The sequence below is a fragment of the Pseudomonas sp. K2I15 genome, assembly GCF_002204795.1.
In the GTDB taxonomy this organism is placed as follows: domain Bacteria; phylum Pseudomonadota; class Gammaproteobacteria; order Pseudomonadales; family Pseudomonadaceae; genus Aquipseudomonas.
Map to the genome: position 1 here is coordinate 1 of NZ_NIXO01000051.1, position 46822 is coordinate 46822.

The window sequence follows — 46822 nt, forward strand, 5'->3', positions numbered from 1 at the left end:
GGCGATGTTGTGAGTCAGTTCCAGTGCCCGAGCGAGACGCATAAAAAAATCCGATGCCAATACAGGCATCGGATTTTGATTTCTTGCGGCCAAAGGTCAAGCAAGAGGGCTTAACTGATCGGCATTAGCCCCCAGGGCCCCTTTTTTTCATCTGCAAAAAGCTGATTTCATGACACTTTTGTTTCAATCCCGACTTTAGCTATGCGATGCTGGCGCTCAGCCTATTCGCCAACTACAGCTTAAGTACAAGACGTAGAAAGGCACGCGGCACTATCCACTTGCTCCGGTTGGAGCACGACTCAACACAGGGGGCCCAGCATGCTGACCCTGCTCAATCTGCTTTCCGCGGTAACCCTGCTGATCTGGGGCACGCACATCGTCCGTACCGGTATCCTGCGGGTCTACGGTTCCAACTTGCGCCAAGTCATCGGGCAGAACATGTCCAAGCGCTGGCTGGCATTTATCGCCGGCATCCTGGTGACAGCCATGGTGCAAAGCAGCAACGCCACGGCGATGCTGGTGACCTCATTTGTCGGCCAGGGCCTGATGGGCCTGATGCCCGCCCTGGCGACCATGCTCGGCGCCGACGTCGGTACCGCGCTGATGGCCCGGGTGCTGACCTTTGACCTTTCCTGGCTGTCGCCGCTGTTGATTTTCCTCGGGGTGATTTTCTTCCTGTCGCGCAAACAGACGCGTGCCGGGCAGATGGGCCGGGTAGGGATCGGCCTCGGGCTGATCATTCTTGCGCTGCAGTTGATCGTCGAGGCCGCGGGGCCAATTACCCACGCCCAAGGCGTCAAGGTCCTGTTCGCTTCGCTGACTGGCGATGTCCTGCTCGATGCCTTGGTCGGCGCACTGTTCGCGATGATTTCCTACTCCAGCCTGGCCGCCGTCCTGCTGACCGCAACCCTGGCCGGTGCCGGCGTGATTGGCCTGCACGTGGCCATCGGCCTGGTGATCGGCGCGAACATCGGCAGCGGCGTGCTGGCCTTCCTCAGCACCAGCATGCAGAACGCCGCGGGTCGCCAGGTAGCCTTGGGCAGCCTGCTGTACAAGCTGATCGGTTTACTGCTGATCATCCCGGTACTCGACCCCCTGGTAGGGTGGATGGACACGCTGGACTACAGCGCCCAGGGCATGGTGATCACTTTTCACCTGCTCTATAACGTCACCCGCTGCCTGATTCTACTGCCCACCATCGGCCCGATGTCCCGCTTGTGCGCCTGGCTGCTGCCGGAGCGCGAAGAGGTGAACGGCCTGGCTAAACCTCGCCACCTGGACCTGACAGCACTCGCCACGCCCAGCCTGGCACTGGCCAACGCTGCCCGCGAAACACTGCGCCTGGGCGACCTGATCGACAACATGCTGACCTCGATGCTGGAAGTGCTGCGGGGCAAGCAGACCGCCATCACCCAGGAAATGCGCAGCCTGAGCGACGACGTCGAGGCGCTCTACAGCGCGATCAAACTCTACCTCGCGCAAATGCCCCGCGAAGACCTCAGCGAACAAGACAGTCGGCGCTGGGCCGAGATTATCGAACTGTCGATCAACCTGAAGCTGGCCGGCGACCTGATCGAACGCATGCTGCGCAAGGTGCAGCAGCAAAAAACCTCCCAGCGCCGCTCGTTCTCCGAAGTTGGCCTGGAAGAGCTGGCCGGCCTGCAAACCCAGTTGATCGCCAACCTGCGCCTGGGCCTGTCGGTGTTCCTCAGCGCCGACCCGGAAAGCGCCCGGCAACTGCTGCGGGAGAAACGTCGCTTTCGGGCCCAGGAGCGTCGCCTGGCCCACGCCCACGTCAGCCGCTTGCAACGTAAAATCGTACAGAGCCTGGAGACCAGTTCCCTGCATCTTGAGCTGATTGCCGACATGAAGCGCCTCAACTCGCTGTTCTGCAGCAGCGCTTATGTGGTGCTGGAAACCACCGACACCGGCGCCCTCTCGGCGGACGATATTGCCGACATCACCCATTCGCCCTGAACGTACGCGTTCCTCGGTAGTCAGTTAAAAACGGACCAGTAAATGGGAAACCCGCCTTGCCAATGTGTGTGCGGGCTTGCTCGCGAATGCGGTGGATCAGTCACCCAATGTATTGACTGACAGAACGCCTTCGCGAGCAAGCCCGCTCCCACCCTTGCTCGCCAGGAAGCTTGTTATGCGTCGCCTGTTATTCGCTTGCCTGCTCATGGGCTCGGCACACACCTTTGCCTTTGACCGCCTGCAAGTCGAGGGCTACACACTGCCCAACGGCCTGCAATTGCTGCTCAAGCCGGGCACCGAACGCGGCCACGTGGCCATCCGCCTGGTGGTGGGTGTGGGCCTCGATGACTTCAGCTGCGAAGACAAAGAACTGCCGCATCTGCTGGAACACCTGTTGTTCAGTGGCATCGACGGCGGTGGCGAAGGCGAGCTGGAAGAGCGCATGCAAGCCCTCGGCGGTGACTGGAACGCCTACACCAGCAACGCCGACACCACCTTCGTCATCGAGGCCCCGGCGCAAAACCAGCGCAAGGTGCTCGACCTGCTGCTGGCCATTGTCACCCGCACCCAACTGACCGACGCCAACATCAATGCCGCCAAACACGTGGTAGAGCGCGAAGACGGCGGCCATTACTCACACCTGCAACGCCTGCTGGATCGCCAGGACCTCGGCCACAAAGCAAGCAGCCAGCTTGCCGTGGAGCTGGGCCTGAAATGCGCCGAACGGGCCGACGTGGATCACCTGACCCGCGACCAACTGGAAAAGCTGCGCAAGGCCTGGTACGCCCCCAACAACATGACCCTGATCATCGTCGGCGACCTCGACAAACTGTTGCCGGCCTACCTCGAACGCACCTACGGCGGGCTCGACCCGGTCGACCCCAGCGAACATCGCCCCCTGCCGGAAATTCAACACGCCGCCGCCACTCGCCGCGACCTGATCCACGGCTGGGTCGGTGACAACGCCAAGCTGCACTGGCTATTCCCCGAACCGGTGCTGGACGACCAGTACGATGAAACCTTCGACCTGCTCAAGGACTACCTGGACTGGGCGCTGTATCGCCAACTGCGGCTGCAGCACGGTTTGTCCTACGGCCCGTGGAGCGAACGAGAAGTGCTGGGCGGCGTCGGCTTCATGAGCCTCAACGCCGACCTTGAGCGCGACAACCTGCCCGAAGCCGAGCAAGTACTGCAAACCCTGAAGGCGCAACTGCTCCAGGACGGCCTTGACCCCGCTACCTTCGCCCGCCTGCAACAAGCCGCCATCGCCCGCCAGGCCTGGGCCGTTCAAGGTAACAGCGCGTTGGCCGACTATTACTGGAGTGCCTCGGGCGACTACGCCAAAGGGCGTTTCAGCGACCCGGCCAAGCGCATCAAGGCTGTCACCCTGGAGCAAACCAACCAGGCCATGCGCGAACTGTTCAAGCAGAACGGCTACTGGCGCATCGAGAAACCGTTGTTCAGCTACGACACCCTCAGCTGGATCGCCGCCGGAGCGCTGGGGCTGATTGCGATTGTGTTGCTCGGTGTGTGGCGTTATCGCAAAGGGATTGCGTAATGAGGCCACGAGAAAACGGCTAAACCGTTATTCTGTGTGGGATTTTTCCTACCAAAACTGTGAACTGCCGAATGCCTATCCTGACCCACACCATCCAGCGCATCCTCGAACTGATGAAGCGCTACCCAGGGGTGATTGCACTCGGCGGTTTCATCTCGGGTGTGTGCAGCTTCATCCTGGTGGACCGTCAGCAAGGCATGGCCAGCTGGATCGCGGTCATCATGCTGGTGAGCTGGTTATGGCTGATGCTCGAAAACAGCTTCACCCAGCTGTTCAGCAAAGTCTTCAAACGGGAAATCCCCGAACCGCTGCTGCGCTACGCCACGCAGATGATCCACCAGGAAAGCCTGTTTTTTGTCCTGCCGTTCTTTTTTGTCACCACCACCTGGAACAGCGGCCAGTCGATTTTTACCGGCCTGCTGGGCGCAGCCGCTCTCGTTTCGATCACCGACCCGCTGTACTACAAGTGGCTGGCGCCCAAGCGCTCGCTGTTTCTGGCGCTGCACACCCTGACCCTGTTCGCGGCCCTGCTGACCGCGTTGCCGATCATCCTGCACCTGACCACCGCCGAGAGTTACAAACTGGCCCTCGGCGTGGCCATGCTGCTGTCGATCCCGAGCCTGGCCGTGAGCCTGCCGCTGCGCAGCATCAAAGGTTGGGCGATGTTGCTGGGGGTTACTGCGGCGATTGGTTGCGCCGGCTGGTTCCTGCGCAGTTGGGTGCCGCCCGCCACACTGTGGATGACCGAGGTGGCCATCAGCACCCAGTTGCAGGACCGCACCCCCGGCGATGACCTGAAAGAAGTCAGCGCCGCCCAACTGCGCAACAGCGGTTTGTATGCCTACACCGCGATCAACGCGCCGCGCGGGCTGGATGAGCGGATCTACCATGTGTGGAAATTCAACGGCAAGGAAGTCGACCGCATCGCCCTGGACATACATGGCGGGCGCAAGGAAGGTTATCGGGCCTGGACCCACAAGCAGAACTTCCCTGCCGACTCGGTGGGACGTTGGCAGGTGCGGGTGCTGACCGAGGATGGCCAAGTGATCGGCGTGTTGCGCTTCAAGGTGACTGATCCCGGTCAGGACGCCACAACGCCGGACGCGCCAAAGTAGTCAGGATCGTGCTATTACGTAGGAATTCTGGAATAGCCAAACAAGCTCGGAGCTTATGACCAGTAGCACAACGGCCGGTGCAGCCCATCTGGACACGTCCACCCAGCCTCCACTGCTGAGGATTACCGGGGATTGGACGCTTGCCCACTATGCAAACCTGAAGAAGCTGTCGGAAAAGCTCGACGGCCAGTACGACGCTGGCGCACGCATCGACCTTAACGGCCTGGGCGCCCTGGACACGGCCGGCGCCTCGCTGCTGGTGGAATTGCTCGGCCCCGAGCGTATCGAACAATCCGCCGAACAAACCGACTGCAGCCTCTCGACCGCCGACCGCGCATTGCTCAAAACCGTCTACCGCTCCTTGAACGACTTCTGTGTGCCGGAAAAAGAGCCGGAAGAGGCCGCTGGCATTATGTTGCTGGCGCGCATCGGCAGCGCGGTCTACACCGTCTGGCAAGACGGCATGAAGTTACTCGGTTTTATCGGCCTGATCCTCGAAACCTTCGCCCGTGGCGTGTTCCGGCCCAAGCGCTGGCGCGTGACACCGATGGTCGCGCATATCGAACAGACCGGCCTCGATGCCGCGCCCATCGTTGCCTTGCTGACCTTTCTGGTGGGCGCGGTGGTCGCGTTTCTCGGCGCCACCGTGCTGGCCAATTTTGGCGCGAGCATCTTCACCGTGGACCTGGTGGCGTTCTCCTTCCTGCGGGAATTTGGCGTATTGCTCACCGCGATCCTGATGGCGGGCCGTACCGCGAGTGCCTTCACCGCACAAATCGGCTCGATGAAGGCCAACGAAGAAATCGACGCGATCCGCACCCTGGGTCTCGACCCGATGGAGTTGCTGGTGCTGCCCCGGGTGCTGGCGTTGCTGGTGGCGCTGCCGATGCTGACATTCCTGGCGATGATCTCGGGGATTATCGGCGGTGGCGTGGTGTGCGCCGTGGCTCTGGATATTTCGCCGGCGATGTTCCTGTCGCTGCTGCACTCGGACATCGGTGTGCAGCACTTTATCGTGGGCATGATCAAGGCGCCGATCTTCGCATTCCTGATCGCTGCAATTGGTTGCCTGGAAGGCTTCAAGGTCAGCGGCAGTGCCGAGTCGGTCGGCGCCCACACCACCTCCAGCGTGGTGCAATCAATTTTCGTGGTGATCGTGCTGGATGCGGTCGCCGCCTTGTTCTTCATGGAGATGGGCTGGTGAGCCGCTTAAGACGCGCGCCCGCCGAGGCGGTGATCGAAGTCCGTGGCCTGTGCAACCGCTTTGGCCCGCAAAGCGTGCACGAGAACCTCGACCTGGATTTGTACAAGGGTGAGATTCTCGCGGTGGTCGGTGGCTCCGGCAGCGGCAAGTCGGTGTTGCTGCGCAGCATCATTGGCCTGCGCCAACCCAGCGAAGGGCAGGTGCGGGTGTTCGGGCAAAACTTGCCGAGCCTCTCGGAGCACGAGCGTTCGCTGGTAGAACGACGCTTCGGCGTGCTGTTCCAGAAGGGCGCGCTATTTTCCTCGCTGACGGTCACCGAAAACGTCGCCTTGCCGCTGATCGAACACGCCGGCCTCAGCCGTCCCGATGCCGAACACCTGGCGGCGGTGAAGCTGGCGTTGGCCGGCCTACCGCTGTCGGCTGCTGACAAATACCCCTCGTCACTCTCCGGCGGCATGATCAAGCGCGCAGCCCTGGCCCGTGCCCTGGCGCTGGACCCGGACATTCTGTTTCTCGACGAACCCACCGCCGGCCTCGACCCGATCGGCGCTGCCGCCTTCGATCAACTGATCCTGACCCTGCGCGATGCGCTGGGCCTGAGCGTATTCCTGGTCACCCACGACCTCGATACGCTGTACACCATCACCGACCGCGTGGCGGTGCTGGCGCAGAAAAAGGTACTGGTGGCGGATGCCATCGATGTCGTCTCGGAAACCGACGACGCCTGGATTCACGAATACTTCCATGGCCCACGGGGCCGCGCGGCATTGGATGCCGCTCAACTGCTCAACGAGGTATGACATGGAAACCCGAGCCCATCATGTGATGATCGGTCTGTTCAGCGTGATCGTCGTGGTCGGCGCCATGCTGTTTGGCCTGTGGCTGGCCAAATCCAGCGTCGACAGCGCGTTTCAGGATTACGAAGTGATCTTCAACGAGGCCGTCAGTGGCCTGTCCCAGGGCAGCGCGGTGCAGTACAGCGGGATCAAGGTCGGCGATGTCACCAGCCTGCGCCTCGACCCCAAAGACCCGCGCCGGGTGCTGGCGCGTATCCGCCTGGCAGGGCAAACGCCGATCAAGGAAGACACCCAGGCCAAGCTGGCCCTGACCGGCATCACCGGTACCTCGATCATCCAGCTCAGCGGCGGCACGCCGCAAAGCCCTGAACTCACCGGCAAGGACGGCGAACTGCCGCAAATCATCGCCTCGCCGTCGCCTATCGCTCGCCTGCTGAACAACAGCAATGACCTGATGACCAGCATCAACCTGCTGCTGCACAACGCCAACCACATGTTCTCCCGGGAGAACGTCGACCGCCTCAGCGCCACCCTGGATAATCTGCAACAGACCACCGGCGCGATTGCCGATCAGCGCGGTGATATCAAAGTAGTGATGCAGCAATTGATGCAGGTGAGCAAGCAGGCCAGCGCCACCCTGGAGCAAACCACCGCGTTGATGCGTAACGCCAACGGCCTGCTAAACGACCAGGGCAAGCAGGTGTTCGGCAGCGCTGAAAAGGCCATGCAGTCCCTTCAACAAAGCACGGCCACGATCGACACCTTGCTGACCAATAACAAGGATTCCCTGAACAGCGGCATGCAGGGGCTCAACGAACTGGCGCCAGCGGTGCGCGAGCTGCGGGAAACCCTGGGTTCGCTACGCGCCATTTCCCGCCGCCTGGAAGCCAACCCCAGCGGTTACCTGCTGGGCAGCGACAAGAACAAGGAGTTCACGCCATGAAGCGTGCTTACCAAGTGATCGCCCCCGTTGCCCTGGCATTGGTCAGTGCGTGCTCGATATTGCCCAAGGCAGACCCTTCGGACGTGTACCGGTTGCCATCGGCGCAGGTCACCACACAGGCCAGCCCTGTGGCCTGGTCGCTGCGGGTGGCCAAGCCGCAGACCAGCGAATTCCTCGACAGCCCGCGTATTGCAGTGGTGCCTAACGGTGACCTGATCAGCAGCTATGCGAATTCACGCTGGAGCGATCCGGCGCCGGTGCTGTTGCGCAACCGGTTGCTGGATGGGTTCCAGCGGGATGGGCGGGTGACGTTGCTCAGTACTGATGAGACCAATCTGCAGGCGGACTTTGAGCTGGGCGGGCAGTTGCAGGCGTTTCAGAGTGAGTATCACGGCAGCGCGGTTGAGGTGGTGATACGGCTGGATGCGCGGCTGGTGCGCGGCAGTGATCAGCGGATTATTGCCAGCAGGCGGTTTGAGGTGAGGCAGCCGGTGGGGGATACCAAGGTGCCGGCTGTAGTGGCCGGGTTTGGCCAGGCTGGGGATGCATTGAATAAACAGGTGGTGGATTGGGCGGTGGGTCTGGGAAGCCGCGCTTTTGTGGCGAGGGAGCTTGCTCCCGTTGGGTTGCTTAGCAGCCCAAAAACCAGCCAATGAGCTGTGACTGACACACTGCGAAACCTTGCTGGGGCCGCTTCGCGGCCCAACGGGAGCAAGCTCCCTCGCCACAGTTGACCTAGGTCTTAACCGAAGAACCAGTAGCAGACGGCAATCGCCGCCACTACACCAGCAAATTCCGCCAACAACGCACACCCCACCGCATGCCGCGCCCGCTGGATGCCCACCGAGCCAAAGTACACCGCCAACACATAGAACGTGGTCTCGGTACTGCCCTGAATCGTCGCCGCCACCAGCGCCGGGAAGCTGTCCACGCCCTGGGTCTGCATCGTCTCAATCAGCATCGCCCGCGCCGCACTGCCGGAGAACGGCTTGACCATCGCCGTCGGCAACGCATCGACAAAACGCGTGTCCATGCCGGTCCAGGCAACCACGTGACGAATGCCTTCGAGGCCAAATTCCAGCGCGCCAGAGGCCCGCAAAACGCCCACCGCACACAGCATCGCCACCAAATACGGCAGCAGGTTCTTGGCCACGTCGAAGCCTTCTTTGGCGCCTTCGACAAACGCCTCGTAGACCTTGACCTTGCGCAGCGCGCCAATCACCAGGAACAGCATGATCAACCCGAACAGCGTCAGGTTGCCGAGGATCGACGACAGCCCCGCCAACGCCGTGGCTGAGAGCGTCGCCAGCAAGGCCATGAAGCCACCCAGTACCAGCGCACCCGGAATCAGATACGCCAGCACCACCGGGTCCCACAGCCGCAGGCGTTGCATCACCGCCACCGACAGCAGGCCCACCAGGGTCGAGGCGCTGGTGGCCAGCAGGATCGGCAGGAACACCAGCGTCGGGTCCGCCGCGCCTTGCTGGGCGCGGTACATGAAGATGGTCACCGGCAGCAGGGTCAGGGAAGACGCGTTAAGTACCAGGAACAGGATTTGCGCGTTGCTGGCGGTGTTGGGGATGGGGTTGAGCTCTTGCAGCGCCTTCATGGCTTTGAGCCCGATGGGCGTGGCGGCGTTGTCGAGGCCCAGGCCGTTGGCGGCGAAGTTGAGGGTGATCAAGCCGATGGCCGGGTGGCCGGCGGGCACTTCCGGCATCAGGCGTCGGAACAGTGGCCCAAGCGCTTTGGCCAGCCAGTCGACAATCCCGGCTTTCTCGGCGATGCGCAGGAAGCCCAGCCACAACGTCAGCGTGCCGAACAGCAGCACCATCACCTCGACCGACAACTTGGCCATGGCGAAAATGCTTTCCACCATCGCCGCAAAGATGCCGGCGTTGCCGCCGATCAGCCATTGCGCCAGTGCGGACACCATCGCCACGATAAAAAAGCCAAGCCACAGGCCATTGAGCATCAGTTGAATCCCCCGAAAGATGGGGCGAATGATAGCGGGGCTGGCAGAAACGACAAACCCCGGATTTTCCGGGGTTTGTGTAGGAGGCAGTCCTGGCGATCAGCCGCGAGTAGTCTCGCCGGCCGGCAGCGCTTCCTTGGTGCGCCAGTGCGGCAGGGAGTTCCAGTAGCGCTCGCCCTTGGCGTCGTCGTACATGCCTTCCCAACGGGAGATGACCAGTACGGCCAAGGCGTTGCCGATCACGTTCAGGGCGGTACGGGCCATGTCCATGATGCGGTCGACACCGGCGATGAACGCCAGGCCTTCCAGCGGAATGCCCACGCTGCCCAGCGTCGCCAGCAGCACCACGAAGGACACACCCGGCACGCCGGCGATGCCTTTGGAGGTAACCATCAGGGTCAGTACCAGCATCAGTTGCTGGCCAATCGACAGGTCGATGCCATACAGCTGGGCGATAAAGATCGCCGCGATGCTCTGGTACAGGGTCGAACCGTCGAGGTTGAACGAGTAGCCGGTGGGTACCACGAAGCTGCAGATCGCCTTCGGCGCGCCGTAGGCTTCCATCTTCTCGATCACACGCGGCAGCACGGTTTCGGAGCTGGCAGTGGAGTAGGCCAGCACCAGCTCATCCTTGAAGATGCGCATCAGCTTGATCACCGAGAAGCCGAACAGGCGGGCGATCAGGCCAAGCACCACAAAGGCGAAGAACAAGATGGCGACGTAAACCAGGATCACCAGCTTGGCCAGCGGCAGCAGCGAGGCGAAGCCGAAGTTGGCGACCGTCACTGCGATCAGGGCAAATACGCCGATCGGGGCGTACTTCATGATCATGTGGGTGACTTTGAACATGCTCTCGGACACGCCCTGGAACATGGTCACCAAGGGCTCGCGCAGTTCAGGCTTGAGGCTCGACAAGCCGAGGCCGAACAACACCGAGAAGAAGATGATCGGCAGCATGTCGCCACGGGCCACGGCGGCAAAGATGTTCGACGGAATCAGGTTGAGGATCGTCTCGATGAACGCATGCTCGTGCTGAACTTCAGCAGCGGTGGCCGTGTATTTGGAAATGTCGACGGTACCCAAGGTACTCATATCGATGCCGGTACCCGGATGGAACAGGTTGGCCAGCAGCAGCCCGACCACAATGGCGATGGTGGTGACCACTTCGAAGTAAAGGATGGTTTTCACGCCGATCCGACCGAGCTTTTTCGCGTCCCCAACACCGGCGATTCCGACAATCAGCGACGAAATCACGATCGGGATGACGATCATCTTGATCAGGCGAATAAAGATATCGCCAGCAGGCTGCAACACGTTGCTGATCCACCAGGCCTTTTCGGCACTGAAATGGTTAAGCACTGCACCGATTGCAATCCCCAGCACCAGACCGATGAGGATCTGCCAGGCGAGGCTTAGCTTTGCCTTCTTCATGTCATTACCCTTACTTCAAGTGGACTCAGGCACATGCGCCAGCAGCTGGAACGCTCGAAAGCGAAAAAGTGTGTGCATCTGCCCCCGTAGAAGGTCGCCGCAAATTGGCCGATATGGCTCACTGGCAGGCGAAAAAAGGCGCAACTATTCCGATGCAAGGAGGCGGCGTCTAATGCCGTAAACGCCTACCCTATGCCGAATCGGCATGAGTTTTTTTGAGTTTTTCTGTCTGATCGGTCAGTTCGAATATGACATTTCAGCAGGCATAAATGCCGTGAACCGGCCATTTCAGGCTCGCGCAGGGTTTTTTGAATTTCTACGGCGGCGGTTGAAAACCCCTGAAAATTCCTACGCATACCATCGAAAAACTCGTCTGGCAGGAGACAAACTTTCTCGATAGATGGTCACGCGGAAACACCAAGAAATGGTTGGGCTGACGCAAAAAAGGAAATTGCCGCTACGGGCGGTATGACAGAAGCGGGCATAAGAGCCATAAGACCGTCGCAAGTTCCACAAGCCATAAGCTTGCGAACTGTGGGAGCCGTCGAGCTTTAGCGAGGCCGCGATAGCATCGCCGCAATACACCTGAAAGTGCGCGGTGCCTGCATCGCAGCCTCGCTAAAGCTCGACAGCTCCCACAAACGGAAAGGGTTTAACCTAGTACCAATTCGGATCTTTCTTAAGCTGTTCCATCAACAGCTTCTGCATGCCTTCGTCTGGCTTGCCAAGAAAACGGTAGTCGGCATGCCTTGTTGGCGACTTGTCCGACGGCAGGCCGGCCGGAACTTCCACCAACATGGCGTAGGCATCTTCCTTGTCGAAGCTGAAGGCGACGATCAGGCGCTTGTTCAGGCACGTGTCTGCGGTTTCGCAGAGCGGCCCTACCAAGTACTTGTCGCCATCCTCTTCAACGGCATTCATTTGTTCAGCGCTGCCCGACAGGTTCATCACCCATTCCGGCAGGCGCTCTTCCTTCTTGACCACGCTCTGCCAGGTCTCGCGGTACTGCGGGTCCGCACTCAGCAGCTCGTTGGCCCGGGACTGGCCGTCATTGGCAGCCAGCGCCAAGCCGCTGCCGCCCAACAACAGGGCGGCAGCCAGGGCTTTAAGGGACGAATTGAACATGCTTAGCCTCGGCCACGACGGCCAAAGAAGAAGGAAGCGATGAACATCACCAGGAAGACCACAAACAGAATTTTTGCGATACCCGTGGCGGTGCCCGCGATACCACCGAAGCCCAGGACTGCAGCCACAATGGCGATGATCAGAAATGTGATTGCCCAACTCAACATGGTGATTCTCCTTACGCTTCTTTTAGGGGTAACAGCGGTAGTGCCTGCGGTCGCTCGATTGAAGGACCGTGTATTGCCTAGAACACCCAGCGTTCCTGATACGGCAGGTCGCCGAGGGTGGAACCTTGTTCAACCGCAGCCAGCTGCGGGGTTGTCACGTCGGCACCGGTAACACCGACGGAACGGAAATGTGTCTGGGTCATCATCGGGCGTTCAAAATGCGCGGCTTGCTGCTGACTCTGCTGCCAATGCGCCAATTGCTGACCGCCAATCAAAGTCACCATAAGGGCCAGGCTGGCAAACAGCCCCTGTTGCACACGCAGTGGGGATACACGCAGTTGGGTGAGGCTTTGGCGAGTCATGCTGTATCTCTCCCGCATTTTGATTATTCGTTGATGACGCTCGTATGGGGTGTATTGCAGCCTGCGTGCCAGTTTTTTAACAAAATAAAAATCAATAAAATCAATAACTTAAAAACAAAAGCGCTTTGACACCACGAGCATCCTGCACGATGCCCCTATCCATACCGTGCGAAATGCACGATGGTCAGTGGTCGGATCAAGGGATAGGAACGCGACGGCCAGTTGCCGAATCGGGAAGAGAGGGAGCAAAACGCCTTGAATTGGCGTCTTTGTAGGAGGAAGCGCAGATAGCTGCGCGATGACGGCTTTAATCAATCAGAATAAACCATGCAACTTGCCCGATTATTCCGGGACTAAACAACATCATTCATTCTTAAGGGAGCGCGGGACAGATGGAATCAGCCAAGGAACTTCAAGGCCGCATTCTTTTAGTGGATGACGAATCCGCGATCCTTCGCACCTTCCGTTACTGCCTGGAAGATGAAGGCTACACCGTAGCCACCGCCAACAGCGCCGCCCAAGCCGATGCCTTGCTGCAACGCCAGGTGTTTGACCTGTGCTTCCTGGACCTGCGCCTGGGCGAAGACAATGGCCTGGACGTACTGGCGCAAATGCGCGTCCAGGCGCCGTGGATGCGCGTGGTGATCGTCACCGCCCATTCGGCCGTCGACACTGCCGTGGATGCGATCCAGGCCGGCGCCGCCGACTACCTGGTCAAACCTTGCAGCCCCGACCAATTGCGCCTGGCCACGGCCAAACAGCTTGAAGTACGCCAACTGTCGGCGCGCCTGGAAGCCCTGGAAGGCGAAGTGCGCCAGCCCAAGGACGGCCTCGACTCCCACAGCCCGGCGATGATGGTGGTGCTGGAAACCGCACGCCAGGTGGCGGGGACTGATGCCAACATCCTGATTCTCGGCGAGTCCGGTACCGGTAAGGGTGAGCTCGCCCGGGCCATTCACGGCTGGAGCAAGCGGGCGAAGAAATCCTGCGTCACCATCAACTGCCCGTCGCTGACGGCGGAGCTGATGGAGAGCGAGCTGTTCGGTCACAGCCGCGGTGCGTTTACCGGCGCCAGCGAAAGCACCCTTGGCCGCGTCAACCAGGCGGATGGCGGCACGCTGTTTCTCGATGAGATCGGCGATTTCCCCCTTACCTTGCAACCCAAGTTGCTGCGTTTTATCCAGGACAAGGAATACGAACGCGTCGGCGACCCGGTGACTCGCCGTGCCGACGTGCGAATCCTCGCCGCCACCAACCTGAACCTGGAAGACATGGTCCGCGAAGGTCGTTTCCGCGAAGACCTGCTGTACCGCCTGAATGTCATCACCCTGCACCTGCCGCCCCTGCGCGAACGCAGCGAAGACATCCTGACCCTGGCCGACCGCTTTCTTGCACGCTTCGTGAAGGAATATGCGCGACCGGCTCGCGGGTTCAGCGATGAAGCCCGTGAGGCGCTGCTCAACTACCGCTGGCCGGGGAACATTCGCGAGCTGCGCAACGTGGTGGAACGCGCCAGCATCATTTGCCCACAGGAAAAGGTTGAGATCAGCCACCTCGGCATGGCCGAACAGCCAACCAACAACGCCCCGCGTATCGGCGCAGCGTTGAGCCTGGATGAACTGGAAAAGGCGCATATCGGCGCCGTGCTGGCCACCAGTGACACCCTGGACCAGGCGGCCCGAACCCTTGGCATTGATGCGTCGACGCTGTACCGCAAACGCAAACAATACAACCTGTGAGCTGTAGCCTATGAAGCTTGCGATGAAGCTGCGCACTCGGCTGTTCCTGAGTATTTCCGCGCTGATCACCGTTGCCCTGCTGGGGTTGTTGCTGGGCCTGGTGAGTGTCATGCAAATGGCCAAGACCCAGGAATCGTTGATTCGCAGCAACTTCATCACCCTGGACCTGGGGCTCAAGCTTCGGCAGACCCTCGGCGACCAGTTGATGATCATGCTCAACGAGCAGCCCAATCGTGCCGCCCTCGAGGACTCCAAGCAGCGCTATTTCTCCCTGCTGCAACAAGGCATCGATCACGAACAAAAGGATGCGGTAACCAGCGGTTTTACCCAAGCCAAAACCAACTACCTGAGCTTTCTGGAGGCATTCGATAAAAATGAAAATGCCCCGCCAAAACTGCGCAACAACAACGAGCTGACCCAGCGCTTCAACATCTTGCGCAACGGCCTGATCGCCGAGCACAAGAAAGCGTTGGACAACATCAACGACACCGAACACAAGTCCCGTGAGCGCGCGCTGTTGATTGCCGGCCTGCTGGGGCTGGTCGGGCTGGCAGTGCTGATCATCGGCTTCGTCACCGCACACGGTATCGCCCGGCGCTTTGGCGGGCCGATCGAGGCACTGGCCAAGGCTGCCGACAAGATCGGCCAAGGCAACTTCGAAGTCACGCTGCCTATTTCCTCGGCGGCCGAGATGAACCTGCTGACCCGACGCTTCGGCATCATGGCCGAGGCGTTGCGCCAGCATCAGGCAACCAACGTCGATGAGCTGCTCGCCGGGCAGCAACGCCTGCAGGCGGTGCTCGACAGCATCGACGACGGCCTGCTGATGATCGACCGCCAGGGCCGCCTGGAGCACCTTAACCCGGTGGCGCAGCGCCAACTGGGCTGGGACGAGAATAGGCTGGGCCAAGGCCTTGGCGAAGCACTGGGTCGCCCTGAACTGGATGAACAACTGCATCTGGTGTTGCGCGGCGGCAACCTGGAGCGCGCACCTGAAGACCTGGAAGTGGAAGTCGAGGGTGAGCTGCGCCTGCTGACTTACAGCCTGACGCCGGTCAGCCATACCCAGGGGCACATTCTGGGCGCGGTGATGGTGCTGCATGACGTTACCGAACAACGTGCCTTTGAACGGGTGCGCAGTGAGTTTGTGTTGCGTGCGTCCCATGAATTGCGCACGCCGGTGACAGGCATGCACATGGCATTCGGCTTGTTCCGGGAACGGGCGAAGTTTCCTGCGGAGTCTCGCGAAGCGGACCTGCTGGATACGGTCAACGAGGAAATGCAGCGCCTGATGCAGTTGATCAACGACTTGCTCAACTTTTCACGCTATCAGAATGGCTTGCAGAAACTCACGCTGGGGCCGTGTGACATCAGCGACCTGCTCGAACATGCCCGAGCCCGCTTCGCGGAGCAGGCGAATGCGCAGAACATCGAATTGCTGGTTGAGGAGCAATCCCCGCTGCCGAGGTTGCATGCCGATCAAGCGCAGTTGGAGCGGGTGCTCGATAATTTGCTGGGCAATGCCCTGCGGCACACTGCCGAAGGTGGGCAGATTCGCCTGCAGGCGCGTCGCCATGGTGAACGGGTGATTGTCAGCGTCGAGGACAACGGCGAAGGCATTGCCTACGGCCAGCAGGGACGGATTTTCGAACCGTTTGTGCAGGTAGGGCGCAAGAAAGGCGGCGCCGGGCTGGGCCTGGCGCTGTGCAAGGAGATCGTGCAATTGCACGGTGGCCGCATGGGGGTTTATTCACGGCCGGGGCAGGGGACACAGTTCTATATGGCGCTGCCCCTGTAAGAGCACGCGCCTGCCGTTATTGGTGATTCAACGCCCGCAGGATAGCGGCACTTTCAGCATCCGGCGTCCCGTCATACAACGACGCCCGGAAATGCATCTGGAACGCGGCAACCACATGCCGCGTCGCCACATCCAGCTCGCCCGTCTGCGGCGTCGGATAGCCCAACTTCGCCAACTCTTCCTGGAACCAGGTAATGCTCGGCAAATCGCTGGCGTACTGCACCTGGTAACGGGCAACGGCCTTGGCATCCGGCCACATGCCCAGCCCTTCATCCGCCAGACGCTTCCAGGGGAACAACGGCCCAGGGTCCAGCTTGCGCAGGGGGGCAATGTCGCTATGGCCGATGATGTTTCGCGGGTCGATGCCGTTACGTTTGCTGATGTCCTTGAGCAGCACCACCAGCGACTGTACCTGTGCTTCGGAATACGGGTACCAGACGCGGCCCGTCGGCAAATCGCGATACCCAGGGTTCACGATCTCGATGCCGATGGAGCTGGAATTGAGCCAGGTGCGGCCCATCCATTCACTTTCCCCGGCGTGCCAGGCGCGCTGGCTTTCGTCCACCAGCTTATAGATGGTGGCTGAGGCATCGTCGCCGATCAGGTAATGACTGCTGACCTGGCCGTGGGTCAACAGCGCCAGGGAGCGCTCAAGGGATGCCGAGGTGTAGTGCACGATGACAAATTGCACACGGTTGTCGTGATTCACCGACGGGTGGCTGGTGTCCAGGCGAGGGCCGCTCGCGCAACCGGCGAGCAGAAGTAGCAGAAAGGCAGAACACAGAAATTTCATGGCAGCAGACAATACGCTTAAGACAGTAATGCAACAGTGTAACGTACCGTTTGCTGCCGGGCGGCCAAATACGGCTTTTTAAACAAAATGGAACATTTTCAGGCCGCCTGCACCTGATTGCGCCCCGCAGCCTTGGCGCGATACAACGCCTCGTCGGCGCGCTTGAGGGCCAGGTCACTGCGCTCTCCCGGCTGGAACTGCGCCGTGCCCATGGACACCGTAATCGTTACCGGCTCACCCTTGAAGTGAAACGGGCAGGCTTCAATGGCTGCGCGCAGGGTTTCACCCACGGCCAAGGCATCGGACAGCGACGAATTGGGCATCAGAAGCACAAACTCTTCACCGCCAAAGCGCGCGATGAAGTCGTTGGGCCGCAGGCGTTTTCTCAATACGGTGGCGATGATCTTCAGCACCTTGTCGCCGGCCAGATGACCATAACCGTCGTTGATGCGCTTGAAGTGATCGAGGTCCAGCATCGCCAGCGACAGGTTATTACCGCGCTGGTGCCAGGCGTTGACCTCTTGCTCCAGGCGCTCGCTCCAGGCGGCGCGGTTGGGCAAGCCGGTGAGCGGGTCGATCAAGGCTTTCTGGCGCTGAACCTCAAGGTGCTCACGATAGCCCTGAGCCTCTTGCTCCATATTGGCGACCCGTTCGGCCAGGCCTTTGAGGCGGGCGGCTACTTCCTGCTCACGCTGGTCACGCTGGTGCTGGTGTTCGTCCATGGTGCCCAGCAGCCCTTCAAGATGGCTCTCCAGCACGTGCTTGAGGCTGTCCAGGTCCGCCGCGTCCTGCACACTGGTTTGCAAACCATCCACCTGTTCGCGGATCTGGGTGTCCAGCTCTCTGGCGGCCGAGCGACTGTCGGCGTGGCCGTCACTGGCGACCTGCAGATGCCCCTGGAACGCTTCGAGGCGCTCGTTGAGCTGCTTGAGGTAGGCTTCAAACTCGTGCTGGCCGCTGTCAGTGACCGCCAGCATCAACACCGCAAGGTCATCGAGGATCGGCAGCAGTTCGTACCAGTTCAAACCATGGGTCAGGCGTTCACGCATGGCTTCGGCCTGGGGCCGATGACGCTCTGGCAGCGACAGGTCTTCCAGCAAACCGAGCAGGGTGTCTTCAATGTGTTTGGCCACCGAACTGTAAGACGGCTCGGGAGTGTCGGGCAGCGCGTAGGTCTGATCCGTTTGAAGCTCGTCGGGGTTCAGCTCTGCGGGCTCGGGCGACTCTTGCAGCTCCTCGGCCATGACCGGTGGCAGCGATAGACTGCCGATCTCCGTCTGCTCTGGCTCAAGTGCCTGCACCTCTGGAGCCTCGACCATCGCGGCGAGGGCGCTCTCGACGGCTGGCTCAACCTCCGTTTCGAGCGGAGGTTCGGGCTCCAGCGGCTCGATAATTTCAGCGGGCGCCTTGATGACAGGCGCTGGGGCCACGACGGCAGGGACAGCTGGCGCCGCTTCGCTGACAACGTCAGCAGGCTTTACTTGCGGTGGACGCTCAGGCGGCGGCTCAACGGTGGCCGGGGCTTTCGGCAGCGGCGCAAAAGCTCGCAGCGCTTGAGCCAGCTCAGCCGATTGCGTCGACGCTTCAGGCTCATCCACAGGCTTCGGCCCAGCCGGCGCCTGAGCCGCCGGGCGCGGTAGCGCGGGCAGCTCAGCCTCCGGGGTTTCGGCCGCTGCGTCCCTGGCACCAAACAGCCGCTGCAACAGCCCCGGGCTTGAACGGCTGGTTTCGCCCTCAGGCTCCAGGTTGCTCAACGCCTGCCCTTGAAGGCCGCTCAACTCACTCAGCAACAGCGGGATCTCCCGCGCCTGGCCGACCCGGCCGTCCAGCTGTTTGGCGAACGCCTTCAGCGGGCGACTCACCTCACGCGGCAGCGGCAGTTTCTGCAACTGGGTGACCAAGGCCGTCAACGCCGTGCCGATCTGGTCGACCCGGGTTTCGCGGCGCTGCTCGGAATCCAGTACGGCCTTTTCCAGGCGCGGCAACAACGCGGCGAGGGCGGCGTCCATGTCGTCGGTGCGCACAACATCGCGCATTTCCTTCATGCAGAGGTCAACTGCGCGGTCGGTCCCTTCAGCCGCGAGGGTGCTGCGTACCAGCCCGCGCCGCAGCAAATCGAGGCGGGCGGCCCAGCGGCGTTCGAGCTTTTCTTGTTGCTCGATGCTTAACAGGTATTTTTCTTTCCAGCGCTGGGCGTCGTCGCTCATGCAAGGGGTCCGCGAGGGCCGGGGCTCAACGCGGGCAATGCATCAGCCGTGAGCGAACCCGGCAGACGAATCTCTACCGCGACGGGCAGGTGATCGGAGATGGGCTGCGCCAGAACCTGCACACTTTCGAGAGTCAGGGTCGGGCTGAGCAAAATGTGATCAAGACAACGTTGCGGACGCCAGCTGGGAAAGGTGGCTTCGACTTGCGGCGCCAGCAACCCAAGGTCTCGCAATGGGGAATTCTGTAGCAGGTCTGTGGCATGGGTATTCATGTCACCCATCAGCACCTGGTGTTTGTAGTTGCCAATCAACTCACGGATGTAGGCCAACTGCAGGGTGCGTGTTCGAGCCCCCAACGCGAGGTGCATCATCACCACCACCAACGCTTCCGGGCCTTCGCCGAAACGCACCAGAATCGCCCCGCGGCCTTTTGGGCCGGGTAACGGGTGATCCTCGATCGCCCACGGTTTCAGGCGGCTGAGCACACCATTGCTGTGCTGGCCGAGTTTGCCGAGGTTGCGATTGAGTTGTTGATACCAGTAGGGAAAGGCACCGAGCTGGGCCAGATGCTCGACCTGGTTGATGTAGCCGGAACGCAGGCTGCCACCGTCGGCTTCCTGCAGGGCTACCAGGTCGAAGTCGCCCAGCAGGTCGCCGATCTTTTGCAGATTGCCGGCACGCCCGTTGTGGGGCAGCAGGTGCTGCCAGCCACGGGTCAGGTAATGCCGGTATTTCTCGGTACTGATGCCCACCTGGATATTGAAACTGAGCAGGCGCAGCCGGCTGTCTGCCGGCAGGCCTGTGGACTCCAGATGGTGTTCGTTGACCTTCGGGTCGTGCAGGCCAACGACACGTTCAGTACCCCAGCGACGCATGACAGGCCCCTTACTTGGCTGCGCGCTCTTTGGCGATCAACTGGTCGGCCACGTTCAGCGCTTGCTCTTCGCCACCGGCACTGCCGATGTCAAAACGGTATTTACCGTTGACGATCAGGGTCGGTACGCCTTGCACGCCGTATTTCTGGGCCAGTTCTTTGTATTGGGCCATCTTGCCCTTCACAGCGAACGAGTTGAACGTCTCAAGGAACTTGGTTTTGTCGACGCCTTGAGTGGCAACGAAATCGGCCATGTCGTCAGGCTTGAGCAGGCGCTTGCCTTCTTTCTGGATGGCATTGAACACGGCGGCGTGAACCTTGTGCTCTACGCCCATGGTGTCCAGGGTAATGAACAGCTGGCCATGGGCATCCCATGGGCCGCCGAACAGGGCAGGAATACGCTTGAAGTTCACGTCCTTGGGCAGCTTCTCGACCCACGGGTTGATCACCGGCTCAAAGGCGTAGCAATGCGGGCAGCCATACCAGAACAGCTCCACCACTTCGATCTTGCCCGGCACGGAAACTGGCACCGGGTTAGCCAGTTCAACGTAGGTTTTACCGGCTTCAAGCGGCACATTATCGGCAGCTTGTGCGGTCATGCCGAAAAGGCTGGCAGTGACGAGAGCGGCGCTGAGGATCAGATTACGCATGCTTTACTCCTGGACAAATAAAGTCGCCTCACGCGACCTTTGTTGTGACAGGTCTACGCGGGCATGAGTTCGTTAGTGTAACGGCACCGGCCACAAAAAAGGGCAGCCTAAGCCACCCTTTTTATGCTTGCATCGACGGATTAATCGAGCGTTAACGTAGCCGGGGCACTTAGTGCAGGCCCTGAATGTATTGGGACACGGCTTCGATGTCCTTGTTGCTGAGTTTCCCGGCGATGCTCTGCATGATTTTGGTATCGCCGTCGTTGGTGCGATTACCTTCGCGGAAGTCGGTCAGCTGTTTGCCGATGTACTGGGCATGCTGGCCGCTCAAGTGCGGGAAGCCAGCAGCAGCGAGGCCTGCACCGTTAGGCGAGTGGCAACCGATGCACGAAGGCATGCCTTTTTCCAGGTTGCCGCCACGGAACAGTTCTTCACCGTGGGCCACCAATTTTGGATCAGCAGCTCCCACGCTGCCTTTCTGGCTGGCAAAATACGCCGCGATGTCCGCCAGGTCCTGATCGCTGAGGTTGGTCAGCAAGCCGGTCATTTCCAGGACCGTACGCTTGCCGTCCTTGATGTCGTGCATCTGCTTGGTCAGGTAACGCTCACCCTGGCCGGCCAGTTTTGGAAAGTTTGGCGCCGGGCTATTACCGTCCGGTCCATGGCAAGCACCACATACGGCGGCTTTCGCCTGGCCGGCAGTGGCGTCGCCTGCGGCATGGGCAACACCGGTGATGCCCAAGGTCAACAGCAGACTCACGATCAGTTTGTTCATCAGCTAATCCAACTACGGCTAAGGGTTAAAGAGTTATGGACCGGGTTTACTCACCATCAACTGAATGACGGCATGGTAATCCTCGGTACTGCAGTCCATGCACAAACCACGCGGCGGCATCGCCTTGAAACCCTGGGTCACGTGTTGCACCAGCGTGTCCATACCTTGAGCCAGTCTTGGCTTCCAGGCTGCCTGGTCACCCCGTTTCGGGGCGTTGGGCAACTGTCCGGCATGGCAGGCCACGCAAACGCGGTTGTACACAGCCTCCGGATCCTGTGTAGCCTGCGCACTGTAAAGTGGCATCAAGACACCGACGGCCAGCATCCACTTGGTCATACATCGACCTTTTCAGGGTTTGAGAGCGTTTTGCGTTCTAATGCGCAATAAAGGTCTATCGCTCCCGTGAACTTCATCCTTCGCTGGGACAAAGCACACACAAAATCTGCGGCATTATATACTGGCGCTACTGAAACGGAAACGACACCGCTTGCCGCACCCATTCCCGGCACCGCCCACATCGGAAAACTCATGCAACTCAAGAATCCCATCCTCGGCCTGTGCCAACAGTCCACCTTCATGCTCAGCGCCGCCAAAGTCGACCAATGCCCCGATGACGCAGGCTTCGAAGTCGCATTCGCCGGCCGTTCCAACGCCGGTAAATCCAGCGCGCTGAACACCCTGACCCACGCCAGCCTGGCCCGCACCTCGAAAACCCCGGGGCGCACACAGCTCCTCAACTTCTTCAAGCTAGACGATGATCGGCGTCTGGTCGACCTTCCGGGCTACGGTTATGCAAAAGTACCTATCCCGTTGAAGCTGCACTGGCAGCGTCACCTGGAAGCCTATCTGGGTGGCCGGGAGAGTTTGAAGGGTTTGATTCTGATGATGGACATCCGTCATCCAATGACCGACTTCGACCTGTTGATGCTCGATTGGGCCGTCGCCAGCGGCATGCCGATGCATATCCTGCTGACCAAGGCCGACAAGCTGACCTACGGCGCAGCGAAAAACACCCTGCTCAAAGTGCAGGCCGACATTCGTAAAGGTTGGGGTGATGCGGTGACCATCCAGCTGTTCTCGGCGCCAAAACGCCTGGGCCTGGAAGACGCCTACACTGTGCTGGCAGGCTGGATGGAACTGGCTGACAAGGGTTCGGAAGTCGCCGAGTAAAAACTCCAGGCAAAAAAAACCCCGGACTTCGTATGGGGAGGGGAAGTTCGGGGTCCAAGTTCCGGACCGCTAGGGCGGGGTCCAGATATCTGCCAACACTTAACACAACATAGGAGCATTGAAGGGCTTCACCACCCATTCAGTAACTCTGAGTCACATTTCATGGGTTAAGTTCCGGCACGTTCAAAAAACTATTGGAAATAACCCACCGCGTTTTCCGATCTAAAGCACTGCCGCGGCATGATGCCGCGGCCCAAGCCCCCAGGCTTAGTGCGCCTCGTCCCAGTTGTCGCCCACGCCGACGTCCACCACCAGCGGCACATCCAGCTTCGCCGCATCGCTCATGTGCTCACGAATCTTCGCGCTGACTTCAGCCACCAGGTCCTCACGCACCTCCAGCACCAATTCATCGTGCACCTGAAGGATGACCTTGGCGTCGAGACCCGAGGCCGTCAGCCAGTTATCGACCTTCACCATGGCCTTCTTGATGATATCGGCCGCGGTACCCTGCATCGGCGCGTTGATCGCCGTACGCTCGGCGCCAGCACGCTCCTGAGGCTTGTTGGAGTTGATCTCCGGCAGGTACAGGCGGCGCCCGAACAGGGTTTCCACATAGCCCTGGTCAGCCGCCTGGGCACGGGTGCGCTCCATGTACTCGCGAACGCCTGGGTAGCGGGCGAAGTACACATCGATGTAGGCCTTGGCGGTCTTGGTGTCGACGCCGATGTCCTTGCCGAGCTTCTGGGCGCCCATGCCGTAGATCAGGCCAAAGTTGATCGCCTTGGCGCTGCGACGCTGATTGGACGTGACCTCCGCCAGTTCAACCTTGAACACTTCGGCCGCCGTGGCGGTGTGCACGTCCAGGTCGTCGCGGAACGCATTCAGCAACCCTTCGTCCTTGGACAAATGCGCCATGATGCGCAGCTCGATCTGCGAATAGTCCGCCGCCAGCAGCTTGTAGCCCTTGGGCGCGACAAATGCCTGGCGGATGCGCCGGCCTTCGGCGGTACGCACCGGAATGTTCTGCAGGTTTGGATCGCTGGAGGACAAACGCCCGGTAGCCGCTACGGCCTGGTGATAGGACGTGTGAACGCGCCCAGTGCGCGGGTTGATCTGCTCCGGCAGGCGGTCGGTGTACGTGCTTTTCAGCTTGCTCATGCTGCGGTACTGCATCAGCACTTTCGGCAGCGGATAGTCGTCTTCAGCCAGCTTGGCCAACACTTCCTCGGCCGTCGAAGCCTGGCCCTTGCCAGTCTTCTTCAGCACCGGCAGCCCGAGCTTCTCGTAGAGAATCGCCCCCAGCTGCTTAGGCGAACCGAGGTTGAATTCCTCGCCTGCGATCTCGTAGGCCTGGCGTTCCAGGTCCACCATCTTGTTGCCCAGCTCGATGCTCTGGATACCCAGCAAGGCGGCATCCACCAGGGCGCCCTGGCGCTCAATGCGCGCCAGCACCGGCACCAGCGGCATCTCGATGTCGGACACTACGCTGGCCAAGGTAGGAATAGCCGAGAGCTGCTTATGCAATTCCTGGTGCAAGCGCAGGGTCACGTCTGCGTCTTCCGCCGCGTAAGGGCCGGCCTGCTCAAGGGCAATCTGGTCAAAGGTCAGTTGCTTGGCGCCTTTGCCGGCGATGTCCTGGAAGCTGACAGTGTCGTAGTCCAGGTACTTCTTCGCCAGGCTGTCCATGTCGTGGCGAGTCGCGACGGAATTCAACACGTAGGACTCAAGCATGGTATCGAAGGCGACGCCGCGCACGGTGATGCCGTGTGCCGGGTCGCCACCGATGGCGCAGTTGGCCAGGATATTCATGTCGAACTTGGCATGCTGGCCGACCTTGAGTTTTTCCGGGTCTTCGAGCAACGGCTTCAGGGCCAGCAGTACGGTGTCCCGGTCCAGCTGTTCCGGCACGCCGATGTAGGCGTGGGTCAGCGGAATGTAGGCCGCTTCAAAGGCCTGCACCGCAAACGACACACCCACCAATTGCGCTTTCTGCGCATCGATCCCGGTGGTTTCGGTATCGAAGGCGAACAGCTTGGCGTCGTTGAGCTTCTTCAGCCAGACATCGAACTGAGCCTGGGTGAGGATAGTTTCGTACACCGGCTCCACAGAAGCCGGTGCGATCGCCTCAAGCGCTTCCTCGGCGACAGCGGCCGACGGAGCCGCGCTCAACTCAACACGCTTGGCATCGCGCTGAATCTCGTCAATCCAGCTCTTGAACTCCAGCAGCGTGTACAGCTCCAGCAGCTTTTCGCGGTCCGGTTCGATCAGGTGTAGATCGTCCAGGCCCACATCCAGCGGCACGTCGATCTTGATCGTCGCCAACTGGTACGACAGGAACGCGCTTTCCTTGTGCTCTTCGAGCTTGGCGGCCAGGGTCTTGGCGCCACGAATCGGCAGGGTCGGCACGATATCGAGCTGCTCGTAGAGGTCCTTCAAACCGCCGTTAACACCCACCAGCAGGCCCGAAGCGGTCTTTGGACCGATACCCGGAACCCCCGGGATGTTGTCGGACGAATCGCCCATCAGCGCCAGGTAATCGATGATCTGCTCGGGAGCGACACCGAATTTCTCCTTCACGCCCTCAACGTCCATGGCGCTACCGGTCATGGTGTTGACCAAGGTAATGTGCCCGTCGACCAGCTGTGCCATGTCCTTGTCACCGGTGGAAATCACCACCGGCCGGTTGGCGGCCGCGCTGCTGCGGGCCAGGGTGCCGATCACGTCGTCCGCTTCAACGCCTTCGACGCACAGCAGCGGGAAGCCCAGGGCGATCACGCTTTGGTGCAGCGGCTCGATCTGCACGCGCATGTCATCGGGCATGCTCGCGCGGTTGGCCTTGTATTCGGCGTACAGCTCATCGCGAAATGTCCCGCCCTTGGCGTCGAACACCACCGCGAACGGGCTGTTCGGGTACTGCTTGCGCAGGCTTTTGAGCATGTTCAACACGCCCTTGACCGCGCCGGTGGGCAGGCCTTTGGACGTGGTGAGCGGTGGCAGCGCATGAAAGGCGCGGTACAGATAAGAAGAACCGTCCACCAGGACGAGGGGGGCTTGGCTCATGAGCAGGATCAACCTTTTCGGCGGGTCAGGCGCTAGAATAGCCGGACCAATGACGACAAAGGGACAAGGTTATCATGCGCACAGTGAATCGCTTGTTGTTGACCGGCTTGATTGCATTCCTTCCGCTGGCCGCCATGGCAGCCGACGGGGCTCCTTCGGCAGATCCGGAAGTCACCATTCGCACGGAAGGCGACAAGACCATTCAGGAATACCGCCAAAATGGTTTCCTGTACGCGATCAAGGTGACTCAGAAAGGCTTTCCGCCGTATTTCCTGGTGCGCGCGGACGGAACTGATGCGAACTTCATCCGCTCTGACCAGCCGGATATGCTGATCCCGTCATGGAAGATCTTCGAATGGAAATGATTTCTTAACTTTAATCGGCGCTGCCCACGGCAGCGCCCGTAACGGCAGTTTTAACCATGTCTGTGTTCACCCCCCTGGCTCGGCCCGAGCTGGAAACCTTTCTTGCCCCTTATGGGCTCGGCCGCCTGCTTGATTTCCAGGGGATTGCCGCTGGTAGTGAAAACACCAATTTCTTCATCAGCCTGGAACAGGGCGAATTCGTCCTGACCCTGGTCGAACGCGGCCCCGTGCAGGAAATGCCGTTCTTCATCGAACTGCTGGACGTACTCCACGACGCTGACCTGCCGGTGCCTTACGCCCTGCGCACCACCGACGGCGTGGCCTTGCGCGAGCTGGCCGGCAAACCGGCGCTGCTGCAACCGCGCCTGGCAGGCAAGCACATCAAGGACGCCAATGCACAGCATTGCGTGCAAGTGGGCGAATTGCTCGGCCACCTGCACCTCGCCACCCAAGGCGAGAAGGTGTTGGAACGTAAAACCGATCGCGGGCTGGACTGGATGCTCAGCGAAGGCGCGCAGTTGATCTCGCACCTCGACGTGGAACAACAGCGCCTGCTGCAAGCCGCGCTGGATGAGATCAAGGCGCACAAGGCGCAGATCCTCGCGCTGCCCCGGGCGAATATCCACGCCGACTTGTTTCGCGACAATGCGATGTTCGAAGGCACGCACCTGACCGGGCTGATCGACTTCTATAACGCCTGCTCCGGGCCGATGCTGTACGACGTGGCGATCGCGCTGAATGACTGGTGCTCGGACGCCGACGGCGTGATCGACGGCCAGCGCGCGCGGGCATTGTTGGGGGCTTATGCGGGCTTGCGGCCATTTACCGCCAGGGAAGCGGAGCTGTGGCCGACCATGTTGCGCGTGGCGTGCGTGCGGTTCTGGCTGTCACGCCTGATTGCCGCGGAATCGTTTGCCGGGCAGGACGTGCTGATTCACGACCCGCGGGAGTTTCAAGTGCGCCTGGCGCAGCGCCAGCAGGTCAAGACTCCGCTGCCGTTTGCACTGTAAAGGTCGTACGCGGTCAAACATGTGGGAGCGGGCTTGCTCGCGAATGTGGAGTTTCAGTCACCCGATGCGCTGACTGATCCACCGCATTCGCGAGCAAGCCCGCTCCCACATTGGTGATGCGGCGTCTGTCAGAGCGACTCCAGGCACCCAGCCAAGTCATTCCCCAGCTTCTCCAGCACCTGCTCATAACCCTGAGCCGTAGCCGGCGTATAGCCGCCCAACGCATCCAGCTCCGCCAGCTTCACCGGCAAACCGGCCACCAGCGTTTCCGCCAGACGCGGACGCAACGGCGGCTCGCTGAACACACAGGTCTTGCCCACTTCCTGCAAACGCGTGCGCATCGCCGCCACATGCTGGGCGCCCGGCTGCACTTCTGCGGCAACGCTGAACACACCGATGTGCTTGAGACCGTAGGCGTCTTCGAAGTAATCGAATGCTTCGTGGAACACGAAATACGGCTTGCCAGCGACGTCAGCCATACGTGCCTTCAAGCGTGCATCCAGCGCATCCATACGGCCATCAAACGCTTTCACGTTGCTCTGATACCGCTCGGCATTCGCCGGGTCGGCAGCGCTGAGGTCCGCTGCCATGCGGTTGGCGATCACCCGGGCGTTGACCGTCGACAACCACAAATGCGCGTCCAGGCTGCCCGGGCGATGATCGTGATCATGTTCGTCGGCATCTTCGGCATGGGAGTGACTATCTTCGGTGAACCTGCGCAGTTTCATCCCCGGAAGGTCCTGCACTGCCACCGTCGGCAAGCTGCGGCCCTTCAAAACACGCGGCAGAAAGCTTTCCATGTCCGGGCCAATCCAATACAGCAGGTCCACCGACTGCACACGCCGTACGTCGGAAGGACGCAGCGCATAGTTATGCGGTGAAGCGCCCGGCGGCAGCAACACCTCGGGAATCGCCACGCCGTCCTGCACGGCGGCGGCAATCAGCTGTAACGGTTTGATGCTGGTCAGCACCCGAACCTCCGCCTGAGCGGCACCGGCAAGCAGCAAACTGGTGACAAATACGACAAAAACGGGAAAAAGTCTGGACACGATGACCACTCAAGGAGGCAGGAACAGGTAACATAATAACGTCTCTCACAAATATCTGTCGCCGCTCATGCCTAAAACACCGCTTGCCAGCCGTCCCCATGACCACTCTCACTGCGTGCACACCGCGCTGTCAGAAGCTGACGCATTGTGTGCGCGTCAAGGCCTGCGCCTGACCGCCCTGCGTCGCCGGGTGCTGGAGCTGGTGTGGCAAAGCCATAAGCCGCTGGGCGCGTACGACATCCTCGGCGTGCTCAGCGAGCAAGATGGCCGCCGCGCCGCGCCGCCCACGGTTTACCGCGCGCTGGACTTCCTGCTGGACAACGGCCTGGTGCACCGCATCTCATCGCTCAACGCCTTTGTCGGCTGCAACCACCCGGAACACGCGCACCAGGGCCAGTTCCTGATTTGCCGCGAGTGCCACGCCGCCATCGAGCTTGAGCAAAAAAGCATCAGCGACAGCATCATCAAGAGCGCCGGCGACGTCGGCTTCAGGGTCGAAGGGCAAACCGTCGAAGTGGTCGGTGTGTGCTCGGGCTGCCAGGGGGCTTGATGAGCACTGCGTTAATCCGCCTGGAGCAAGTCGGGGTCACGTTCGCCGGGCAAAACGTGCTGGACAACATCGACCTGAGCGTGGAGCCCGGGCAGATCGTCACGCTGATCGGCCCCAACGGCGCCGGCAAGACCACCCTGGTGCGCGCCGTACTCGGCCTGCTCAAGCCCGACACAGGCAGCGTGTGGCGCAAGCCCAAGCTGCGGGTGGGCTACATGCCGCAAAAGCTGCATGTAGACCCGACCTTGCCGCTGTCGGTGCTGCGCTTCCTGCGCCTGGTGCCCGGTGTCGACCGCGCCCGTGCACAGTCCGCCCTAAAGGAAGTCGGCGCCGAACAGGTGATCGACAGCCCGGTGCAAAGCATCTCCGGCGGCGAAATGCAGCGCGTGCTGCTGGCCCGCGCCTTGTTGCGCGAGCCGGAACTGCTGGTGCTGGATGAGCCCGTGCAAGGCGTCGACGTGGCAGGCCAGGCCGAGCTGTACAGCCTGATCACCCGCCTGCGCGACCGCCACGGCTGCGGCGTGCTGATGGTTTCCCACGACCTGCACCTGGTGATGAGCACCACCGACCAGGTGGTGTGCCTCAATCGCCACGTGTGCTGCTCCGGCCACCCGGAACAGGTCAGCGGCGACCCAGCCTTTGTCGAGCTGTTCGGCAAGAACGCCCAAAGCCTGGCGATCTACCACCATCACCACGACCATGCCCATGACCTGCATGGCGCGGTAGTCGACGACCCCGTAACACCTCACACCCACGTTCATGGAGATAGCTGCAAGCATGGCTGATTTTCTGCTCTACGCCCTGCTGGCAGGCTTGGCTTTGGCGCTGGTGGCGGGCCCACTGGGTTCGTTCGTGGTCTGGCGGCGCATGGCCTATTTTGGCGACACCTTGTCCCACGCCGCGCTGCTGGGCGTGGCCATGGGCTTTCTGCTGGATGTGAGCCCGACCATCGCGGTGACCGTGGGCTGCCTGCTGCTGGCGGTGCTACTGGTGACCCTGCAACAGCGCCAGCCGCTGGCCTCGGATACGTTGCTGGGCATCCTGGCGCCGAGCACCTTATCCCTGGGCTTGGTAGTGCTGAGCTTCATGCACGAAGTGCGCATCGACTTGATGGCCTATCTGTTCGGCGACCTGCTGGCGATCAGCCCCACCGACCTGGCCTGGATCCTCGGCGGCAGCGCGGCGGTGCTGGTGTTACTGGTAACCCTGTGGCGTCCGCTGCTGGCGATCACCGTGCACGAAGAACTGGCCACCGTCGAAGGCTTGCCCGTAGCGGCACTGCGCATGACCCTGATGTTGCTGATCGCCGTGGTGATTGCTGTCGCGATGAAGATTGTCGGCGTATTGTTGATCACATCGCTGCTGATCATCCCCGCAGCGGCGGCCCAGCGCCACGCCCGCTCGCCGGAGCAAATGGCGGTCGGCGCCAGCCTTTTGGGGATGCTCGCGGTGTGTGGTGGCCTGGCGCTGTCTTGGTTCAAGGACACCCCGGCCGGGCCGTCGATTGTGGTCACGGCGGCCGCCCTGTTTCTGCTGAGTTTTGTCCTGCCCCGTCGTGGGGTGTAGACTTGCTCGCTTTTTGCGCAATTAGAGAGTCGCAGGAATGAAGCTGTTCAACGCCCGTTATCTGCTCCTTGCCGCATTTTCCTTGCTGCTGGGCGCCTGCCAAAGCACCCCGCCCGTCGCCCCCGCGGCCCCGGACGCGCGCGCTGCGGCCATCGCACAGCTGGAGCAAAACCTCGCCAGCAGTGAACTGGCTACCGCCGAAGACGAGTTGGCCGCGTTGCAGGCCCAATCGCCCAACGACCCGGCGCTGGAGCCTTATCAGCGCCAACTGGCCGAAGCCTACTTGCAGCGCAGCCAGATCGTGCTGCAAAAAGGTGACGTCAACGCTGCCGCCACGGCCCTGAGCCGCGCACGGGCACTGATGCCCAAAGCGCCGGCGCTGACCGGTGGCGTCAACAGCGCGATCGCCCACGCCCGCAAAGTAGAGCTGGATAAGGCCGAGGCCGCGCTGAAAGCCGCCGAAGCCAAGCCACCGGCCAAAGTCATCGACCCCGCCGCTGAAAGCACCACGGTTGCGCTGAACCTCACCGATATCGAGGCGCTGCGCCATCAACTGGATGAGATCGCCACCGACGTGGTGAATTACCAGTGTGATGTGAGCATCCAGGCGCCGCGCACAGAGGATTACCCATGGCTGGCCACGTTACTGACCAAACGGGTGAAACGCATCGATTCGGGGTATGACCTGAAGATTCACCGGCAGATTCTGAAGAATGTTCCGGCGCAGATTGTGCTGATTCCGCGTAAGACTGAATAACGCCATTCGCGAGCAAGCCCGCTCCCACATTCGACCGCATTCCAAAGGTGGAACTCGGTTAAATGTGGGAGCGGGCTTGCTCGCGAAAGCGGTCTAACAAACAACCAATAACTTAAGCCGGAACCGCTTTAGCCTTAGGCTCCCGATCCCAGACCCGATGCTGGGCAATCGCCGCAAAGAACGCCTTCAAAGCCTTGGCATCCCCGCCGACAATCAACCCCGCATCCGCCTCAAGCTTGAGCACATCCAGCAACTGCTTCGCCTCACCGGCCAGCGCAATCGCCTTCAGGTGTTTGTACGCCTCCAGCAGGTAATGCAACGCCACGCCATCACCACTCAACGCCTGCACCGACTTGGCGCCGCCCGGCACAAACACCGCATCGAACGCCACCGACGGCAAGCCTTCCATGGACGCATCCACTGGCAGGCTCTTGCCATCCGCCGTCGTCACCGGCGCCGACGTCGGCCCCAACAGCTTCGCGTGAGCACCCGCAGCTTCCAGCGCCTTCTTCAAGGCCGCAATCGCTGCACCATCAACGCCGTTCGCCGCCAGAATCGCGACCTTGCGGGTCTTGATATCACCCGACAGCAAGTTGGCCTGGCTCAACGCGGGCGAACGCTCCGGAGACGTCTTGCGCTCCGGCACTGTGCCTTTCTTCGGCGCTGGCAAGCCCAGGTTCTGCGCCACGCGCTTGGCCAGTTCCAAGTCGATGTTGGCGAGGATCTCATTCACCTGACGCGCCCGGATAAACTCGCGCTCCACCTTGCCCAGCTCAAAGCTGTAGGCCGCAATGATGTGCTCCTGCTCGTGCTTGCTCATGCTGCGGAAAAACAACCGCGCTTGGGAGAAGTGATCGCTGAACGACTCGCTGCGCTCACGAATCTTGTGGGCGTCGATGCGCTCTGGGTACGTCTCAAACCCGCCGTCTTCGGCAGCCGGCGGGGTTTCTTTCGGCCAGCCGCCATCAATCGAGTTCGGCTCGTAGGCCGCGCGGCCCTTGTCGATGGTGGTGCGGTGCATGGCATCGCGCTGGCCGTTATGGAACGGCGCAACCGGACGGTTGATTGGCAGCTCGTGAAAGTTCGGCCCACCGAGTCGGCTGATCTGCGTGTCGGTGTAGGAAAACAACCGACCTTGCAGCAGCGGGTCATTGGAGAAGTCGATGCCCGGCACGATATGCCCAGGGCAGAACGCCACTTGCTCAGTCTCGGCAAAGTAGTTGTCCGGGTTGCGGTTGAGCACCATCTTGCCCAGCGGCGTAATCGGCACCAGCTCTTCGGGGATCAGCTTGGTCGGGTCGAGGATGTCGAAGTCGAACGTGTGCTCGTCTTCTTCAGCGATGATCTGCACGCCCAATTCCCATTCCGGGTAATCGCCTCCTTCAATCGACTCCCAAAGGTCACGACGGTGGAAGTCGGTGTCTTTGCCCGCAAGCTTCTGCGCCTCGTCCCACACCAGCGAACAGGTGCCGACTGTAGGCCGCCAGTGGAATTTGACGAAGTTGGATTTGCCCTCGGCATTCACCAGGCGAAAGGTGTGCACGCCAAAGCCCTGCATGGTCCGCAGGCTTTTCGGAATCGCGCGGTCAGACATGGCCCAGATCACCATGTGCGCCGACTCCGGCTGCAGCGAGACAAAATCCCAGAACGTATCGTGAGCCGAGCCGCCTGTAGGAATCTCGTTATGCGGCTCGGGTTTTACCGCATGCACGAAGTCAGGAAACTTGATCGCATCCTGAATGAAAAATACCGGCATGTTGTTGCCCACCAGGTCGAAGTTGCCTTCGTCGGTGAAGAACTTCACGGCAAAGCCACGCACATCGCGCACGGTATCGCCCGAGCCGCGAGGGCCCTGCACCGTGGAGAAACGCACAAACACCGGGGTTTTATGCGCGGGGTTACGCAGGAACCCGGCCTTGGTCAGCGCCGAATGGTTTTCATAGGTCTGGAAATAACCATGGGCACCAGTACCCCGGGCATGGACGATGCGTTCCGGGATGCGCTCATGGTCAAAGTGCGTGATTTTTTCACGCATGATGAAATCTTCCAGCAGCGAAGGGCCACGGGAGCCGACCTTCAAGCTGTTCTGGTTATCGGAAACCTTCACGCCCTGATTGGTACGCAGCGCCTGGCCGGTCGCGTCGGAGCGAAATGTTTCCAGGCTTTGCAGCTTGGCGTTGGTATTGCCACGGTCCAGGGTGTCGGTACCCGCAAGTTCGCTCTTGGGCGGGGTGACTGGCTTTTTAGTGCTCATCAGACAAAAACTCCTCGTTTGCGTAGGCCAGAGCGATCCCCGGCTCTTCTTGAGCAAAACCCCAGGCACGGCACCTGGGAATTTCGAGTTGCCTAAGTAGTGACTGACACCGTTTTGTACCGTTCCTTTTTTATGACCTTTGATCGCGTTATTGCCAAATCGCTGGTTGCATGAGAAATAAATGCTAAGAAACGCTATACGGACAGGCTAAAATGCGCGCCCGGCTAACCGCTGATCCCTTTTTAATGCGCCCCACAAGGTTCGCTACGTGATCGAGTTTCATAACGTCCATAAAACCTACCGGGTCGCCGGTAAGGATATCCCCGCGCTGCATCCCACCAACCTGCGCGTCGAAAATGGCCAGGTGTTTGGTCTGATCGGCCACTCCGGTGCGGGAAAAAGTACTTTGCTGCGTCTGATCAATCGCCTGGAAGAGCCCAGCGGCGGCCAGATCAAGGTGGATGACGAAGAAGTCACTGCCCTGGATGCCAAAGGTCTGCGGCGTTTCCGACAACAGGTCGGGATGATCTTCCAGCACTTCAACCTGCTGGCATCCAAGACTGTTGCTGACAACGTGGCGCTGCCGCTGACGCTTGCTGGCGAACTGTCCCGCAAGGAAATCGACCTGCGCGTCGCCGAACTGCTGGCCCGGGTCGGCCTGTCCGACCACGCCAAGAAGTACCCGGCGCAGCTGTCGGGCGGCCAGAAGCAGCGCGTCGGCATTGCCCGCGCCCTGGCCACCAAGCCAAAAATCCTGCTGTGCGACGAAGCCACCAGCGCCCTTGACCCACAGACCACGGCCTCGGTGTTGCAACTGCTGGCCGAGATCAACCGTGAGCTGAAGCTGACCATCGTGCTGATCACCCATGAAATGGACGTGATCCGCCGGGTCTGCGACCACGTGGCCGTGATGGACGCCGGCGTGATCGTCGAGCAAGGCACCGTCGCCGACGTGTTCCTGCACCCCAAGCACCCGACCACCAAGCGTTTCGTGCAAGAGTCCGAGCAGGTTGACGAAGGCGAGCAGCGTGATGACTTCGCCCACGTACCGGGCCGCATCGTGCGCCTGACGTTCCAGGGCGAAGCGACCTACGCGCCATTGCTGGGTACCGTCGCTCGTGAAACGGGCGTGGACTACAGCATCCTGGCCGGTCGCATCGACCACATCAAAGACACTCCCTATGGGCAACTGACCCTGGCCATCACCGGCGGTGACATGGAAGCGGCCTTTGCCCGCTTCACCGAGGCCGACGTCCACATGGAGGTCCTGCGTTAATGGACAATTTACTGCATTTCTTCGACAAGATTGATTGGGCGGACATCTGGGTTGCCACGGGCGACACCATGCTCATGCTCAGCACCTCGCTGCTCTTCACCATCGTGGTGGGCCTGCCGCTGGGCATCCTGCTGTTCCTGTGCAGCCCGCGGCAATTGCTGGAGCAGAAAACCACCTACTCCGTACTGTCCTTCGTGATTAACGCGATACGCTCACTGCCCTTTATCATCCTGCTGATTGTGATGATTCCTACCACCATCTTCATCACGGGCACCTCCCTGGGTGTGGCCGGCGCCATTCCACCGTTGGTGGTGGGGGCTTCAACGTTCTTCGCCCGCCTGGTAGAAACGGCCCTGCGCGAAGTGGACCGGGGCATCATCGAGGCAACCCAGGCCATGGGCGCCACTACCCGGCAGATCATCCTGAATGCACTGCTGCCCGAGGCACGCCCCGGCATCATCGCGGCAATCACCGTCACGGCTATCGCCCTGGTGGGCTATACCGCCATGGCCGGCGTAGTGGGCGCCGGCGGGCTGGGCGACCTGGCCATCCGCTATGGTTATCAACGCTTTCAGAACGACGTCATGGTGGTCACCGTGGTGATGCTGATCGTGCTGGTTCAAATTCTGCAAACCATCGGCGATAAGCTGGTGACGCACTTTTCCCGAAAATAACGGCTATTGCCGGCGCGAAGCCGGCCAATACCCGAACAAGGAGCTTGTTGAATGAAAAAACTACTGGTTGCTTTCGCCGCCGTGGCCGCGTTTTCCGCACACGCCGAAACCCTGACCGTGGCCGCATCGCCGGTGCCGCATGCTGAAATCCTGGAGCAGGTCAAACCTATCCTGGCCAAAGAAGGCGTAGACCTGCAGATCAAAGTCTTCAGCGACTACGTTCAGCCAAACGTACAGGTTGCCGAAAAACGCCTGGACGCCAACTTCTTCCAGCACCAGCCGTACCTGGACGAATTCAACAAAGCCAAGGGTACTCACCTGGTGAGCGTTGGCGCTGTGCACCTGGAGCCTCTGGGCGCCTACTCCAGCAAATACAAAACCCTGGCCGAGTTGCCTGATGGCGCCAATGTAGTGATCCCGAACGACGCCACCAACGGCGGCCGTGCGCTGTTGCTGCTGGCCAACAACAAGCTGATCACCCTGAAGGACCCGACCAACATCCTGTCGACCATCAAGGACATCACCGGGAACCCGAAAAACCTGAAATTCCGCGAACTGGAAGCCGCCACCCTGCCGCGCGTGCTGACCCAGGTTGACCTGGCGCTGATCAACACCAACTACGCGCTGGAAGCCAAGCTGGATCCGTCCAAGGATGCCCTGGCCATCGAAGGCAAAGACTCGCCTTACGTGAACATCCTGGTGACCCGCGAAGACAACAAGGATTCGGACGCCGTGAAGAAGCTGGTTGCAGCCCTGCACACACCCGAAGTGAAAGCGTTCATTCTTGAGAAGTACAAAGGCGCAATTCTGCCGGCGTTCTGATCCAAAAGCCTGATGCAAAACCTGTGGCGAGGGAGCTTGCTCCCGTTGGACTGCGCAGCAGTCCCATTTTTGGGGGGTGCTTCGCGCCCCAGCGGGAGCAAGCTCCCTCGCCACAGATTCAGTGCTTAGCCCGGCAACACCTTGGGCATATCCCGCAGCCGGATCCACGGCTCATTGCGCCACCGCAGCACACTCAAACTCACCGTCGACCAGGCCAACCAACTCAGGGCCGGGCTTTCGCTTGCCTGCTGTTTGCCGCGCAGGGCCGGCACCACTTCGTGAGTCAGCCATTGGCGCAGGGCGCGGTTTTCGGGGCAGTAGTGATAGATCAACATCGCGTACACACCTGACTCGCTGAGCATCAACGTCGGCACAGCGTGACCGTGGGTGATCGCAGTTAATGTTTGCTGTTGGTCAGGATCGAGTTTGCGCAGCAAGGCTTCGTTGAGATGCAGGCCCATCAGATGGCCAATGTCGCGGGCGCTGAACCAGGCTTGGGCATCGATGAGGATGGCGTGCAGTTGCTGGTGATGGCGGGTGAAGACTTCGGGGGTGCAGGGTGGGTCTGGGGTAAGCATTGTCATGGCTTGGCTCCTAACGTATTGAGGGGCCGCCAAGCACTACTTCCACGTAATGGGTGGCGGCTGTACGCAGGTGTGGAAGACCGGGACGTTAGGCACCCGGCGCGCTCGAAAGCGCCCCGCGCACAACCACCATAAAACACAGACGATAAAAAGCGCCTGACTCTAGGTGGCGCTTTGTGCGCCTAACGATATAAGGGCTTCCACACCCTGTCACTGAATTTGCAGCGACAGGGCACAGACTAGTCAGTCGACGCATGCCAAACAAGTTCGCGCCGACCGCTACACGTTGCGGGAAATATCCGACGACATAGCTTCAATGCCGTCCACATAACCAATGTGTGGGCTTGCTGTGGTGAGCGGGCTTGCCCCGCGTTGGGCTGCGAAGCAGCCCCATCAATCTGTGGTGAACCCGACGGGGGACAAGCCCCCTCACCACAGCAAGCCCGCTCCCACATTTGATTTTGTGTAGCTCAGGGAATTGTCGCCAGGCTTATTTACGCTGCAACAACCCCGGAAACTGCGCCACCAGCTTCTGGTTGTTCAACGGCGCGCGGATAAACCCGCGTTGCGTCCCATCCGGCCCAATCAGCGCCAGGTTGCCGCTATGGTCGACGGTGTAGTTGGGCTTGCTGGTGTCCGCCGGAATAAACGGAATACTCACCGCATTCGAAACCTTCTGCACATCGTCCACATTCGCGCCGGTCAGGCCTTCGAACTGGGGATCGAAGTAGCCCAGGTACTGTTTGAGCTGCGCCGGCGTATCGCGATTCGGGTCAACGCTGACCAAGATCACCTGCAACTTATCCACAACGTCTTTAGGCAGCTCGCTCTTGATCTGGCGCAGTTGCGCGAGGGTGGTCGGGCAGATGTCCGGGCAGAAGGTGTAGCCGAAGAACAACACGCTCCACTTGCCTTTCAGCTCATTGACCACCACCGGCTGGCCGTCCTGGTTGGTCATGGTCACCGGCGGCAGCTGGCGGCTTTGCGGCAACAGGATGATGCCTGCATCGATCAGGGCAGTGGGGTCGCCCTGGCCTTTGCCACTCAGTACTTTGTTGACGGTCAGGCCCATGATCAACGCGACAATGGCCACCAGAATGAAGACAGTTTTTTGAGTTCGAGTCATAGGTTCAACAATAGGTAATGGTCTACGAGCAGGGCGATAAACAGCGCGAACAGGTACCAGATAGAGTACTTGAAGGTGTTGATCGCCGCGTGCGGTCGACTGCCACGGTACAGCACCCAGGCCCATTGCAGAAAGCGCCCGCCCAGAACCAGCGCACACAGCAGGTACAGCATGCCGCTCATGTGGATGACATATGGCATCAGGCTGACCGCCAGCAGGGCAAAGGTGTAGAGCAGGATATGCACCTTGGTGTAGTGCTCGCCGTGGGTCACCGGCAGCATCGGGATATCGGCCTTGGCGTATTCCTCTTTGCGGTGAATCGCCAGCGCCCAAAAGTGCGGCGGCGTCCAGGCGAAGATGATCAGCACCAGCAGCAAGGGCTCGGCGCTGACGTGGCCGGTGACCGCCACCCAACCCAACAACGGCGGCGCAGCGCCGGCGAGGCCACCGATGACGATGTTCTGCGGTGTGGCACGCTTGAGGAAGCCGGTGTAGATCACCGCGTAGCCCAACAGCGAGGCCAGAGTCAGCCAAGCCGCCAGCGGATTGGTAAACGTCAGCAACAGCGCCAGCCCGGCCACCGCCAGCACCATCGCGAAAGTCAGCGCAGCCACGGGCGATACGCGCCCTTGCGCCAGCGGACGTTTATGGGTGCGCGCCATCAGCGCATCGATGCGCCGGTCCACCACATGGTTGACCGCCGCCGCGCCACCGGCACACAGGGCGATCCCAAGGTTGCCGAAAATCAGCACCGGCCACGGCACCCCCGCGCGCGTGGCAAGGAACATGCCCACCAGCGAGGTGATGAGCATCAGCACCACCACTTTTGGCTTGGTCAGCTCCAGGTAGTCACGCCAGATCGCCTGGCTATGACGCTCGCCGATCAAGGTCGCCATGGCATCTCTCCTTTTATTGTTATAAGGCCCGACACGTGTTTACGCGGGCTGAAGCGCCAGCCAAACGGCAACTGATGCCGCACCCGGACCAGGCTGGTACGGGCGTGGTAATTGACCAGCACCAGCGTCAGCAGCAACGCTGCGCCGCCGGCGTTATGAGCGACCGCCACCGGCAGCGGCAGGTGGAAATACACGTTGCTCAAGCCCAGGCAGATTTGCGCCGCCAGGGCGATCAGCAACAGGCCAGCCAGGCGGGTCATGCCGACCACCTTGAGCTGCCAGGCCAGGCCAAGCAGCACGACGGTGACCAGCAGCGCGCCAATCCGGTGGGTGAGATGAATTGCCGTACGCGCATCACTGTCCAGTTGGCCGCCGAGGTAATTGGGGCCGATATGCTGGGTCAGGTGGAAGCCATTGGCGAAGTCCGCCGCCGGCCACCACTGGCCGTGACAGGTCGGCAGGTCGATACAGGCCACCGCCGCGTAGTTGGAGCTGACCCATCCACCCAGCGCAATCTGGCCGATCACCAGCACCAGCCCGGCCGTGGCCCAATACTGCAAACGCCTGGGCACGATCAGCGCCGGCAACACGCCGGACAGCCGCAGCGTCAGCAAGAACAGCAGGCTCAACGTCGCGAACCCGCCCAATAAATGCCCGGTGACCACCTGCGGCCAGAGCTTGAGCGTCACCGTCCACATGCCAAACGCCGCCTGGGCAAACACCACCGCCAACAGGAACAACGGCAGTTTCAACGGCTGCCCCGGATGATGACGATGGGTCCAGGCGCGGGCCGCCAGCAATACGATCAACAGCCCGAGGGTGCCGGCGAAGTAACGGTGAGTCATCTCGTTCCAGCCCTTGTCCGCCTCTACCGGCGCGTCCGGGTAATGCAGTTCGGCATGGGCCAACTGGGCTTCGCTTTTCGGCACGCTGATAAAGCCATAGCAACCCGGCCAATCCGGGCAACCGAGGCCCGCGTGGGTCAGCCGGGTGTAAGCCCCCAGCAGCACCACGATCAGGGCCAGCAGGGTGGCAAACAGCGCGAGGCGAAATCCAGGTTTGGCCATGACGGTGTCCTTATCCGATGTTCGACAATTTCAGCAGCAGGCGCAGGTCGTTGAGCAGGTCCTTGCCCTTGACCCGGGCGTCGTAGCGCAACACCAGGTTGCCGTGGGGGTCGACGATCCACAGTTGGGCATCGCCGCTGCCTTGGGCAGCGGCGTCTTTGTTGAAGGTCGAGAGGTCCAGGGAGTAGCGCTGAAGTTGCGGGTATTCGGCCTTGAGCTTGACGTCATAGGCGGCGCTCACCGGCTGTGCACTGGCCAGGGCGTGGCTGGCGCGGGAGGCATCGCGGCCCAGGCCGATTTGCAGCTGGCGAGCCAGGTAAACCAGTTGCTGGCAGTCGGCAGCGCAGGCAGTGGGCGCGGTGACCAGCAGTTGCCAGCGGTCTTCGTCGGCCTGCACGCCAATGTCGGCGCGGGTCTGACCATTGCCGATCATCTCGCCGTGGTAGCTACGGCTGTCCGGCACCCAGAACTGCAGCTTGTACATGAAGGTGGCGAGCACCATCGGGCCGATCACCATCAGCAGGATCAGGATCAATTGCCAGCGGCCCTTGCGCCGGTTAGGCGCTGCCGACGCGTCAGACATGTTGAGTGGATTCATGGCCGCTCCCATGGCGCTTCTCCTTTGTGTTGTGCCATCCGAGGTAGAGGTAAAGACCGAACAGCGCCACCGCCATGGCGAACCACTGCACGGCATAGCCCAGGTGTTTTTCCGGGCCCATGGCGACCACAGGCCAATTGGTTTCGTAGGTTGCGGGGCCCGCTTCGGCCCGCACCTCATAGGCGAATCCGCTACGGCCCAGTTCTGTCCACAGCGCTTGGGGATGCAATGCGGTCAGCAATCGCGGCCACTTTGCGCCCGCCGGATCGGCATGCAGTTGGAAGGTCTCGCCGGGGGCGACATAGACCCAGGCGTCGACATTCAGCGGTTGTTCGGGGGTATTGAAAACAGGCGGCGTGCGCCGGTCCGGCCAGGGCAGCCAGCCGCGATTGAGCAGCAGCCACTGGCCGCTGGCCTGATCGTGAAAGGGTTGCAGTAGCTCCACACCGACCTTGCCGTCGCGAAAGCGGTTATCCAGCAATACGCTGTGCTCGGCATCAAACTGCCCGCGCAAGTGCACGCGGCGGAACGCCGGATCTTCGGTGGCCTGCAATTGCGTACTGCTCATGGGCTCGGCGGCGCGGCGCTCGGCGTAGGTTTCCAGCAGCGCCTGTTTTTCGTGGCCCCGGGACAGCTGCCAGAAGCCTAAAAACACCATCAATGGCAGCAACACGAGCACCACCAGCGTCGGCGCAATACCGGGGCGAAAGGGTTTCATGGCATTGCCGCAGAGGTCGGTGCTGCGCTGGCTATACTGAATCTCATTGCTCGCCCCCTCCAAAAAAGAGCCCCGGAGCCCACCATGCTCAAAGCAGCCATTGCCCTGATGCTGATTGCTACCGTCGTGAGCCTGTTCAGTGGCTTGTTCTTTCTGGTCAAGGACGAGGGCAACTCCAACCGCCTCGTCACTGCCTTGACCGTGCGTGTAGTGCTGGCCGTGCTCACCCTGGGGTTGATCACCTGGGGGTTCTTCAGCGGCCAGCTGGTGTCTCATGCGCCTTGGTGAAACACCTCAAAGCACGTAAACGAAGAAAAACAGCCCGATCCACACCACGTCCACAAAGTGCCAATACCAACTGGCCGCTTCGAAGCCGAACTGGTGTTCGTCATTAAAATGACCCTTCAGGATGCGCATCAGCATCACAAACAAAATGATCGTGCCGATGGTCACGTGGGCGCCGTGAAAGCCGGTGAGCATGAAAAAGGTCGCGCCGTACACACCGGAACCCAGTGTCAGGCCCAGCTCTTTATAGGCGTGGATATATTCCTCAGCCTGGAACCCGAGAAATGCCCAACCCAGCAACACAGTGATTGCCAGCCAGATCTTCAGTGCGCCGCGATGGCCTTTGCGCAAGGCATGGTGGGCGATGGTGATGGTCACGCTGGAGCTGACCAGCAAGATCGTATTGATCAGCGGCAAGCCCCACGGGCTGATGGTGCCCTTGGGTGCCGGGAACAGTTTGGGGTCAGGATTGTTCAGCAGCGGCCAGGCAAATTCGAAGTTCGGCCACAGCATGTGGGCAACGCCTTTTGAGCCTTCACCCGCCAGCCACGGCGCCGACATATGCCGCACATAAAACAGCGCGCCGAAAAACGCGATGAAGAACATCACCTCGGAAAAGATGAACCAGGTCATGCCCCAGCGAAAGGAGCGGTCCATCTGCGAACTGTACAAACCGGCGCGGCTTTCCTTGATCACCGCGCCGAACCAACCAAACATCATGTAGGCCAGCAGCAGGCCGCCGACGAAAAAGATCAGCGGGCCGTGGGATTCCGGGCGTGCGGCCTTCAGATCGTTGAACCAGGTAGCCAGTCCGAACACCGTAATCAGCATGCCCAACGTGGCAATTATTGGCCATTTGCTTTGCGCTGGTACGTAGTACGTATCATGAGTCGACATGTATTCGTTCTCCTAATCGAGCCCGCAAGCAACGCCTAGCCGCCGGTATGGACAGCCACGGGCGGTTGGCGCGCGGTGATATCGAACAGCGTGTACGCCAGGGTCAAATGCTTCACATCCTTGGGCATGTCACGGTCGACAATGAAGCGCACCGGCATCTCTATGCGCTGACCTGGCTGTAGCACTTGCTGGGTGAAGCAAAAACACTCGGTCTTGTGGAAGTACATCGCCGCTTCAGCGGGCGAAATGCTCGGCACCGCCTGGGCGGTCATTGGCTTGTCGGTGGGGTTGTAGGCCACGAACAGCATCTCGGTAACCGCGCCGGGATTGACCACCACCTCATCAGCCTTGGAGTGGAACTCCCAGACCATGTCGATGGCATTGGTGGACAGGAACTGCACCCGCACCTGGCGCGTCGGGTCCACTACCTGCTCGCCTTCGTACTGCCCGGCGGTCTTGCCGTTGATGCCGAACGCCCTGCACATCACGTCGTAGATCGGCACCAGGGCAAAACCGAAGGCAAACATCGCCACTACCAGGATCAGCAGCCGCGGGACCAGGCGCTTGATAGGCACGGACTCAAGCATGGCGGCCACCCTGCATGAATGCGGTCAATGTGGCAGCGGGCTTACTCGCGAAAGCGGTTTCATAGCCGAAGATAATGTTGCCTGACACACCGTATTCGCGAGCAAGCCCGCTCCCACACTGACCGCGTTCACACCGCAATAACCGGTTCATTTGACCTCCGGCGGCGTAGTGAAGGTGTGGTACGGCGCGGGCGAAGGGATGCTCCACTCCAGCCCTTCGGCGCCATCCCACGGCTTGGCGGGCGCAGGCGGGCCGCCTCGGATGCACTTGATGACGATGAACAGGAAGAAGATCTGCGTCGCGCCAAAGGTGAACGCACCAATGGAGGAGACCATGTTGAAGTCGGCGAACTGCAGGTTGTAGTCCGGTACCCGACGCGGCATGCCGGCAAGCCCTACGAAGTGCATCGGGAAGAACGCCATGTTCATCCCCACGAACGACAGCCAGAAATGCAGCTTGCCCAGGGTTTCGTCGTACATGTGGCCGGTCCATTTCGGCAGCCAGTAGTAGGCCGAGGCGAAGATCCCGAAGATCGCACCGGGCACCAGTACGTAATGGAAGTGCGCCACCACAAAGTAGGTGTCGTGGTACTGGAAGTCCGCCGGCGCGATGGCCAGCATCAGCCCGGAGAAGCCGCCGATGGTGAACAAAATCACGAACGCCACGGCGAACAGCATCGGCGTCTCGAAGGTCAACGAGCCCTGCCACATGGTGCTGACCCAGTTGAACACCTTCACACCCGTCGGCACGGCAATCAGCAGCGTGGCGTACATGAAGAACAGCTCGCCCACCAGCGGGATGCCCACCACGAACATGTGGTGCGCCCACACGATGAACGACAGGAACGCGATGCTCGCCGTGGCGTACACCATCGAGGTATAGCCAAACAGCGGCTTGCGCGAGAAGGTCGGGATGATCGAACTGACGGCACCGAAGGCCGGCAGAATCATGATGTACACCTCGGGGTGCCCGAAGAACCAGAACACATGCTGGAACAACACCGGGTCACCGCCACCGGCAGCGCTGAAGAAGCTGGTGCCGAAGTGGATGTCCATCAGCATCATCGTCACGCAGCCGGCCAGTACCGGCATCACCGCGATCAGCAGGAACGCGGTGATCAGCCAGGTCCAGACGAACAGCGGCATTTTCATCAAGGTCATGCCAGGGGCACGCAGGTTGAGGATGGTGGCGATCACGTTGATCGCGCCCATGATCGAACTGATGCCCATCAGGTGGATGGCGAAGATGAAGAACGTCACGCTTTCCGGCGCGTAGGTGGTGGAGAGCGGGGCGTAGAAGGTCCAGCCGAAGTTCGGCCCGCCGCCGGGCATAAACAGCGTGGAGACCAGCATCAGGAACGCCGCCGGCAACAGCCAGAAGCTGAAGTTGTTCATGCGCGGCAGGGCCATGTCGGGCGCGCCGATCATCAACGGGATCATCCAGTTGGCCAGGCCGACAAACGCCGGCATTACCGCACCGAACACCATCACCAGGCCATGCATGGTGGTCATCTGGTTGAAGAACGCCGGCTCCACGATCTGCAAGCCGGGCTGGAACAGCTCAGCGCGAATCACCATGGCGAACGAGCCGCCGAGCAGGAACATCGCGAAGCTGAACCACAGGTACATGGTCCCGATGTCTTTGTGGTTGGTGGTCAGCACCCAGCGCATCAGGCCCTTGGCGGGGCCGTGAGCGTGGTCACCGGCATGACCGTGGTCATCGATCACAGCGCTCATGGCCTTTCTCCTGCGAACGAGTGGGCGGGACGGTTCAGGGAATACGCAATGAAGGAGGTCATTTGCTTTGCGCCTGTTTCAGAGCCAGCACGTCTTTTGGAGTGACCATGTCGCCTTTGTTGTTGCCCCAGGCGTTACGTTCGTAGGTCACGACCGCCGCGATATCGACTTCCGACAGTTGTTTGCCGAACGCCGCCATGGCGGTGCCGGGCTTGCCGAAGTACACGCGGTGCAGGTGGTCTTCCTTGGGTCCGGTGGCAATCGGCGAGCCTTTGAGCGCCGGGAACATCGGCGGCAAGCCCTGGCCTTCGGCCTGGTGACAGGCCACGCAGGTGGTGTGGTAAATCTTGTCGCCACGCGCCACCAGCTCATCCAGGGTCCATTCCTTGGAGGTCAGCTCCTTGAGCTTGGCGGCTTCGGCCTTACGCTCACCGAGCCAGGTGTCGTAGTCGGCCTTGGACTTGACCTCCACCACGATCGGCATGAAGCCGTGGTCCTTGCCGCACAGCTCGGCGCATTGGCCACGGTAGATGCCGGGCTTCTCGACCCGGGTCCAGGCCTCGTTGACGAAGCCGGGAATCGCATCACGCTTCACCGCAAAGGCCGGTACCCACCAGGAGTGGATCACGTCGGCGGCGGTCACCAGGAAACGCACCTTGGCGCCCACCGGCAGCACCAGCGGCTGGTCGACTTCCAACAGGTAATGCTCGCCTTTGACGGCCTGGTTATGGATCTGCTCGGCGGGCGTGGCCAGGTTGCTGAAGAACTCGACGTCCTGGCCCAGGTATTTGTAATGCCACTTCCACTGGTAGCCGGTGACCTGGATATCGATATCCGACTCAGTGCTGTCGTAGATGTTGATCAGCGTCTTGGTGGCCGGAATAGCCATTGCCACCAGGATCAGCAAGGGCACCACGGTCCAGAGAATCTCCACCGTCGTGCTCTCGTGAAATTTGGCCGCCACCTGGCCCGTCGAGCGCCGGTGCACGATCATCGACCAGAACATCGCGCCAAACACGACGATGCCAATCGCCACACAAATCCAGAAAATGGTCATGTGCAGGTCAAACACGGCGTGACTGACTTCAGTAGCCCCTGGCGCCATATTCGTTGTCCAGGCGGCTTGCGCCTGGCCGAATACTGACCACAACAGTAGGCCCATCCAAACATGTGGATGTCGCGTCATTGCGGGTTCCCCTTATCGTTCTTGTTATCCCGCCGGTTTGCACCTGCGGCCAAGGGAGCGGCTTCCATACTGCTTACAACCGCTAAGCCTTGCCTGCTCATGCAGTCGGGCGTCATCAGCTAATTGCTTACAAAACCGAGTATAGACACCGACCGCCACCCCGCAATGTGATCGGGCAAATGAACGAAAATGGACGAACCGACCACACAACAGGACAAGTGGAGCAACTTATCCGACGAACGATGGCGATTTGATATAACGACAGTGCATAACCATGAAATAATTATGACAAATGCGTCTTAGGCGCTCGTATAAACGAGCTACCTTATGCTCTCCCTATTTCCTACGCCTGCATCACTGGAGCTTTCATGAACACCGCCGCATTGCGCGAGCAGATTTCCCGTGCCCATCAACACGAATCCAGCACTGGCCAGCTTGCTCAGCAGCTGGAAGTCCAGTTACCGCACCTGCACCCGGCGATTTCCCTGCCGGATGTCGACGCCAAGGGCGTGATGACGCGTTTTGTCAGCGCCTACATCAACCAGGTCCCGGATTTACTGGATGCGGCCAACGATGTCGCCCGTGAAGCCGGTATTGAAAGCCAGATCAAGCCGGTGCTGAAAATCGCCGAGCATTTCTTCCTGCAACCGCCCGCAATCCTGGCCGGGCATGAAGGCCTGGACGGCTTGCTGGACGAGGCTTACCTGGCGCATCGCCTGGTGGAAGAGGTCAACGATCTGTATATCAAGCACTTCGGCCAGCCGTTGATTCCGCTGGATACCACCGTGGCGAACGTGATTGCTCACCAGTTGATCGGCGAGGCATTTGCCAATCAGTTGGATGAAGCCGTGCACCACGCGGTGGATGAGATGCTCAACGAAGAGAGCTTTGCCCTGGAGTCCGTCGAGGCGTACCGCGACAAGCTCAAGAGCCCGGACACGGAAGCTGCGTGGAAGCGCTGGCCGTGCCTGTCGCGGCAGTTGGGAGTGGGGCTTGAGCTGGATCAGCCGGCGTAAATCTCCTGACTGACATAGATCCAATGTGGGAGCGGGCTTGCTCGCGAAGGCGGAGTGTCATTCACTGAATATGTGTCTGATACAC

45 protein-coding genes are annotated in these 46822 nt (G+C 60.7%); 21 read left to right on the forward strand and 24 right to left on the reverse strand.

Annotated features, from left to right (window positions below):
- Positions 1–318 precede the first annotated feature (318 nt).
- From CEC48_RS24205 to CEC48_RS24235, 7 genes are all read left to right on the forward strand, one after another.
- Entirely contained in the window at positions 319–1977 is a 1659-nt protein-coding gene (locus tag CEC48_RS24205) for a Na/Pi cotransporter family protein (protein ID WP_088426038.1), read from the forward strand.
- Positions 1978–2152: 175 nt separating this feature from the next.
- Positions 2153–3535 (forward strand): pitrilysin family protein, encoded by a 1383-nt coding sequence (locus tag CEC48_RS24210; protein WP_088426039.1) that lies wholly within the window; start codon positions 2153–2155, stop codon positions 3533–3535.
- Positions 3536–3606: 71 nt separating this feature from the next.
- Positions 3607–4650: a DUF5924 family protein gene (locus CEC48_RS24215; RefSeq protein WP_088426040.1), complete on the forward strand. Its 1044-nt coding sequence runs from the start codon at positions 3607–3609 to the stop codon at positions 4648–4650.
- Positions 4651–4705: 55 nt separating this feature from the next.
- Positions 4706–5854, forward strand: a complete 1149-nt coding sequence (locus tag CEC48_RS24220; RefSeq protein WP_088426041.1) for an ABC transporter permease — start codon at positions 4706–4708, stop codon at positions 5852–5854.
- Positions 5851–6654 carry an ABC transporter ATP-binding protein gene (locus CEC48_RS24225; RefSeq protein ID WP_088426042.1) on the forward strand — a complete coding sequence of 268 codons (804 nt, stop codon included), beginning with the start codon at positions 5851–5853 and terminating at the stop codon, positions 6652–6654. The genes CEC48_RS24220 and CEC48_RS24225 overlap by 4 nt, the downstream gene beginning before the upstream one ends.
- Position 6655: 1 nt before the next feature.
- Positions 6656–7594 carry an MlaD family protein gene (locus CEC48_RS24230; protein WP_088426043.1) on the forward strand — a complete coding sequence of 313 codons (939 nt, stop codon included), beginning with the start codon at positions 6656–6658 and terminating at the stop codon, positions 7592–7594.
- Positions 7591–8250, forward strand: a complete 660-nt coding sequence (locus tag CEC48_RS24235) for an ABC-type transport auxiliary lipoprotein family protein (RefSeq protein ID WP_088426044.1) — start codon at positions 7591–7593, stop codon at positions 8248–8250. Before CEC48_RS24230 ends, CEC48_RS24235 begins: the two co-directional genes overlap by 4 nt.
- Positions 8251–8336: 86 nt before the next feature.
- Here the strand turns inward: CEC48_RS24235 and CEC48_RS24240 are convergent, their stop codons facing one another.
- The 5 genes from CEC48_RS24240 to CEC48_RS24260 all read right to left on the reverse strand — a co-directional run bounded on the left by CEC48_RS24240 (position 8337) and on the right by CEC48_RS24260 (position 12651).
- Entirely contained in the window at positions 8337–9566 is a 1230-nt protein-coding gene (locus CEC48_RS24240) for a nucleoside recognition domain-containing protein (protein ID WP_088426045.1), read from the reverse strand.
- Between the two features lie 99 nt (positions 9567–9665).
- On the reverse strand, positions 9666–10997 hold the full coding sequence (gltP, locus tag CEC48_RS24245; RefSeq protein WP_010168665.1) for a glutamate/aspartate:proton symporter GltP: 1332 nt from the start codon (positions 10995–10997) through the stop codon (positions 9666–9668).
- A gap of 657 nt (positions 10998–11654) precedes the next feature.
- Entirely contained in the window at positions 11655–12122 is a 468-nt protein-coding gene (locus CEC48_RS24250) for an inhibitor of vertebrate lysozyme family protein (RefSeq protein ID WP_010168664.1), read from the reverse strand.
- 2 nt (positions 12123–12124) lie between these two features.
- Positions 12125–12289, reverse strand: coding sequence for a DUF1328 domain-containing protein (locus tag CEC48_RS24255; protein ID WP_003170804.1), 165 nt, complete (start codon positions 12287–12289; stop codon positions 12125–12127).
- 77 nt (positions 12290–12366) lie between these two features.
- A complete protein-coding gene (locus tag CEC48_RS24260; protein ID WP_088426046.1) occupies positions 12367–12651 on the reverse strand; it encodes a hypothetical protein in 285 nt (94 codons plus the stop codon).
- A 392-nt stretch (positions 12652–13043) separates the two neighbouring features.
- Between CEC48_RS24260 and algB the strand changes: the two genes are divergently transcribed.
- Together algB and CEC48_RS24270 are read left to right on the forward strand one after the other, a co-directional pair.
- Positions 13044–14390, forward strand: coding sequence for a sigma-54-dependent response regulator transcription factor AlgB (gene algB / locus CEC48_RS24265; RefSeq protein ID WP_088426047.1), 1347 nt, complete (start codon positions 13044–13046; stop codon positions 14388–14390).
- A gap of 10 nt (positions 14391–14400) precedes the next feature.
- Entirely contained in the window at positions 14401–16188 is a 1788-nt protein-coding gene (locus CEC48_RS24270; protein WP_088426048.1) for a KinB sensor domain-containing domain, read from the forward strand.
- A gap of 16 nt (positions 16189–16204) precedes the next feature.
- Here the strand turns inward: CEC48_RS24270 and CEC48_RS24275 are convergent, their stop codons facing one another.
- From CEC48_RS24275 to CEC48_RS24300, 6 genes are all read right to left on the reverse strand, one after another.
- Positions 16205–16981, reverse strand: coding sequence for an N-acetylmuramoyl-L-alanine amidase (locus tag CEC48_RS24275; RefSeq protein WP_088426049.1), 777 nt, complete (start codon positions 16979–16981; stop codon positions 16205–16207).
- Positions 16982–17079: 98 nt separating this feature from the next.
- Positions 17080–19188, reverse strand: coding sequence for a GGDEF domain-containing protein (locus CEC48_RS24280; RefSeq protein WP_088426050.1), 2109 nt, complete (start codon positions 19186–19188; stop codon positions 17080–17082).
- The gene (locus CEC48_RS24285) at positions 19185–20063 is read right to left on the reverse strand and encodes an endonuclease/exonuclease/phosphatase family protein (protein WP_010168652.1); all 879 of its coding nucleotides are present in this window, start codon (positions 20061–20063) and stop codon (positions 19185–19187) included. Before CEC48_RS24285 ends, CEC48_RS24280 begins: the two co-directional genes overlap by 4 nt.
- Positions 20064–20073: 10 nt before the next feature.
- Entirely contained in the window at positions 20074–20712 is a 639-nt protein-coding gene (locus CEC48_RS24290) for a thiol:disulfide interchange protein DsbA/DsbL (protein ID WP_088426051.1), read from the reverse strand.
- 169 nt (positions 20713–20881) lie between these two features.
- Positions 20882–21487, reverse strand: coding sequence for a cytochrome c4 (locus tag CEC48_RS24295; RefSeq protein ID WP_010168648.1), 606 nt, complete (start codon positions 21485–21487; stop codon positions 20882–20884).
- A 33-nt stretch (positions 21488–21520) separates the two neighbouring features.
- Positions 21521–21823, reverse strand: coding sequence for a cytochrome c5 family protein (locus CEC48_RS24300; RefSeq protein WP_088426052.1), 303 nt, complete (start codon positions 21821–21823; stop codon positions 21521–21523).
- 192 nt (positions 21824–22015) lie between these two features.
- Here CEC48_RS24300 and yihA point away from each other — a divergent pair, with 192 nt between their 5' ends.
- Positions 22016–22657 (forward strand): ribosome biogenesis GTP-binding protein YihA/YsxC, encoded by a 642-nt coding sequence (yihA, locus tag CEC48_RS24305; protein ID WP_088426053.1) that lies wholly within the window; start codon positions 22016–22018, stop codon positions 22655–22657.
- A gap of 267 nt (positions 22658–22924) precedes the next feature.
- On the opposite strand, the gene polA is transcribed toward yihA, so the two are convergent.
- Complete coding sequence (gene polA / locus CEC48_RS24310; RefSeq protein WP_088426054.1) at positions 22925–25717, reverse strand: DNA polymerase I; 2793 nt, start codon at positions 25715–25717, stop codon at positions 22925–22927.
- A gap of 74 nt (positions 25718–25791) precedes the next feature.
- On the opposite strand from polA, the gene CEC48_RS24315 reads away from it, so the two are divergent.
- Both CEC48_RS24315 and CEC48_RS24320 read left to right on the forward strand, forming a co-directional pair.
- Entirely contained in the window at positions 25792–26082 is a 291-nt protein-coding gene (locus tag CEC48_RS24315; RefSeq protein ID WP_017477978.1) for a DUF2782 domain-containing protein, read from the forward strand.
- Positions 26083–26138: 56 nt separating this feature from the next.
- Positions 26139–27092 carry a homoserine kinase gene (locus tag CEC48_RS24320; RefSeq protein WP_088426055.1) on the forward strand — a complete coding sequence of 318 codons (954 nt, stop codon included), beginning with the start codon at positions 26139–26141 and terminating at the stop codon, positions 27090–27092.
- A gap of 128 nt (positions 27093–27220) precedes the next feature.
- Here the strand turns inward: CEC48_RS24320 and CEC48_RS24325 are convergent, their stop codons facing one another.
- Positions 27221–28150: a zinc ABC transporter substrate-binding protein gene (locus tag CEC48_RS24325; RefSeq protein ID WP_088426056.1), complete on the reverse strand. Its 930-nt coding sequence runs from the start codon at positions 28148–28150 to the stop codon at positions 27221–27223.
- 58 nt (positions 28151–28208) lie between these two features.
- Between CEC48_RS24325 and zur the strand changes: the two genes are divergently transcribed.
- From zur to CEC48_RS24345, 4 genes are read left to right on the forward strand one after another with little or no spacing between them, the layout of a single operon-like run.
- Positions 28209–28691: a zinc uptake transcriptional repressor Zur gene (gene zur / locus CEC48_RS24330; protein ID WP_088426057.1), complete on the forward strand. Its 483-nt coding sequence runs from the start codon at positions 28209–28211 to the stop codon at positions 28689–28691.
- Complete coding sequence (gene znuC / locus CEC48_RS24335) at positions 28691–29476, forward strand: zinc ABC transporter ATP-binding protein ZnuC (RefSeq protein ID WP_088426058.1); 786 nt, start codon at positions 28691–28693, stop codon at positions 29474–29476. Before zur ends, znuC begins: the two co-directional genes overlap by 1 nt.
- Positions 29469–30257 carry a zinc ABC transporter permease subunit ZnuB gene (gene znuB / locus CEC48_RS24340; protein WP_010168631.1) on the forward strand — a complete coding sequence of 263 codons (789 nt, stop codon included), beginning with the start codon at positions 29469–29471 and terminating at the stop codon, positions 30255–30257. Before znuC ends, znuB begins: the two co-directional genes overlap by 8 nt.
- Before the next feature lie 37 nt (positions 30258–30294).
- A complete protein-coding gene (locus CEC48_RS24345; protein ID WP_088426059.1) occupies positions 30295–31014 on the forward strand; it encodes a PA5502 family lipoprotein in 720 nt (239 codons plus the stop codon).
- Positions 31015–31126: 112 nt separating this feature from the next.
- Here CEC48_RS24345 and katE read toward each other — a convergent pair whose 3' ends face one another.
- A complete protein-coding gene (gene katE, locus CEC48_RS24350) occupies positions 31127–33268 on the reverse strand; it encodes a catalase HPII (RefSeq protein ID WP_088426060.1) in 2142 nt (713 codons plus the stop codon).
- A 268-nt stretch (positions 33269–33536) separates the two neighbouring features.
- On the opposite strand from katE, the gene CEC48_RS24355 reads away from it, so the two are divergent.
- From CEC48_RS24355 to CEC48_RS24365, 3 genes are read left to right on the forward strand one after another with little or no spacing between them, the layout of a single operon-like run.
- The gene (locus tag CEC48_RS24355) at positions 33537–34544 is read left to right on the forward strand and encodes a methionine ABC transporter ATP-binding protein (protein WP_088426061.1); all 1008 of its coding nucleotides are present in this window, start codon (positions 33537–33539) and stop codon (positions 34542–34544) included.
- A complete protein-coding gene (locus tag CEC48_RS24360) occupies positions 34544–35218 on the forward strand; it encodes a methionine ABC transporter permease (protein WP_088426062.1) in 675 nt (224 codons plus the stop codon). Before CEC48_RS24355 ends, CEC48_RS24360 begins: the two co-directional genes overlap by 1 nt.
- A gap of 51 nt (positions 35219–35269) precedes the next feature.
- Positions 35270–36040, forward strand: coding sequence for a MetQ/NlpA family ABC transporter substrate-binding protein (locus CEC48_RS24365; protein WP_088426063.1), 771 nt, complete (start codon positions 35270–35272; stop codon positions 36038–36040).
- A gap of 125 nt (positions 36041–36165) precedes the next feature.
- Here CEC48_RS24365 and CEC48_RS24370 read toward each other — a convergent pair whose 3' ends face one another.
- From CEC48_RS24370 to CEC48_RS24395, 6 genes are all read right to left on the reverse strand, one after another.
- Positions 36166–36624, reverse strand: coding sequence for a Bro-N domain-containing protein (locus CEC48_RS24370; RefSeq protein ID WP_088426064.1), 459 nt, complete (start codon positions 36622–36624; stop codon positions 36166–36168).
- Between the two features lie 490 nt (positions 36625–37114).
- Positions 37115–37750 (reverse strand): SCO family protein, encoded by a 636-nt coding sequence (locus CEC48_RS24375; RefSeq protein WP_003214837.1) that lies wholly within the window; start codon positions 37748–37750, stop codon positions 37115–37117.
- Positions 37747–38646 carry a heme o synthase gene (gene cyoE, locus CEC48_RS24380; protein ID WP_088426065.1) on the reverse strand — a complete coding sequence of 300 codons (900 nt, stop codon included), beginning with the start codon at positions 38644–38646 and terminating at the stop codon, positions 37747–37749. Before cyoE ends, CEC48_RS24375 begins: the two co-directional genes overlap by 4 nt.
- Positions 38634–39713 carry a heme A synthase gene (locus CEC48_RS24385; RefSeq protein ID WP_088426066.1) on the reverse strand — a complete coding sequence of 360 codons (1080 nt, stop codon included), beginning with the start codon at positions 39711–39713 and terminating at the stop codon, positions 38634–38636. Before CEC48_RS24385 ends, cyoE begins: the two co-directional genes overlap by 13 nt.
- A gap of 10 nt (positions 39714–39723) precedes the next feature.
- Entirely contained in the window at positions 39724–40323 is a 600-nt protein-coding gene (locus CEC48_RS24390; protein ID WP_088426067.1) for a hypothetical protein, read from the reverse strand.
- Positions 40289–41029 (reverse strand): SURF1 family protein, encoded by a 741-nt coding sequence (locus CEC48_RS24395; protein WP_088426073.1) that lies wholly within the window; start codon positions 41027–41029, stop codon positions 40289–40291. Before CEC48_RS24395 ends, CEC48_RS24390 begins: the two co-directional genes overlap by 35 nt.
- Before the next feature lie 84 nt (positions 41030–41113).
- Here CEC48_RS24395 and CEC48_RS24400 point away from each other — a divergent pair, with 84 nt between their 5' ends.
- Positions 41114–41317, forward strand: a complete 204-nt coding sequence (locus CEC48_RS24400) for a twin transmembrane helix small protein (protein ID WP_088426068.1) — start codon at positions 41114–41116, stop codon at positions 41315–41317.
- Between the two features lie 6 nt (positions 41318–41323).
- On the opposite strand, the gene CEC48_RS24405 is transcribed toward CEC48_RS24400, so the two are convergent.
- From CEC48_RS24405 to coxB, 4 genes are all read right to left on the reverse strand, one after another.
- Positions 41324–42211 (reverse strand): cytochrome c oxidase subunit 3, encoded by an 888-nt coding sequence (locus tag CEC48_RS24405; RefSeq protein WP_076013312.1) that lies wholly within the window; start codon positions 42209–42211, stop codon positions 41324–41326.
- A 35-nt stretch (positions 42212–42246) separates the two neighbouring features.
- Complete coding sequence (locus CEC48_RS24410; protein ID WP_088426069.1) at positions 42247–42798, reverse strand: cytochrome c oxidase assembly protein; 552 nt, start codon at positions 42796–42798, stop codon at positions 42247–42249.
- Between the two features lie 147 nt (positions 42799–42945).
- Positions 42946–44535, reverse strand: a complete 1590-nt coding sequence (gene ctaD / locus CEC48_RS24415; RefSeq protein WP_088426070.1) for a cytochrome c oxidase subunit I — start codon at positions 44533–44535, stop codon at positions 42946–42948.
- 58 nt (positions 44536–44593) lie between these two features.
- A complete protein-coding gene (coxB, locus tag CEC48_RS24420) occupies positions 44594–45721 on the reverse strand; it encodes a cytochrome c oxidase subunit II (RefSeq protein ID WP_088426071.1) in 1128 nt (375 codons plus the stop codon).
- A 368-nt stretch (positions 45722–46089) separates the two neighbouring features.
- Here coxB and CEC48_RS24425 point away from each other — a divergent pair, with 368 nt between their 5' ends.
- Positions 46090–46737 carry a hypothetical protein gene (locus CEC48_RS24425; RefSeq protein ID WP_088426072.1) on the forward strand — a complete coding sequence of 216 codons (648 nt, stop codon included), beginning with the start codon at positions 46090–46092 and terminating at the stop codon, positions 46735–46737.
- Positions 46738–46822 lie beyond the last annotated feature (85 nt).

What these genes read in the sequence shown, in the direction of transcription:
- CEC48_RS24205 (WP_088426038.1), top strand. Translation starts at nt 319, where the DNA reads ATGCTGACCCTGCTCAATCTGCTTTCCGCGGTAACCCTGCTGATCTGG.
- CEC48_RS24210 (WP_088426039.1), top strand. Translation starts at nt 2,153, where the DNA reads ATGCGTCGCCTGTTATTCGCTTGCCTGCTCATGGGCTCGGCACACACC.
- CEC48_RS24215 (WP_088426040.1), top strand. Translation starts at nt 3,607, where the DNA reads ATGCCTATCCTGACCCACACCATCCAGCGCATCCTCGAACTGATGAAG.
- CEC48_RS24220 (WP_088426041.1), top strand. Translation starts at nt 4,706, where the DNA reads ATGACCAGTAGCACAACGGCCGGTGCAGCCCATCTGGACACGTCCACC.
- CEC48_RS24230 (WP_088426043.1), top strand. Translation starts at nt 6,656, where the DNA reads ATGGAAACCCGAGCCCATCATGTGATGATCGGTCTGTTCAGCGTGATC.
- CEC48_RS24235 (WP_088426044.1), top strand. Translation starts at nt 7,591, where the DNA reads ATGAAGCGTGCTTACCAAGTGATCGCCCCCGTTGCCCTGGCATTGGTC.
- CEC48_RS24240 (WP_088426045.1), bottom strand. Translation starts at nt 9,566, where the DNA reads ATGCTCAATGGCCTGTGGCTTGGCTTTTTTATCGTGGCGATGGTGTCC.
- gltP (WP_010168665.1), bottom strand. Translation starts at nt 10,997, where the DNA reads ATGAAGAAGGCAAAGCTAAGCCTCGCCTGGCAGATCCTCATCGGTCTG.
- CEC48_RS24250 (WP_010168664.1), bottom strand. Translation starts at nt 12,122, where the DNA reads ATGTTCAATTCGTCCCTTAAAGCCCTGGCTGCCGCCCTGTTGTTGGGC.
- CEC48_RS24255 (WP_003170804.1), bottom strand. Translation starts at nt 12,289, where the DNA reads ATGTTGAGTTGGGCAATCACATTTCTGATCATCGCCATTGTGGCTGCA.
- CEC48_RS24260 (WP_088426046.1), bottom strand. Translation starts at nt 12,651, where the DNA reads ATGACTCGCCAAAGCCTCACCCAACTGCGTGTATCCCCACTGCGTGTG.
- algB (WP_088426047.1), top strand. Translation starts at nt 13,044, where the DNA reads ATGGAATCAGCCAAGGAACTTCAAGGCCGCATTCTTTTAGTGGATGAC.
- CEC48_RS24270 (WP_088426048.1), top strand. Translation starts at nt 14,401, where the DNA reads ATGAAGCTTGCGATGAAGCTGCGCACTCGGCTGTTCCTGAGTATTTCC.
- CEC48_RS24275 (WP_088426049.1), bottom strand. Translation starts at nt 16,981, where the DNA reads ATGAAATTTCTGTGTTCTGCCTTTCTGCTACTTCTGCTCGCCGGTTGC.
- CEC48_RS24280 (WP_088426050.1), bottom strand. Translation starts at nt 19,188, where the DNA reads ATGAGCGACGACGCCCAGCGCTGGAAAGAAAAATACCTGTTAAGCATC.
- CEC48_RS24285 (WP_010168652.1), bottom strand. Translation starts at nt 20,063, where the DNA reads ATGCGTCGCTGGGGTACTGAACGTGTCGTTGGCCTGCACGACCCGAAG.
- CEC48_RS24290 (WP_088426051.1), bottom strand. Translation starts at nt 20,712, where the DNA reads ATGCGTAATCTGATCCTCAGCGCCGCTCTCGTCACTGCCAGCCTTTTC.
- CEC48_RS24295 (WP_010168648.1), bottom strand. Translation starts at nt 21,487, where the DNA reads ATGAACAAACTGATCGTGAGTCTGCTGTTGACCTTGGGCATCACCGGT.
- CEC48_RS24300 (WP_088426052.1), bottom strand. Translation starts at nt 21,823, where the DNA reads ATGACCAAGTGGATGCTGGCCGTCGGTGTCTTGATGCCACTTTACAGT.
- yihA (WP_088426053.1), top strand. Translation starts at nt 22,016, where the DNA reads ATGCAACTCAAGAATCCCATCCTCGGCCTGTGCCAACAGTCCACCTTC.
- polA (WP_088426054.1), bottom strand. Translation starts at nt 25,717, where the DNA reads ATGAGCCAAGCCCCCCTCGTCCTGGTGGACGGTTCTTCTTATCTGTAC.
- CEC48_RS24315 (WP_017477978.1), top strand. Translation starts at nt 25,792, where the DNA reads ATGCGCACAGTGAATCGCTTGTTGTTGACCGGCTTGATTGCATTCCTT.
- CEC48_RS24320 (WP_088426055.1), top strand. Translation starts at nt 26,139, where the DNA reads ATGTCTGTGTTCACCCCCCTGGCTCGGCCCGAGCTGGAAACCTTTCTT.
- zur (WP_088426057.1), top strand. Translation starts at nt 28,209, where the DNA reads ATGCCTAAAACACCGCTTGCCAGCCGTCCCCATGACCACTCTCACTGC.
- znuC (WP_088426058.1), top strand. Translation starts at nt 28,691, where the DNA reads ATGAGCACTGCGTTAATCCGCCTGGAGCAAGTCGGGGTCACGTTCGCC.
- znuB (WP_010168631.1), top strand. Translation starts at nt 29,469, where the DNA reads ATGGCTGATTTTCTGCTCTACGCCCTGCTGGCAGGCTTGGCTTTGGCG.
- CEC48_RS24345 (WP_088426059.1), top strand. Translation starts at nt 30,295, where the DNA reads ATGAAGCTGTTCAACGCCCGTTATCTGCTCCTTGCCGCATTTTCCTTG.
- katE (WP_088426060.1), bottom strand. Translation starts at nt 33,268, where the DNA reads ATGAGCACTAAAAAGCCAGTCACCCCGCCCAAGAGCGAACTTGCGGGT.
- CEC48_RS24360 (WP_088426062.1), top strand. Translation starts at nt 34,544, where the DNA reads ATGGACAATTTACTGCATTTCTTCGACAAGATTGATTGGGCGGACATC.
- CEC48_RS24365 (WP_088426063.1), top strand. Translation starts at nt 35,270, where the DNA reads ATGAAAAAACTACTGGTTGCTTTCGCCGCCGTGGCCGCGTTTTCCGCA.
- CEC48_RS24370 (WP_088426064.1), bottom strand. Translation starts at nt 36,624, where the DNA reads ATGACAATGCTTACCCCAGACCCACCCTGCACCCCCGAAGTCTTCACC.
- CEC48_RS24375 (WP_003214837.1), bottom strand. Translation starts at nt 37,750, where the DNA reads ATGACTCGAACTCAAAAAACTGTCTTCATTCTGGTGGCCATTGTCGCG.
- cyoE (WP_088426065.1), bottom strand. Translation starts at nt 38,646, where the DNA reads ATGGCGACCTTGATCGGCGAGCGTCATAGCCAGGCGATCTGGCGTGAC.
- CEC48_RS24385 (WP_088426066.1), bottom strand. Translation starts at nt 39,713, where the DNA reads ATGGCCAAACCTGGATTTCGCCTCGCGCTGTTTGCCACCCTGCTGGCC.
- CEC48_RS24390 (WP_088426067.1), bottom strand. Translation starts at nt 40,323, where the DNA reads ATGGGAGCGGCCATGAATCCACTCAACATGTCTGACGCGTCGGCAGCG.
- CEC48_RS24395 (WP_088426073.1), bottom strand. Translation starts at nt 41,029, where the DNA reads ATGAAACCCTTTCGCCCCGGTATTGCGCCGACGCTGGTGGTGCTCGTG.
- CEC48_RS24400 (WP_088426068.1), top strand. Translation starts at nt 41,114, where the DNA reads ATGCTCAAAGCAGCCATTGCCCTGATGCTGATTGCTACCGTCGTGAGC.
- CEC48_RS24405 (WP_076013312.1), bottom strand. Translation starts at nt 42,211, where the DNA reads ATGTCGACTCATGATACGTACTACGTACCAGCGCAAAGCAAATGGCCA.
- CEC48_RS24410 (WP_088426069.1), bottom strand. Translation starts at nt 42,798, where the DNA reads ATGCTTGAGTCCGTGCCTATCAAGCGCCTGGTCCCGCGGCTGCTGATC.
- ctaD (WP_088426070.1), bottom strand. Translation starts at nt 44,535, where the DNA reads ATGAGCGCTGTGATCGATGACCACGGTCATGCCGGTGACCACGCTCAC.
- coxB (WP_088426071.1), bottom strand. Translation starts at nt 45,721, where the DNA reads ATGACGCGACATCCACATGTTTGGATGGGCCTACTGTTGTGGTCAGTA.
- CEC48_RS24425 (WP_088426072.1), top strand. Translation starts at nt 46,090, where the DNA reads ATGAACACCGCCGCATTGCGCGAGCAGATTTCCCGTGCCCATCAACAC.